The 56507-nt window shown below is 67.2% G+C and carries 57 protein-coding genes (1 of these 57 running past the window's edge); 36 read left to right on the top strand and 21 right to left on the bottom strand.

The genetic code is table 11. The features are described from left to right. From OXM57_13285 to folD, 5 genes are all read left to right on the top strand, one after another. A protein-coding gene (locus OXM57_13285; protein ID MDE0353651.1) for a type II toxin-antitoxin system VapC family toxin crosses the window boundary here: on the top strand, positions 1-294 show its 3' portion. Its footprint begins 99 nt before the window's first position; only the last 294 of its 393 coding nucleotides appear in the window; its start codon lies beyond the left edge, outside the window; its stop codon occupies positions 292-294. Between the two features lie 109 nt (positions 295-403). Next, positions 404-1549, top strand: coding sequence for an ADP-forming succinate--CoA ligase subunit beta (gene sucC / locus OXM57_13280; GenBank protein MDE0353650.1), 1146 nt, complete (start codon positions 404-406; stop codon positions 1547-1549). Beyond that, complete coding sequence (gene sucD / locus OXM57_13275) at positions 1546-2430, top strand: succinate--CoA ligase subunit alpha (protein MDE0353649.1); 885 nt, start codon at positions 1546-1548, stop codon at positions 2428-2430. The genes sucC and sucD overlap by 4 nt, the downstream gene beginning before the upstream one ends. 66 nt (positions 2431-2496) lie before the next feature. Continuing rightward, a complete protein-coding gene (purH, locus tag OXM57_13270; GenBank protein MDE0353648.1) occupies positions 2497-4026 on the top strand; it encodes a bifunctional phosphoribosylaminoimidazolecarboxamide formyltransferase/IMP cyclohydrolase in 1530 nt (509 codons plus the stop codon). Positions 4027-4039: 13 nt separating this feature from the next. Next, positions 4040-4900 (top strand): bifunctional methylenetetrahydrofolate dehydrogenase/methenyltetrahydrofolate cyclohydrolase FolD, encoded by an 861-nt coding sequence (gene folD / locus OXM57_13265; GenBank protein MDE0353647.1) that lies wholly within the window; start codon positions 4040-4042, stop codon positions 4898-4900. On the opposite strand, the gene OXM57_13260 is transcribed toward folD, so the two are convergent. After that, positions 4897-5946, bottom strand: coding sequence for an o-succinylbenzoate synthase (locus tag OXM57_13260; protein ID MDE0353646.1), 1050 nt, complete (start codon positions 5944-5946; stop codon positions 4897-4899). The two genes, folD and OXM57_13260, sit on opposite strands and share 4 nt — an antisense overlap. 83 nt (positions 5947-6029) lie before the next feature. Between OXM57_13260 and icd the strand changes: the two genes are divergently transcribed. The 3 genes from icd (at position 6030) to OXM57_13245 (ending at position 8633) form a co-directional block, all read left to right on the top strand. Further along, on the top strand, positions 6030-7301 hold the full coding sequence (gene icd, locus OXM57_13255) for an NADP-dependent isocitrate dehydrogenase (GenBank protein ID MDE0353645.1): 1272 nt from the start codon (positions 6030-6032) through the stop codon (positions 7299-7301). A gap of 31 nt (positions 7302-7332) precedes the next feature. Continuing rightward, positions 7333-8280, top strand: a complete 948-nt coding sequence (mdh, locus tag OXM57_13250) for a malate dehydrogenase (protein MDE0353644.1) — start codon at positions 7333-7335, stop codon at positions 8278-8280. A gap of 77 nt (positions 8281-8357) precedes the next feature. Beyond that, a complete protein-coding gene (locus tag OXM57_13245) occupies positions 8358-8633 on the top strand; it encodes an HU family DNA-binding protein (protein ID MDE0353643.1) in 276 nt (91 codons plus the stop codon). A gap of 43 nt (positions 8634-8676) precedes the next feature. On the opposite strand, the gene OXM57_13240 is transcribed toward OXM57_13245, so the two are convergent. From OXM57_13240 to OXM57_13225, 4 genes are read right to left on the bottom strand one after another with little or no spacing between them, the layout of a single operon-like run. Next, the gene (locus OXM57_13240; protein MDE0353642.1) at positions 8677-9066 is read right to left on the bottom strand and encodes an SCP2 sterol-binding domain-containing protein; all 390 of its coding nucleotides are present in this window, start codon (positions 9064-9066) and stop codon (positions 8677-8679) included. Between the two features lie 24 nt (positions 9067-9090). After that, on the bottom strand, positions 9091-9849 hold the full coding sequence (locus OXM57_13235; protein MDE0353641.1) for a succinate dehydrogenase/fumarate reductase iron-sulfur subunit: 759 nt from the start codon (positions 9847-9849) through the stop codon (positions 9091-9093). Positions 9850-9859: 10 nt separating this feature from the next. Continuing rightward, positions 9860-11770: a fumarate reductase/succinate dehydrogenase flavoprotein subunit gene (locus OXM57_13230; protein MDE0353640.1), complete on the bottom strand. Its 1911-nt coding sequence runs from the start codon at positions 11768-11770 to the stop codon at positions 9860-9862. A gap of 20 nt (positions 11771-11790) precedes the next feature. Further along, entirely contained in the window at positions 11791-12534 is a 744-nt protein-coding gene (locus tag OXM57_13225) for a succinate dehydrogenase cytochrome b subunit (protein ID MDE0353639.1), read from the bottom strand. A gap of 146 nt (positions 12535-12680) precedes the next feature. Here OXM57_13225 and OXM57_13220 point away from each other — a divergent pair, with 146 nt between their 5' ends. From OXM57_13220 to tatA, 3 genes are all read left to right on the top strand, one after another. Further along, positions 12681-12962 (top strand): WhiB family transcriptional regulator, encoded by a 282-nt coding sequence (locus tag OXM57_13220; GenBank protein MDE0353638.1) that lies wholly within the window; start codon positions 12681-12683, stop codon positions 12960-12962. A gap of 41 nt (positions 12963-13003) precedes the next feature. Then, entirely contained in the window at positions 13004-14329 is a 1326-nt protein-coding gene (locus OXM57_13215; GenBank protein ID MDE0353637.1) for a hypothetical protein, read from the top strand. Positions 14330-14435: 106 nt separating this feature from the next. Beyond that, complete coding sequence (gene tatA, locus OXM57_13210; GenBank protein MDE0353636.1) at positions 14436-14657, top strand: twin-arginine translocase TatA/TatE family subunit; 222 nt, start codon at positions 14436-14438, stop codon at positions 14655-14657. 195 nt (positions 14658-14852) lie between these two features. Here the strand turns inward: tatA and OXM57_13205 are convergent, their stop codons facing one another. Beyond that, positions 14853-15308 carry a redoxin domain-containing protein gene (locus OXM57_13205; GenBank protein ID MDE0353635.1) on the bottom strand — a complete coding sequence of 152 codons (456 nt, stop codon included), beginning with the start codon at positions 15306-15308 and terminating at the stop codon, positions 14853-14855. 56 nt (positions 15309-15364) lie between these two features. Further along, positions 15365-16459, bottom strand: a complete 1095-nt coding sequence (locus OXM57_13200) for a zinc-dependent metalloprotease (GenBank protein ID MDE0353634.1) — start codon at positions 16457-16459, stop codon at positions 15365-15367. A 122-nt stretch (positions 16460-16581) separates the two neighbouring features. Here OXM57_13200 and OXM57_13195 point away from each other — a divergent pair, with 122 nt between their 5' ends. Then, positions 16582-17028 (top strand): molybdenum cofactor biosynthesis protein MoaE, encoded by a 447-nt coding sequence (locus tag OXM57_13195; GenBank protein MDE0353633.1) that lies wholly within the window; start codon positions 16582-16584, stop codon positions 17026-17028. Positions 17029-17123: 95 nt separating this feature from the next. Here OXM57_13195 and OXM57_13190 read toward each other — a convergent pair whose 3' ends face one another. Further along, a complete protein-coding gene (locus OXM57_13190) occupies positions 17124-17711 on the bottom strand; it encodes a biotin transporter BioY (protein ID MDE0353632.1) in 588 nt (195 codons plus the stop codon). A gap of 167 nt (positions 17712-17878) precedes the next feature. Here OXM57_13190 and OXM57_13185 point away from each other — a divergent pair, with 167 nt between their 5' ends. From OXM57_13185 to OXM57_13165, 5 genes are all read left to right on the top strand, one after another. Further along, complete coding sequence (locus tag OXM57_13185; protein MDE0353631.1) at positions 17879-18961, top strand: PDZ domain-containing protein; 1083 nt, start codon at positions 17879-17881, stop codon at positions 18959-18961. Between the two features lie 60 nt (positions 18962-19021). Continuing rightward, the gene (locus OXM57_13180) at positions 19022-20230 is read left to right on the top strand and encodes a hypothetical protein (protein ID MDE0353630.1); all 1209 of its coding nucleotides are present in this window, start codon (positions 19022-19024) and stop codon (positions 20228-20230) included. Positions 20231-20263: 33 nt separating this feature from the next. Continuing rightward, positions 20264-23137: a UPF0182 family protein gene (locus OXM57_13175; protein ID MDE0353629.1), complete on the top strand. Its 2874-nt coding sequence runs from the start codon at positions 20264-20266 to the stop codon at positions 23135-23137. Positions 23138-23203: 66 nt separating this feature from the next. Then, positions 23204-25561: a phosphoenolpyruvate synthase gene (gene ppsA, locus OXM57_13170; GenBank protein MDE0353628.1), complete on the top strand. Its 2358-nt coding sequence runs from the start codon at positions 23204-23206 to the stop codon at positions 25559-25561. A 79-nt stretch (positions 25562-25640) separates the two neighbouring features. Further along, the gene (locus OXM57_13165; GenBank protein ID MDE0353627.1) at positions 25641-26525 is read left to right on the top strand and encodes an EamA family transporter; all 885 of its coding nucleotides are present in this window, start codon (positions 25641-25643) and stop codon (positions 26523-26525) included. A gap of 34 nt (positions 26526-26559) precedes the next feature. Here the strand turns inward: OXM57_13165 and OXM57_13160 are convergent, their stop codons facing one another. Beyond that, positions 26560-27819 (bottom strand): aspartate aminotransferase family protein, encoded by a 1260-nt coding sequence (locus OXM57_13160; protein ID MDE0353626.1) that lies wholly within the window; start codon positions 27817-27819, stop codon positions 26560-26562. A gap of 207 nt (positions 27820-28026) precedes the next feature. Between OXM57_13160 and OXM57_13155 the strand changes: the two genes are divergently transcribed. Beyond that, positions 28027-29103 carry a hypothetical protein gene (locus OXM57_13155; GenBank protein MDE0353625.1) on the top strand — a complete coding sequence of 359 codons (1077 nt, stop codon included), beginning with the start codon at positions 28027-28029 and terminating at the stop codon, positions 29101-29103. A 38-nt stretch (positions 29104-29141) separates the two neighbouring features. Here OXM57_13155 and OXM57_13150 read toward each other — a convergent pair whose 3' ends face one another. Both OXM57_13150 and OXM57_13145 read right to left on the bottom strand, forming a co-directional pair. Continuing rightward, positions 29142-29375, bottom strand: a complete 234-nt coding sequence (locus tag OXM57_13150; protein ID MDE0353624.1) for an Lrp/AsnC ligand binding domain-containing protein — start codon at positions 29373-29375, stop codon at positions 29142-29144. Positions 29376-29436: 61 nt separating this feature from the next. Continuing rightward, entirely contained in the window at positions 29437-29649 is a 213-nt protein-coding gene (locus tag OXM57_13145) for a cold shock domain-containing protein (GenBank protein ID MDE0353623.1), read from the bottom strand. Positions 29650-29727: 78 nt separating this feature from the next. Between OXM57_13145 and recG the strand changes: the two genes are divergently transcribed. From recG to cdd, 12 genes are all read left to right on the top strand, one after another. Continuing rightward, positions 29728-31941: an ATP-dependent DNA helicase RecG gene (gene recG, locus OXM57_13140; GenBank protein MDE0353622.1), complete on the top strand. Its 2214-nt coding sequence runs from the start codon at positions 29728-29730 to the stop codon at positions 31939-31941. 13 nt (positions 31942-31954) lie between these two features. Further along, positions 31955-32527 (top strand): 16S rRNA (guanine(966)-N(2))-methyltransferase RsmD, encoded by a 573-nt coding sequence (gene rsmD, locus OXM57_13135; protein ID MDE0353621.1) that lies wholly within the window; start codon positions 31955-31957, stop codon positions 32525-32527. 40 nt (positions 32528-32567) lie between these two features. Further along, a complete protein-coding gene (gene coaD, locus OXM57_13130) occupies positions 32568-33044 on the top strand; it encodes a pantetheine-phosphate adenylyltransferase (GenBank protein ID MDE0353620.1) in 477 nt (158 codons plus the stop codon). Further along, positions 33041-33565, top strand: coding sequence for a hypothetical protein (locus OXM57_13125; GenBank protein MDE0353619.1), 525 nt, complete (start codon positions 33041-33043; stop codon positions 33563-33565). Before coaD ends, OXM57_13125 begins: the two co-directional genes overlap by 4 nt. Positions 33566-33609: 44 nt before the next feature. Continuing rightward, positions 33610-34116 carry a DUF177 domain-containing protein gene (locus tag OXM57_13120; GenBank protein ID MDE0353618.1) on the top strand — a complete coding sequence of 169 codons (507 nt, stop codon included), beginning with the start codon at positions 33610-33612 and terminating at the stop codon, positions 34114-34116. Between the two features lie 46 nt (positions 34117-34162). Then, positions 34163-34354 (top strand): 50S ribosomal protein L32, encoded by a 192-nt coding sequence (rpmF, locus tag OXM57_13115; protein ID MDE0353617.1) that lies wholly within the window; start codon positions 34163-34165, stop codon positions 34352-34354. Positions 34355-34400: 46 nt separating this feature from the next. Next, positions 34401-35381 carry a phosphate acyltransferase PlsX gene (gene plsX / locus OXM57_13110; protein MDE0353616.1) on the top strand — a complete coding sequence of 327 codons (981 nt, stop codon included), beginning with the start codon at positions 34401-34403 and terminating at the stop codon, positions 35379-35381. Continuing rightward, complete coding sequence (rnc, locus tag OXM57_13105; protein ID MDE0353615.1) at positions 35378-36064, top strand: ribonuclease III; 687 nt, start codon at positions 35378-35380, stop codon at positions 36062-36064. The genes plsX and rnc overlap by 4 nt, the downstream gene beginning before the upstream one ends. Further along, positions 36057-36887 carry a bifunctional DNA-formamidopyrimidine glycosylase/DNA-(apurinic or apyrimidinic site) lyase gene (mutM, locus tag OXM57_13100; GenBank protein ID MDE0353614.1) on the top strand — a complete coding sequence of 277 codons (831 nt, stop codon included), beginning with the start codon at positions 36057-36059 and terminating at the stop codon, positions 36885-36887. Before rnc ends, mutM begins: the two co-directional genes overlap by 8 nt. 104 nt (positions 36888-36991) lie before the next feature. Then, positions 36992-40444: a chromosome segregation protein SMC gene (smc, locus tag OXM57_13095; GenBank protein ID MDE0353613.1), complete on the top strand. Its 3453-nt coding sequence runs from the start codon at positions 36992-36994 to the stop codon at positions 40442-40444. 251 nt (positions 40445-40695) lie between these two features. Continuing rightward, complete coding sequence (gene ftsY / locus OXM57_13090; protein ID MDE0353612.1) at positions 40696-41688, top strand: signal recognition particle-docking protein FtsY; 993 nt, start codon at positions 40696-40698, stop codon at positions 41686-41688. After that, on the top strand, positions 41685-42080 hold the full coding sequence (gene cdd, locus OXM57_13085) for a cytidine deaminase (protein ID MDE0353611.1): 396 nt from the start codon (positions 41685-41687) through the stop codon (positions 42078-42080). Before ftsY ends, cdd begins: the two co-directional genes overlap by 4 nt. A gap of 9 nt (positions 42081-42089) precedes the next feature. On the opposite strand, the gene OXM57_13080 is transcribed toward cdd, so the two are convergent. From OXM57_13080 to OXM57_13070, 3 genes are read right to left on the bottom strand one after another with little or no spacing between them, the layout of a single operon-like run. Further along, the gene (locus OXM57_13080; GenBank protein MDE0353610.1) at positions 42090-42437 is read right to left on the bottom strand and encodes a MarR family transcriptional regulator; all 348 of its coding nucleotides are present in this window, start codon (positions 42435-42437) and stop codon (positions 42090-42092) included. Between the two features lie 3 nt (positions 42438-42440). Next, on the bottom strand, positions 42441-42680 hold the full coding sequence (locus OXM57_13075; GenBank protein ID MDE0353609.1) for a hypothetical protein: 240 nt from the start codon (positions 42678-42680) through the stop codon (positions 42441-42443). A 32-nt stretch (positions 42681-42712) separates the two neighbouring features. Then, positions 42713-43351 carry a hypothetical protein gene (locus tag OXM57_13070; GenBank protein MDE0353608.1) on the bottom strand — a complete coding sequence of 213 codons (639 nt, stop codon included), beginning with the start codon at positions 43349-43351 and terminating at the stop codon, positions 42713-42715. Positions 43352-43561: 210 nt separating this feature from the next. Here OXM57_13070 and OXM57_13065 point away from each other — a divergent pair, with 210 nt between their 5' ends. Together OXM57_13065 and OXM57_13060 are read left to right on the top strand one after the other, a co-directional pair. Further along, the gene (locus OXM57_13065) at positions 43562-44617 is read left to right on the top strand and encodes an ATP-dependent DNA ligase (GenBank protein MDE0353607.1); all 1056 of its coding nucleotides are present in this window, start codon (positions 43562-43564) and stop codon (positions 44615-44617) included. Continuing rightward, complete coding sequence (locus OXM57_13060; GenBank protein MDE0353606.1) at positions 44614-45642, top strand: iron-sulfur cluster-binding domain-containing protein; 1029 nt, start codon at positions 44614-44616, stop codon at positions 45640-45642. The genes OXM57_13065 and OXM57_13060 overlap by 4 nt, the downstream gene beginning before the upstream one ends. Here the strand turns inward: OXM57_13060 and OXM57_13055 are convergent, their stop codons facing one another. The 7 genes from OXM57_13055 to upp all read right to left on the bottom strand — a co-directional run bounded on the left by OXM57_13055 (position 45643) and on the right by upp (position 53561). Continuing rightward, on the bottom strand, positions 45643-48249 hold the full coding sequence (locus OXM57_13055) for an MMPL family transporter (GenBank protein MDE0353605.1): 2607 nt from the start codon (positions 48247-48249) through the stop codon (positions 45643-45645). 211 nt (positions 48250-48460) lie between these two features. Next, positions 48461-49459, bottom strand: coding sequence for an ATP-dependent DNA ligase (locus OXM57_13050; GenBank protein ID MDE0353604.1), 999 nt, complete (start codon positions 49457-49459; stop codon positions 48461-48463). 37 nt (positions 49460-49496) lie between these two features. Continuing rightward, the gene (locus OXM57_13045) at positions 49497-50447 is read right to left on the bottom strand and encodes an electron transfer flavoprotein subunit alpha/FixB family protein (protein ID MDE0353603.1); all 951 of its coding nucleotides are present in this window, start codon (positions 50445-50447) and stop codon (positions 49497-49499) included. After that, positions 50448-51206 carry an electron transfer flavoprotein subunit beta/FixA family protein gene (locus tag OXM57_13040; GenBank protein ID MDE0353602.1) on the bottom strand — a complete coding sequence of 253 codons (759 nt, stop codon included), beginning with the start codon at positions 51204-51206 and terminating at the stop codon, positions 50448-50450. Positions 51207-51337: 131 nt separating this feature from the next. Beyond that, positions 51338-52636, bottom strand: a complete 1299-nt coding sequence (locus OXM57_13035) for a thymidine phosphorylase (GenBank protein MDE0353601.1) — start codon at positions 52634-52636, stop codon at positions 51338-51340. Beyond that, a complete protein-coding gene (locus OXM57_13030) occupies positions 52633-52944 on the bottom strand; it encodes an MGMT family protein (protein ID MDE0353600.1) in 312 nt (103 codons plus the stop codon). The genes OXM57_13035 and OXM57_13030 overlap by 4 nt, the downstream gene beginning before the upstream one ends. Continuing rightward, the gene (gene upp / locus OXM57_13025) at positions 52941-53561 is read right to left on the bottom strand and encodes a uracil phosphoribosyltransferase (GenBank protein MDE0353599.1); all 621 of its coding nucleotides are present in this window, start codon (positions 53559-53561) and stop codon (positions 52941-52943) included. Before upp ends, OXM57_13030 begins: the two co-directional genes overlap by 4 nt. A 126-nt stretch (positions 53562-53687) precedes the next feature. Here upp and ffh point away from each other — a divergent pair, with 126 nt between their 5' ends. The 4 genes from ffh to rimM all read left to right on the top strand — a co-directional run bounded on the left by ffh (position 53688) and on the right by rimM (position 56408). Next, positions 53688-55157: a signal recognition particle protein gene (gene ffh, locus OXM57_13020; protein ID MDE0353598.1), complete on the top strand. Its 1470-nt coding sequence runs from the start codon at positions 53688-53690 to the stop codon at positions 55155-55157. Positions 55158-55160: 3 nt separating this feature from the next. Next, positions 55161-55583 carry a 30S ribosomal protein S16 gene (gene rpsP / locus OXM57_13015; GenBank protein MDE0353597.1) on the top strand — a complete coding sequence of 141 codons (423 nt, stop codon included), beginning with the start codon at positions 55161-55163 and terminating at the stop codon, positions 55581-55583. Continuing rightward, complete coding sequence (locus OXM57_13010) at positions 55580-55828, top strand: KH domain-containing protein (GenBank protein ID MDE0353596.1); 249 nt, start codon at positions 55580-55582, stop codon at positions 55826-55828. The genes rpsP and OXM57_13010 overlap by 4 nt, the downstream gene beginning before the upstream one ends. An 88-nt stretch (positions 55829-55916) precedes the next feature. Further along, a complete protein-coding gene (rimM, locus tag OXM57_13005) occupies positions 55917-56408 on the top strand; it encodes a ribosome maturation factor RimM (protein ID MDE0353595.1) in 492 nt (163 codons plus the stop codon). The last annotated feature ends 99 nt before the right edge of the window (positions 56409-56507 follow it).

Genomic DNA, 56507 nt, shown 5'->3' with positions numbered 1-56507 from the left:
TCGGTGATCACCATCGGCGAGTTGAGGGCCGGAGTGCTCGCTGCAGGCGATGTGGCGACGCGAGACCGCCGGCTCGGCACACTCTCAGCGGCGTTGGCGTTCGACCCTCTACCAATCGACGGAGAGGTTGCTGCGGCATGGGCTCGGCTGTGCCTGATCCTGCGCGACAACGGGCTACGGATGCCGGTCAACGACTCATGGATTGCCGCGACGGCGATGGCGCTCGACATTGCCGTTGTCACCCAGGATGAAGACTTCCCTCTACTGGACGGACTCGACGTGATCAGAGTCTGACCGGTGCCTGCGCCGTCAGACGATGGATTGCCTCCGGAGATGGGTAGGCAGGATGGCGACCGCCTCCGCTGATGGGAGGCTGTCCAGCACGGGGATAGAATCACGGCTCGTGGATCTCCTCGAGTACCAGGGAAAAGAATTCTTCAGCCGCTACAGGCTTCCCGTGTCGCCCGGCTTCGTGGCTCAGAGCGTTTCCGAGGCGTGTGAGGTCGCTGACCGGCTCGGATATCCGGTCGTGGTGAAGGCCCAGGTACACATCGGAGGTCGGGGCAAGGCCGGCGGGATCAAGTTGGCCGGGGACGGGGAGGAAGTGGCTAGCGCCGCCGACTCCATCCTCGGCATGGACATCGGGGGCCATACGGTGGGCTGCGTACTCATCGAGGAGGCTGCGCGGATCGCCGCCGAGTACTACGCCAGCTTCACCCTGGACCGTTCCGCCCGCCGCTACCTGGGCATGCTGTCCGCCCGGGGCGGGGTGGACATCGAGGCGGTGGCCGAGTCGGATCCCGGCAGCATCGCCAGGATTTGGGTGGACCCGGTCGAGGGTCTGGGGGAAGCAGGCGTCCGGACGTGGGTTCGAGCCGCACGGCTGGATGAGGCGGCCGCCGACGAGCTGGTGGACGTGCTGCTCCGGCTCTACGAGGCCTTCGTGGAGGGGGATGCCGACCTTGTCGAGATCAATCCTCTGATACTGACCGCGGAGGGACGGGTACGAGCCCTCGATGCCAAGGTGACGCTGGACGACAACTCGGTGTTCCGCCATCCCGAGTACCGCACCTACGACGCCACCCAACCCCGCGACGAGCGGGAGGCCTCCGCCCATGCCCTGGGCCTGCAATACGTGGGGCTGGACGGAACGGTGGGCGTGATCGCCAACGGCGCCGGGCTGGCGATGAGCACGGTGGACGTGGTTGCCCAGGCCGGCGGCGCGGCCGCCAACTTCCTCGATATCGGCGGCGGCGCTGATGTCGAGACCATGGCCGCCGCACTCCGGGTCATCAACAACGATCCGGCGGTCAAGGCCATATTCATCAACATCTTCGGCGGGATCGTGCAGGGAGAGGTGGTGGCCCAGGGAATCCTCGACGCGCTGGACCGGGTCGAGTTGCGAGCCCCCATCGTTCTGCGGCTCGACGGCACCAATGCCGACCAGGGCAGGGCGATGGTGGCGCCCCGGCTGTCGGAGATGCTGATGATGGCCGGGTCGATGTCCGGCGGCGCCGCCCGGGCAGTGGCGATGGCAGGCAGTAGATGAGCATCTGGCTGGACGAGCACAGCAGGGTGGTCTACCAGGGGCTGACCGGCCGCGCCGGCCGTTTCCATGCGCTCCGCAACCGCGCCTACGGCACCCGTGTCGTGGCCGGTACCAACCCGTCCAAGGCCGGTGCCTCGGTGGAGGGCATCCCGGTGTTCGCCACGGTGGGCGCCGCCGTACAGGCCACGGGCGCCGATGTCTCCTGCGTGTTCGTTCCCGCCCCGTACGTGCGGGGCGCCGTGGTGGAGGCCGCCGAAGGCGGCGTGACCCTGGTGGTCGTGATCACCGAGGGTGTGCCCGCCAAGGACGAGGCCTGGCTGTTCGCCAAGCTAGGGCGTGACCACCCCGAGGTCCGGATGATCGGACCCAACTGCCCCGGTCTGATCAGCCCGGGCAAGGCCAACGTCGGCATTACCTCCGGCGACATCGCACTTCCGGGCGGACCGGTGGGGCTGGTCAGCCGCTCGGGAACCCTGACCTACCAGGCCCTCTACGAGTTGAAGCAGGCCGGGATCGGGGTTACCACCTGCGTGGGGATCGGCGGCGATCCCGTACCCGGGACGTCCTTCACCGACTGTCTCGCCGCCTTCGAGGACGACCCCGAAACCGGGGCGGTGATGATGATCGGGGAGATCGGCGGCTCGGCGGAGGAGGAGGCGGCCGCCTTCATCGCCGAGCGTATGACCAAGCCGGTGGTCGCCTACATCGCCGGGATAACCGCTCCTCCCGGCAAGAAGATGGGCCATGCCGGCGCCATCGTATCGGGCGGGAAGGGGACCGCCGCCGCCAAGATCGAGACCCTGAGCGGAGCCGGCGTGCGGGTGGGGGAGAGCCCTTCGGAGGCCGGCCGCCTCATGGTGGAAGTGGTCGCCGGCCTCTGATGATCCGGACGCCGGCTTGCTGAGGCCGATTCCACAGTCACCCTTCCGACCCTGTGGGTGGCGAGCTTGAACCGCCGAGCGCTCCTGTCGGTGTTCGACAAGTCCGGGCTGGTCGAATTCGCCACCGGGCTGGTCGACTCCGGATGGCAGGTCCTGGCGAGTGGCGGCACCGCTGCCGCCCTGGCCGGGGCAGGTCTGGAGGTCGTCGACCTGGCCGACCGCACCGGCTCTCCCGCCATGCTGGGCCACCGGGTGGTGACGCTCCACCCGAAGATCCACGGAGGCATCCTCGCCGATCGGTCGGACCCGGACCACCGGGCCGACATGGAACGGTACGGGATCGAACCGATCGACCTGGTGGTGGTCAACCTCTACCCGTTCGAGTCCAGGCCCGGCACAGAGAACATCGACATCGGCGGTCCGGCCTTGATCAGGGCGGCGGCCAAGAACCATCGTCATGTCGGCGTGATATGCGACCCGTCGGATTATCCGGCCGTTCTCGACGAGATCCGCTCCGGAGGCTGGCTGTCCGGCACGACGCGCCGGACCCTGGCCAGGAAGGCGTTCGCCCGCACCGCCGCCTACGACGGCGCGATCGTGAGCTGGCTCGACGAACGAGACGGGAAAGTCCTCCTCCCGCCGACCCTCCACCTCTCGTTGGAGCGGGCCGACGTGCTCCGCTACGGGGAGAACCCCGATCAACCGGCCGCGAGCTACCGGCGGGTCGGGACTCCCGGCTCACCGGACGATGCCGAGGACTGGTGGAACGCCGTCGTCCAGCACAGCGGTGTGGCGCTGAGCTACCTCAACCTGCTGGATGCCGGAGCGGGCTGGGCGCTGGTCCACGACCTGGGCGATCAGCCGGCAGCGGCGATCATCAAGCACGCCGGGCCGTGCGGCGCCGCCGTCGGGTCGGACCCGGCTAACGCCTACCGCATGGCGCTGGCGTGTGACGAGAGGGCAGCCTTCGGCGGAGTGGTGGCCTTGAACCGGCCGGTGGACCTCGAGACGGCGGGGCTGATGGCGGGCGGCCCGCAGGCGGATGTCATCATCGCCCCCGGCTACGGCGAGGGGGTGGTGGCTCAGCTCCGCGCGCGGCGGGCCGGAACGCGCATTCTCGAAGCTGCGGCCCCGCGGCGTGCTGCTCGGACGCTACGCCGGATCGAAGGGGGCTGGCTGGTGCAGGGTGCCTCTCCCGAGTCATCGGGCAGATCGTCGTGGCGGGTGGTGAGCCGGCGCGATCCGGGCCATCTGGTGGAGGATGCCGCGTTCGCTTGGCGGGTGGCCGCCCATGTCGCCTCCAACGCCGCGGTCCTGGCCAGGAACGGGACCGCCTGGGGAATCGGCGGGGGGCAGCAGGACCGGGTGGGCGCGGTCGAGATCGCGGTCGGCAAGGCGTCGGGACGCGCCTCGGGCGGGGTGTGCGCCTCGGACGGCTTCTTTCCGTTCCCCGACGGGATAGAAGCGGCCGCTGCCGGAGGCGTAGAGTTGATCATTCAGCCCGGCGGATCGGTGAACGACCGCGCGGTCGTGGACGCGGCCGATCGGCTCGGGTTGTCGATGATCTTCACCGGCGAGCGACGATTCCGCCATTGAGAAGGGGAACGAGATGAGCGCACAGGTCCTTGATGGCAAGGCCGTGGCCCGAGCGGTCCTGGCTGAGACAGGGCAACGGGTGGCCGCTCTGCGCGACCGGGGCAAGGAAACCACCCTGGCGACCGTCCTGGTGGGGGACGACCCGGCCTCCGCGGCCTACGTCCGTTCCAAGCGCAGGCGGGCGGCGGAAGTGGGCATCCGCTCCGTCCACCACGAACTTGCCGGTGACGTGTCCCAGGACCGGGTGGTCGCCCTCCTCCGGCGCCTCAACGAGGACCCCTCCGTCGACGGCATCCTGCTCCAACTCCCGCTCCCGGCGGGGTTGGATGACCAGAGCGCCACGATCGAGATCGATCCGGCCAAGGACGTGGACGGCCTCCATCCCACCAACCTCGGGATGATCGTCCTGGATCGTCCGGTGTTCGCGCCCTGCACCCCGAGCGGATGCCTGCGCATGCTCGAGCACTACGAAGTTCCGCTCCGTGGAGCGAACGTGGTGGTGGTGGGACGGTCCTTCCTGGTGGGGCGGCCCCTGGCGTTGCTCATGGCGGCGCGCGGCGTCGACGCCACCGTCACGATCGCCCACTCCCGCACGGAGGACCTGCCCGGCGTCACCCGCCGGGCCGACATCCTGGTGGTGGCGGTCGGCCGACCGGAGATGGTGACCGGCCGGTACGTCCGCGAGGGCGCCGTGGTGATCGACGTCGGCATCAACCGGACCGGGTCGGGCTCGCTGGTGGGAGACGTCAAGTTCAAGGAGGTGGCGGAGGTGGCGGCTGCCATCACCCCGGTACCGGGCGGGGTCGGGCCCATGACCGTGGCCATGCTCATGCACAACACCGCCGTAGCCTCCGGGATGAGGGCGCGTCCCTAGAGGTCGAATTCGGCCGTTCGTCTGACGTAACGGGACACGGACGCCTCGCCGGTTCTCACCTCCAGGCCGCGTTCGTCGAACGGGTAAAGGAGCCCGTCCATGACCTCCCATGCGTGAGCGGACGGGTCGGCGGCAAGTAGCCACGTCGGGGGGACGAGGTCGGTGTAGGAAACCGAAGGCCTGGAGGCCAGCGCCAGGGCATGGGCCCGTCCCACCGAAGTCTCCACCAGACCACCGATCTTGACGCCCACGCCGGCCGAAGAGAGCATCTCGATCGCGCTCAGCGTCGGCGCCGGGCCCAGAATGCCGGGTTTGAGGCTCACGAGGTCGGCCGCCTCCTGCTGGATGATTCGCTCCACCGCCTCCGCGGTCGTAGCCGGCTCGTCGAGGCAGATCGGGGTAACGCGGCGGCGGCGCAACCCGGCATGCCCCTCGAGGTCCACGGCCGGCAACGGCTGCTCCAGGTAGGCCAGACCCAGGTCGTCGAGCGCCGCCAGCGCCGGGTCGCCCGGCCGGTAGCTGCCGTTGGCGTCCGCGGCGACCGTCAAGCCGGGGAACCGCTCGCGAACCGCCCGCAGGTGATCCGCATCCCGCCCGGGCTCGATCTTGATCTTCACCTGCCTGGCGCCGGCTTGGACCAGCCGGTCGACCCGGGCCGCCAGCCGGCCGGGTGACTCTTCGAGACCGATGGCGGCGCAGGCCATGGACGGCCGCCCGGACCCGCCCAGATAGGACCACAGCGGGATACTCGCCCGGCGGGCGGCCAGATCCGTCCGAGCCTGCTCGAGCGCGGCGGAGGCGGTAGCGGGGATCTCGGTGCGGGAACCACGCGACGCGCCGGCGCCACCGGCGGCCAGCGCTTCCCAGACATCCTCCACGGTCTCGGGCGTGTAGCCGGGAAAGGGCGCCGCCTCCCCCCAGCCGGTGATCCCGTCCTCGGTGATTCCCACCAGGACGACCCGCCGTTCCGAGATGGCCGCCCGGGAGTTGGAGAACCGGTGGCGTAGGGGGATGCCCAACTCCACCAGATGCAGGAAGCGACCCATAGCGGCAGGATACCGATGGGTATGAGGACCACTAGGCTCAGCGAGGTTGGTCACCAGGAACCGAGCACAGGACAGGAGAGGCCATGCCGGACCGCATCACTATGGGAGAAGCGGGGCTGGAGGTTCCAGATGAGCCGATCGTGCCCTTCATCGAGGGCGACGGGATCGGACCGGACATCTGGCGAGCCGCCAGGCAGGTGTTCGATGCCGCGGTCGAGCACGTCTACGGGGGAGGACGCCGGGTAGCTTGGCACGAGGTCTACGCCGGAGAGACATCCTTCAAGAGGACCGGCGAGTGGCTCCCGGACGAGACGATCGAGACCTTCCAGGAATACCTCGTGGGTATCAAGGGCCCCCTCACCACTCCGGTCGGGGGCGGGATCCGGTCGTTGAACGTCACGATCCGCCAGACCCTGGACCTCTACGCCTGCCTCCGGCCGGTCCGCTGGTACCGGGGCATTCCCTCTCCGATCCGCACCCCGCACCTGGTGGACATGGTCATCTTCCGGGAGAACACGGAGGACGTGTACGCCGGCATGGAGGTGGAGGAGGCCAGCGACGAGGCCGGAAGGCTGATCGGGTTCCTGGCCGATGAGTTCGGCTGGAAGATACGACCTGACTCCGGCGTAGGCATCAAACCCATATCGGACGGTGGCTCCAAACGCCTGGTGCGCGCCGCGATCCAGTACGCCGTCACCTTCGGGCGGCGATCCGTGACCCTCGTCCACAAGGGCAACATCATGAAGTTCACCGAGGGCGCCTTCCGGAACTGGGGATACGAGGTGGCCAGGGAGGAGTTCCCAGCGGAGACCATCACCTGGGACGAGTGCGGGGGAGATCCGGGCGACAGGATCCTGATCCAGGACGTGATCGCGGACGCCATGTTGCAGCAGGTGCTGACCCGGCCCGCCAACTACGACGTCATCGCCACGACCAACCTGAACGGCGACTACCTGTCGGACGCCCTGGCCGCTCAGGTCGGCGGCATCGGCCTGGCGCCGGGCGGGAACATCAACTACGCCACCGGCCATGCCGTGTTCGAAGCCACCCACGGCACCGCTCCCAAGTACGCCGGCCTGGACAAGGTCAATCCGGGCTCGGTGATCCTGTCGGGCGCCAACATGCTCCGCTACATGGGGTGGAGGGGTGCCGCGGATCTGATCGAAGCCAGCCTGGAGGCGGTGATAGGGGATCGGATCGTCACCTACGACCTGGCCCGGCTGATGAAGTACTCCACCGAGGTCCGGACTTCCGAGTTCGCCGCCGCCTTGGTGGAGCGGATGCCGATCATCGAACGCTACGCCGCCATGAGCGGGACCCGCCGGGCGCCGAGCCACGTCCGGGCCTACATGTAGGATCGGCGGATCGGACCAGGAGAAACCGGACGTGACCCGATCGAAGAAGATCACGGTCGTAGGCGCGGGAAAGTACGGTTCCGCCACCGCGCAACGGCTGGCGGCCATGGACATCGCCCACGAGGTGGTGATGACCGACATCGTGGAGGGATTGCCCCAGGGTCTGGCGCTGGACATGAACCAGTCCCGCCCCGTCGAGCGGTACCGCACCCGGGTGGTCGGCTCCAACGGCTACGAGGAGACGACGGGCAGCGATGTCGGCATCATCACGGCCGGGCTGGCCCGCAAGCCGGGAATGTCCCGCATGGACCTCTTGGCGGTCAATGCCAAGATCGTCCGGCATGTCACCAGGGAACTGGTCGATCGGTCCCCGGATGTGACCATCATCGTGGTGACCAACCCGCTGGACCAGATGACCGTCCTGGCGGCCGAGGTGAGCGGCCTGCCTCGCCACCGGGTGATGGGACAGGCCGGTGTTCTGGACTCGTCCCGCTTCGCCCACTTCATCGCCGAGCGTCTGGGCGTGGACATCCTCTCGGTCGAGGCCCTGACTCTCGGTAGCCACGGCGCGACCATGGTCCCCGTGCCGTCCCAGTGCTTCGTGGACGGGAAGCCCCTGCCGCGGATACTTGCTCAGGACGAGATCGACGCGCTCGTGGAGAAGACCCGGGGCGGCGGGGCGGAGATCGTCGCATACCTGAAGACCGGCAGCGCTTTCTACGCCCCCTCGTCGGCGGCGGCGCTGATGGCGCGGGCGATCCTCGAGGACGAGGGCAGGATGACGCCGGTGTGCGCCTGGCTCACGGGGGAATACGGGCTGTCGGACATCTACCTGGGTGTTCCGGCCCGTCTCGGCGCCGCGGGTGTGGAGGAAGTGGTCGAGCTCGACCTCACCGCCACCGAGCGAGCCGGTCTCCACGCCGCCGCCGCGGCGGTGCGCGACAAGGTCGAGGAGATGGAAACCATCCTGAGCACCTGAGGGAGTGCGCTTCACGACCTATAGTCACGGTCGGCCTGTGTGTTCGGCTTGTACCGTCCGGCGATGAGGAAGCAAGAATGAACAAGCGTGATCTGGCAGATGTGGTCGCCTACGAGACCGGGACCCCGCGGAGCCGGGCTATGGCGAGCGTCAACATGGTGTTCGAGACCATCGCGGGAGCGCTCCGGGAGGGAGCGGACGTCCGGATCACCGGATTCGGCACGTTCACGGTGCGTCAACGCAAGGCTCGGACCGGTCGCAATCCCCGGACAGGCGAAGCGGTCGAGATTCCGGCCAGCAGGTCCCCCGCCTTCAAGCCTTCGAAGGCCCTCAAGGACCGAATCAACAGTTAGTTGATAGTTGCTAGTTGATAGTTATTACTAACGACACTAGGAACTAGTACTCTACTTCGAGAGCGGAGACGGCATCCGCCAGGTGATCCAGTGCTCGCTGGTTCATGAGCAGCTTGGCCACGTTGCCGGAGATGGCCAGCTTCCCGCTGAAGAATGCGCTCTGTATCTTCAGCGTCCCTCGGGAGATGCCCGACGCCGTTGCATAGTCCGTCCTGACGGATAGGTCCGCCTGCGGCAGGGTTCCGATCGCCAGGACCGCGTCATCGGCGGCGACCTCGAGGTAGTAATGGGCCGCAGCCTCATCGGGGACCTGGTCGATCTCGAACTGGACCGAGAACTCGACCCCTTCCACGGCGGCGCCGAAGCCGGGATGGTCGCGCACCGCCGCCGTCACCTGCTCGGCCCATTCGGCGCTCAGGAACCTAGCCGCCATGGTTGCTACCTCCACGATGCCCTATCACCGCCCACCTAGCTTTCGGTTGCGTATCTTGGACAGCAGGTAGTCGCGGTTCATCAGGGCGATGTTATCCAGGGAGATACCCTTCGGACACGCAGGCTCGCATTCACCGTGGTTGGAGCAGGAGCCGAAGTACTCCTCCATGGTCTCCACCATGCGCTCGACTCGCATCCAGCGCTCCGGTTGGCCCTGCGGCAACAGGTTGAGGTGGGCGACCTTGGCGGCCGTGAAGAGTTGGCCCGCTCCGTTGGGACAGGCGGCCACGCAGGCCCCGCATCCGATACATGCCGCCGCATCCATGGCGGCGTCGGATGTCTCCTTCGGCACCGGCGTGAGGTTGGCCTCGGGCGCCGATCCGGTCGGGGCGCCGATGTAGCCGCCGGCCTCGATGATCCGGTCGAACGCCCCTCGGTCCACCACCAGATCGCGCACGATCGGGAAGGACGTGGCCCGCCAGGGCTCGATCACGATGGTGTCGCCGTCCGAGAACTCCCGCATGTGAAGCTGGCAGGTCGCGGTGCTCCCCTGGGGTCCGTGCGCTCGGCCGTCGATCATCAGGCCGCACGATCCGCAGATGCCCTCCCTGCAGTCGTGGTCGAAGGCGATCGGTTCGCGACCTGCGGTCAGGAGCCGCTCGTTGACAAGATCGAGCATCTCCAGGAACGACATGTCCTGGTGGATGCCGGCGGCCTCGTATGTCTCGAACCGGCCCTCCGCCTCCGGACCGTCCTGCCGCCATACCCGCAACGTCAGATGCATCCCGTCTCTCCTACCTGTAGCTGCGTTGAGCCGGCATCACGTAGTCGAAGGTCAACGGCTCCCGGTGCAGAACGGGTTCGTGTCCGTCGTTCCAGCCCCAGGCCGCCACGTAGGAGAAGTTGGCATCGTCCCGCCTGGCCTCTCCGTCATCGGTCTGGTGCTCGACCCGGAAATGGCCGCCGCAGGACTCCTCGCGGTGCAGGGCGTCCACGCACATCAGGCGAGCGAGCTGCAAGAAGTCGTCCACCCGCCCGGCCTTCTCGAGGGACTGGTTCAGAGTGCTGCTCGTGCCCAGAACCCGCAGGTCCCGGTCGAAGTCCTCCTTGAGAGAGTCGATGTCGGAGATCGCCTGGCGTAGCCCATCCGCCGTCCGCTCCATGCCACAGTATTCCCAGAGCGTCTTCCCGAGTTCCCGGTGGAACCAGTCCACGGACCGCGAGCCTCCGATGGACAGGTAGCGCTCGGTCCGGGCGGTCACCCGTCTTTCCGTCTCGACGAATGAGGGGTCGTCTCCCGGGACCAGGCCTTCTCCCAGGTGAGGCGCCAGGTAGTCGCCCAGCGTGTAAGGGACGACGAAGTAGCCGTCCGCCAAGCCCTGCATCAGGGCGGACGCGCCCAGACGGTTGGCCCCGTGGTCCGAGAAGTTGGCCTCTCCCAGCGCGTACAGCCCCGGAATGGTGGTCATGAGGTTGTAGTCCACCCAGAGCCCGCCCATCGTGTAGTGCATGGCCGGGTAGATACGCATGGGCGTCTCGTAAGGGTTCTCACCGGTGATGCGCTGGTACATGTCGAAGAGGTTGCCGTACCGTTCCCGGACGGTGCCCTGTCCCAGCCGCCGTAGGGCCTCCTCGAAGTCCAGGTAGACGCCGTTGGCGAGCGGCCCGACCCCCTTGCCCAGGTCCACCTCGACCTTGGCGGCCCGGGAGGCCACGTCGCGGGGAACCAGGTTGCCGAAGGCCGGGTAGCGCCGCTCCAGGTAATAGTCCCGGTCCGGCTCCCCGATGCCATCCGGCGGCCGGGTGTCGCCCGCCCGGACCGGCACCCAGATCCGCCCGTCGTTGCGCAACGACTCCGACATCAGGGTTAGTTTGGATTGGAACTCGTCAGAGGCGGGAATGCAGGTGGGATGGATCTGCGTGTAACAGGGGTTGGCGAACAGGGCCCCCTGGCGATGGGCACGCCACACCGCGGTCACGTTGGACTTCATTGCGTTGGTGGAGAGGTAGAAGACATTGCTGTAGCCGCCCGTGGCCAGGACCACGGCATGACCCGGATGGGAAGCGATCTCCCCGCTGAGCAGATCGCGGGTGATGATGCCCACGGCCCGGCCGTCCTTGACTACCACATCCAGCATCTCGGTCTGGGTGTGCAGCTCCACCGTGCCGAGGTCGACCTGCCGCATCATCGCCTGGTAGGCCCCCAGCAGGAGTTGCTGGCCGGTCTGGCCCCGGGCGTAGAACGTGCGGGAGACCTGAGCCCCGCCGAAGGAGCGGTTCGCCAGGAGTCCGCCGTATTCCCGGGCGAAGGGAACGCCCTGTGCGGTGCATTGATCGATGATCTCCACGGAGAGCTGGGCGAGCCGGTAGACGTTCGACTCGCGTGATCGGTAGTCGCCGCCCTTCACGGTGTCGTAGAACAGCCGGTGGATCGAATCACCGTCGTTGGGGTAGTTCTTGGCGGCGTTGATGCCTCCCTGGGCAGCGATGGAATGCGCCCGGCGTGCCGAGTCGTGGAAGGTGTAGGCCTTGACCCGGTAGCCCAACTCGCCCAGGGTGGCGGCCGCTGAAGCTCCCGCCAGGCCCGTTCCGACCACGATGATGGTGAACCGCCGCTTGTTGGCCGGGCTGACCAGGCTTATCGAGTCCCGGTGGTTGTCCCAGTGTTCATTGATCGCCCCCGATGGGATCCTGGCGTCCAACATGCGGTAGCTCTCCGACCGTCCTACGAGACGATGTCCAGGGCTACGCCGACCGGCACGGCCAGGAAGCCGGCCACGACCACCGTGGCGAAGACATGGGCGAAGGTCCGGCGGAAGCGGTTGAAGCGGGGATTGTTGATGCCGAGGCTCTGGAACAGGCTCCATGCCCCGTGCCAGATGTGGGAGGCCAGGGCCACCTGAGCTGCTACGTACAGTATCCACACCGGCCAGCGGCTCAGGCTCGAGACCAGGTTGTTGTAGACGGCCCCGCGGATGAACTCCGGGTTGACAGCTTCCACGCCGATGGTCAGATCCGCCAGATGCCACGCCAGGAAGAGGAGCACGATCACCCCGCTCCAACGCATGGTCCGGCTGGCGTAGCGAGCGGCCAGGTAATCCCGCGGTGACTGGTATTTGGTCTCCCGCGCGGCCCGGTTGCTACGGGTCAGGGCGAATGCGGCGTGGGCGTGGATCAGGAATGCCGCCGCCAGTGGGATCCGGAGGAAAGCCCACAGGACCAGGGTGCGGGGGAATAGGGGTTCGCCCAGTTCGCGCAGACCCTCGCCGTACTCATCGATGCGGAAGGTGCCTCCATGCGCCCCCTCGAAGACGTGGAGGTTGCCGATCATGTGCCCCAGCACGAACAGCAGCAGGACCACTCCGCTGATCGCCATGGCGTACTTCTTGCCGACATCGGTGCGGTAGATCGACACGATCCAGGGTGCCCGCCGGGCCCGCTCGCGTCCGGCTCGCCTCAGGTTGAGCATGGCGGTACCTTACCGGCTCCCCGATTTTCCAATGCGCAGCTCACGCGCTCGCACGGGCGCCATGAACCGGGCGGGGCTTGACGTCCGCTGTCACCAGCCGCTATATTACGATGTCGTAATTGCGCGTGTGTAAGTCGGGGTGGAGATTGCGGCGCGAACTCATTGACGCTCTAGCCGTCGAGCAGGTTGGATGGAAGGAATACGCCAACTGCCTCGGGGCTCATCACGACCTCTTCTTCCCGGACCGTGGCGCATCTACTCGGGCTGCCAAGCAGATCTGTGCCGAGTGCCAGGTTCGGGTCGACTGCCTCGAGTATGCCGTGACCAGAGGCGAGAAGTTCGGCATCTGGGGTGGCCTGTCGGAGCGGGAGCGGAGAAAGATCCGCAAGCAGCGGGCTGCTGAGGCTCTGCAGCGAGCAGTATCCTGAATATTTTTCCAATTACACGGGCCCGCAGTTACAGTAAGGGCATGACGCCTTCCCCGATCACCCCACTTGCCCGCAGCCGCGCGCTCGGGTTGCTTTGTGCCTTCGTACTCGTCCTTGTCGCCTGTTCCGACGATCCCGAGGTAGTCACTACCGAGACCGCGGCGCCGGAGACGACGAGGGCGGTAGAGCTGACCACTACCACCGTCCCCGCAGGGACGCAGGTGGACACCACCGCTCCGACCACGACCACCAGCATGCCGACCGAGGAGTTTCCCGGCCGTACCGTTCTCGCCTATCTCGAACAGATCCGGGACATCGCCGTCGCAACGGGCCAGATGGCGCAGGACATGCGAGCGGCCAACAACGACTGGGACAACCGGTCTGTGACCGGCGTCACGTTCGAAGAGACGGATGCCGCCCTGGTGGACATCAGGGACCGGGCCCGCCAGTTGCGTGACGCTATCGGCCTCGTGGAGCCGCCCACCGAGTTCGGCCTTCCGGTAGAGCATCAGACGGCTTGGGTGGCGTCCGGGGAGATGGCGGATGCCGCGGTGGAAGCGCTGGCGGGGCTGAGGTCGCCCGACACCGGAGAGCGGCGCCGGGCGGCGTTGTCCGGCTTCATCGTCTCCTTCGAGCGCTTCAGCGGGGCGGTGGGCCGGATCGTCGACATCATCGACGTGGGTGGTCCCATCGACCTTCCGACCGTCACGGTGGCGACCACGGCGCCAACCACCACGACCACCACTACTGCGGCCGCCGCCACGACCGCCACTACTTCCGCAGCTCCCACTACCACGGACGCCACGACGACCACCGTTGCGGCCACCACCACGACCACCTTGTCGGCGGTTGTCGAGCACAGCATCGTGGACAGCGGCGGAGATTCCTCGGACCCGGTCCAGCTCTGGATGACCGTCTCCGTCGAGGTCGGCACGACCAAGAAACAGCTGGCGGAGCTGGGAGCCCGGCTGGCTACGGAGTACAGGCTCTCGCGCGAGTACCAAGCCCTGGTTATCCACTTCGTTCGCTTCCCCGAGGGCACTGCCACGCTCGGGCGGTGGACCGACGCACCCCACGGCGACTGGGAGCGGGCCGGCGAGGCGACCAAGGGTGACTACTCCACCCACCAGATCGTCGACGAGACCATCGAGAAGGACTGGTCTTCGCTTCCGACGGATGAGCAGATGGACGTCTACCGGAAGTACACGGACTACCGGACCGCGTACGAGTTCGACAACGAGGTGTCCCTGCCCGACGCGGAGCTGATCCCGCTCGCCGCCGCTGCTCTCGGTCTCGAGGAGGCCGCCATCGAGGGCGCGATCGACGCGTGGAGCGTATGGGTGGCGGACGCTTGGAGGCCCTCGTAGGACTATTGGCCACCACTTCCGGCGCCTGAATACCGGCGTCCGGGGTGCTCAAGGTGTTGGCCGGGCTGCGCTGTTATCATCGGGTCCAAGGGAAGGGAGACTACGGATGATTCCCAAGATCCAAGGTGGCGAGATCATCATTATCCTCGTGGTAATCCTGCTCCTGTTCGGCGCCCGGAAGCTTCCGGAATTGGCGCGTTCGCTGGGCAGCTCGGCTCGAGAGTTCCGTAAGGGAGTCGAAGAGGGCCGCACCGAGGAGCAGGACGAGGCAGCACCCACCACGATGATCTCCGATTCCAACACGACCACTTCCGGTACCGAGACCTAGTTGCTAGTTGCTAGTTGCTAGTTGCTGTTGGATTCCACTGACTAGCAGTCGCTGACGCCCCCAGAAGGGGCCGCTGGCCGCTTTCCGGTGGCCAGACGGTCACCGGGGCCATTCAGATCTACTGCAGCCGTTGAGCCTGGTGGGTTCCCCGTGTCATTCCCGAGTTACGCCATCCACTGACCGCTGACCACCGGATCAGCTCGAGAGGGCAGTCAGGTAGTCCTCGAACTGGCGGGCGACCAGGATCTCTTCCGATCGGATTATGTCGGTCACGGTCCCACGAGCGTTCAGCACGAAGGTGGAGCGCATGGCAGCCCCCAAGGAGTCGTTGAAGACGCCGTAGGCCCTGGAAGTTTCCCCGTGTGGCCAGTAGTCGCTCAGCACCGGGTAGTCGATCCCTTCCCGCTCGGCCCAAGCGTCGTTGGCGAACCGGGTGTCGCAGGTGATGGCGACCACGTTGGATCCGAGTTCCTGTAGCTGTCCCAGGTTCTCCTGCAGCTCGCAGAGCTCGCCGGTGCACACCTCGGTGAACGGGAACGGGATGAACACCAGCAGGGTCTTGTTGCCGCGCAGGGACTCCAGAGTGACCTGCTCGTTGTTGGTGTCCGGTAAGGAGAACGCCGGTGCCGGCTGTCCTATTTCGATCGCCATATCAACTCCTCGTCTTCGGTCGACTCCGGGCCATACTATCGGCGGCGCGCGAGCTCTCAGCCGGTGAAGGGGTCGTCGAGCAGAACCCTCGCCGCCCAGCCGGTGACGTCGGCGAGTTCCCGTGGGGAGGGCATTCTGTCAGGGCCTTCCCAGATCCTCCGTACCGCTTCCGGCCCCCAGCGCGCACCTACCTCGGCACAGAACCCGGTGCCCCTGCCGTCGACGCCAGCCGACGAAGCGCTCCGGGGGGTTCCGGCGAATTCGGATCGATCCTGCCGGTTGGCCAGCCGTTCGGTCATCGCGGCGCGGATGGCCGCCAGGTCTGGAAGCAACCCGGTCGAAGCCTGTTCGACCAGATATGCGCCGTACCCCTCCACCATGGTCATGGCGGTATGAGCCTCTTCCAACAGCTCCTCGTCCACCCCGCCTCCGAACAGCGCGTTCATCCCGCCCGGTTGGCCGAACGCCTCCTCCAGCCGAGCAGGGTCGGTGAGGGCCTCCTGCCAGATACCGAGCGCGCCGGTGTCGAGTTCCATCGAAGTCACCAGTGATCCGAACAGATCGATCAGATGGGGTCGGACCCACGGTAGGCCGAGTAGGGCCTCGTGGACCGACTCGTGGAATGCCGCCCACAACCTGACCTGGCGGGGATCGAGTCCGTGTTCTGTCGCGAAGCGTTCGATGTTGGGAATGTGGAAGGTGATGCCGACCGGCTCGGCGGTCGGCAGCCCGGCATCGAACGAGCCGAGCGCCTGCGTGCTCAGCATCCCTACCAGCGCACCGGCGTTCATGCCCAGGAGCACCGGACCGAGGGGTTTCATCAGCCCGCCCAGCGGGCCGGATCCCATCCCGTCCAGGCGGTCCGCCATGGGATCGACCAGGTAGCGGAAGGATCGGAGGTGGAGCCTGGCCCATTCCTTCCGACCGACCAGGACCGGCGCCAGAGTCGGATCGGTGGCTAGGCCGGTGGTTGCGGGGACCTTCAACTGGGCCAGACGAACGAGTTCCAGGTATTCATCGGCGATCCAGGGATCGATCGGTTCGGGCTCACCCGAGACATGGCCGGCCAGTTGCTCGGCCAAGGCCCAGTTGACCGGGCCCGGCCGGCTGAGCAGCTTCATGAGCTCGTCGAGGAGGTTGCGATCCGTCATTTGCGCGCCCCCCTATACGTTGGCACGGCGTCGTGCACCACCGTAGTCCGCCGGGGAAACTGACTTGGCGCGGTCTGCTAGCGCCCACGGTCGGTCCGGAGTGCCCTCCTAGACTCCAACGCATGGAATCTCCGCAGCCGGGGGAGCGGGCTCGATGCCGGGTCAGGGTCTCCGCCCGGCCCATCGATCCGCGTTCGCTGGTCGGCGAGGTGAGCGGCCCGCCGAGCGGGGCCATCGCTCTCTTCCTGGGTACCGTGCGGGATCATTCCCACGGCAGGCAGGGGATAACCCACCTGGAGTACGAGGCCTACGAGGCTCATGTGGTGAGCAGGATCGAGGAGATCGTGGAAGAAGCCACGGCTCGCTGGCCCATCAACGCAGCAGTGGTCGAGCACCGGGTCGGACGGGTGGAGTTGACCGAGGCCTCGGTGGCGGTGGCTGTCGCCTGTGCGCACCGCGCCGAAGCATTCGAAGCCGCCCGATACCTGATCGACGAACTCAAGTCCCGCGCCCCCATCTGGAAGAAGGAAGTCTGGCCGGAGGGAGAAGCCTGGTCCCCGGGCTCGTAGTCTAGTTACTAGTTGCTCGTTGCTCGTTGCTAGTTGCCAGTTGCTAGATATTTAGTTGTTGGTTGTTAGAGAACTAAAATACTAGAGACTAGAAACTAGAGACGTCCCACCAGTTTCCAGGCGATGGGGGTGGCGCCGGCGGCCAACAGGATCTTGATGGTGTCGCCGATGATGAAGGGGGCCATTCCCTTCTCGACGCCGACTGCGAGGTCCCAGGAGAACGTGTACATGAGCCAGGCTACGCCCAGGGCGTAGATGATGAGGTTGCCGGTCAGGAAGGTGCCGACCGAGGTGGCCAAGCGGCGATCGTGGCGCTGCTCGGCGAGGTAACCGGTCACGTAGGCGGCCACGATGAACCCCACCAGGTACCCGCCGGTCGCTCCGGTGGTCACTTCCCAACCACCTGTTCCGCCCGCGTAGAAGGGAAGCCCGATCGCCCCCAGAGCGACGTATAGCAACTGGCTGGCGGCCCCCTCCCGAGATCCGAGAACCGCACCGGTCAGGAGCACGGCGAACGTCTGCCCCGTGATCGGTACGGGCGTGAAGCCCAGCTGGATCCGGATCTGGGCACAGGCCGCGGTCAGCAGGGCAAAAGCCGCAACCCGGATGGCGGCGGCGACGCGTGCGTCCATGTTCCCGAGCGGGATGATCCGGGCGGAAAGCACCTCCGGCTGGTAGGTCATGGTGGGCTCCTTGGTGTTGACTGGGCTTTGGACTCGATCGGGCCTGACCGGGTTTCATGGCCATCCGATCACGACCGTGGCTACTCGGCGGACCGGGGCTGGGTGACAGGCTACCGGGCGCCGATGATCCGGTGTGCACGGCCGGTGGTTAATCTCGATCAGGCCCTATGCACAAGCTTCCCGAGACTTCCCCGAGTCGTGAGGATCCTGCCGGCAGCAAGGACTCCCGGCAGCCCACGGGTCGTGTCTGGCCGGTGGCGGCCGCGGTCGGGTTGGTCTGTTCGACGGTGGTGGCCGGGCTCCTGTGGTTCGTCACGGTCCCGTACTACGCAATGTGGCCCGGACCGATCGGTGAGGTGGTCGACTACGTGACCGTCGAGGGCGGTCCCTCCGTCCATCCGTTGAACGGGGACCTTTACCTGTTGACGGTCAGCCTGCAGGAGGTGAACGCGTATGCCCTGGTGGAGGGCTGGCTGGATCCGCATGTTGACGTGGTACCGCGAGATCTGATCCGCCCGGAGGGTGTCACGCCCGAGGAGCATCGGGAGCGGAACCTTCAGATGATGGACAGGTCCGTGGACAGCGCCATTCTGGCGGCGCTTGAGTACCTGGAGGTCCCGGTCACGCGCGCCGAGGACGGGGTGCTGGTCGTGTCTGTGCTAGAGGACGGGCCGGCGGCAGGGATCCTCGAGCACGGTGATGTGGTGGTGGCGGTAGAACACTTGCCCGTCAATACTCTCGAGGAGGCTACGGGCGCCATCGGCTTGAGAGAGGTCGGCGACATCGTGGTGCTCAGCATCCTGAGGGACGATGATCGTTACGACCTCGAGGTCGTCCTGGCCGAGCACCTGGAGGATCCCGGGCGGCCGATGGTGGGCATCGGCCTGGGCGACTACACGCCTCCCATGGAGCTGCCCTTCGAGATCGACATCGATCGGGCCACTTCCGGGGGCGGTCCGTCGGCGGGCATGATGTACGCGCTGGGCTTGATCGACCTGCTCACGGAAGAGGATCTGGTCCGGGGGAACATCATCGCCGGTACCGGCACCATCTCGTCCGACGGGCACGTGGGGCCGGTAGGAGGCGTTCGCCAGAAGGTCATCGCCGCCCAGAACGCCGGGGCCCGGTACATCCTGGTGCCGCAGCAGAACTACCCGGACGCAGTGGCGGCCGGGTTGGATGGTGTCGAGATCCTGGCTGTTTCCTCGATCGCGGAGGCGGTTGAGGCCGTTAGGGGTTTAGCGGCCTGAATGCGTCCGTCACAGGAACTTATCCCCAAGATGCGGATCACGGGGTAGAGTTATCCACATATGAACAGAGAGACGCCTGTCGCGGACGCCGAGGAGCTGGCATTCAGCCGCACCCTCCTGGGCTATGACCCTCTCGAGGTGCGGGCATTCGTCAAGGAGGCCAACCAGCGTATTGCCCGGCTCTCCTCCCCGGGCACTCGGATCCCGGACGAGAGCGGAAGGGTGCCGGAGCCGGAGTTGAGTGGGGCCATCGCCTCGGCCGTGCGGGAGATCGACGATGTACTGGAGTCGGCCCGATTAGCGGCCGAGCGTATCCGCAACACGGCCGAGGTCGATGTGTCGGACAGCGTGGAGTCGGCTCACCAGCAGGCCCGCGAGATCGTGGCCGAGGCGGAGGACGAAGCCTTCACCCTGCGGCAGGTTGCCTGGGAGGCGGCCACGGACATGCTGGAGGCGGCGAGTTCCGAGGTGGCCGAGCTGCGAGCTGAGGCGGAGCGTGATGCCCTCCTGATCATCGATGACGCGGAGCGCCGGGCGATACGGAATCTGGCGGCGGCGCGCCGGGACTCCGAGAACGTCCTGCAGACGGCGAGGGTGGAGTACGACCGTTTGGTCGAGCTGGCAAGCGTTGCCGGCCCGGACGCAGACGCCGAAGGGGGCGGCGATGAGCAGGTGCAGGATGGCGAGGACGCCGAGTCGGCTACCGCGAGGACCAAGCGATTGGTGGTGCAGGTTCCGGCGGCTAACGGGCAGGTCGAGGAGTCAGGCCCGCCGGCTCCACCCCAGGTGTACGGCACGATCCGGGTGATACCTGCCGGTTCGACCCCGGCTGAGGCGCCGGCGAAGGGCGAATCGGCGGAGCCCGCAGGCAGCGACGATAACGAGGGAGTGGCGGGCGGCGAATCTTCCATGCGTCTCGGCTGGGCCGATGGGACGCGGAGCGTTCGCCTGGTCGGTACCCCTGCTACGCGGGCCCGCGTCGAGGTCGATGCCGTGGAGGTGGCGCGGGAGGTGGCGCGCCTCCGGTCCGGATCAGAGGGCGGTGTCGAGGCGGAGAACGGAGAACCCGCGTCCGCAGCACGACCGGATCGTTCCGCTGAACCGTCCGCGCCGGCCAGGGCCGGAACCGGGCCCGGTCCCGGCAGAGCGCCCGGTACCGCCCGCGGCGATAGCGGAGACGCCGGCCGTATGGCGCCGTCGGATGACGAACTGGCGGCACTCTTCGCCCGGTTGCGGAGCCGGGTCAGGCGCTCCAACTCCCCTTTCTGAGGTAGCCCGCTACCCTCCTGGATCATGATCAGAATGGAGCCGGGCTCATTCCGGCGGCCTCGCCGCCGTTCCAGTCGCTGGCTCATCCTCGTGGCGCTGGCCGCCTTCCTGCTCCTGACGGCGCTGAGCGGGCTGGCCACGGCATGGACCGACTATCTCTGGTTCAGTTCGGTGGGCGCCACGTCGGTATGGGTCACCAGCCTGCTGTCCCGCATCCTGCTGGGGCTGGCCGGCTTCGCGGTGGCCGCCCTCGTCATCGGGATCAACCTGGAGGTGGTCTCCCGCTGCAAGGTCACCCCGCTGATAGACGGAGGCCCGGATGACGAGGTGATCCGCCGCTTCCGGCAATGGATCCGCGCGCGCCGGATCCGCGCCCACCTGGCCGGGGCGACGGTTCTGGGGCTCCTGCTCGGCGTCTCGATATCCGCGTGGTGGCGGGACGTGCTGGTCTGGCTCAACGAAGTCCCGTTCGGGAAGGCCGATCCGATCTTCGGGGTCGATGTGTCCTTCTACGTGTTCCACCTACCCGTCTACCGGAACATCGTTGGGTGGGCGATCCAGCTAGTGGTCGCATCCGCGCTGGTCTCGCTGGCATACCACTACTTGAGCGGCGGCATCCAGCGGCTGCCGAACCGGTTCCCGCTCGTATCGAGAGGGGTCAAGTCTCACCTGTCGGTCCTGCTGGCGGCTTTGGCGCTACTCAAGGCGGTCGCCTACCGGCTCGACGCCTACGAACTCCTGTACTCCACCCGGGGCGCCATCTTCGGCGCTTCCTACACAGACGTCACCGCCCATCGCCCGGCCCTCACTTTGCTGATGGCCATCTCGATACTGGGCGCGGGCTTGCTCCTGTGGAATATGCGCCAGGCAGGCTGGTTACTGCCGGCGGTTGCGGGCGGGCTGTGGCTCATCGTCTCGGTGGTGGTAGGCGGCGTCATCCCGGCGGCCATCGAGCGTTTCCGTGTCCAGCCCAACCAGTTCAACCTCGAGCGCCCCTACATCGAGCATCACATCGAGTACACCCTGGATGCCTACGGCCTGGGGGAGGGGCAGGTGGAGACCCGCGACTTCGCGGCATCGCCGGACCTGACCAGCGAGGACATCGCCGGTAACCAGGCGACCATCAGCAACGTGAAGCTCTGGGACCCCGGCGTGCTGTTGCCGGCCTACTCCCAGCTGCAGGCGATCCGCCCCTACTACCAGATATCCAATGTCGATACCGACCGGTACGTGATCGACGGGGAACTGACCCAGGTGATGGTCGCCGCCCGGGAACTGGACTCGGAGGACCTGCCGGCGGAGGGATGGGTCAACGAGAAGCTGGTGTACACGCACGGGTTCGGGGAGGTGATCTCCCGGGCCAACGATGTAAACCCGACCACGGGCGAGCCCGACTTCCTGGTGCGGGACGTTCCACCCGAGTCGATAGTGCCCGAGCTGCAGACCCTCCAGCCCCGCATCTACTTCGGCGAGGCGGCCGAGTCGGGTAGCTACGTCATCGCCCGGACCAACCAGCCGGAGGTCGACTTCCCCTCCGGCGAGGACGACACGGTGGTTCGCAACACCTATGAGGGGGAGGGCGGCGTGCCGCTGTCCAACTTCGCGGTCCGGTTTGCGATGGCGCTGCGGTTCGGTGACCTCAACACGCTCATCTCGCCCGAGCTCAGCCCGGAATCCCGGGTCTTGATGGTGCGCAACGTGGTCGATCGGCTCGCCCGCGTGGCGCCCTTCATGCAAGCCGACAACGATCCGTACCTTGCACTCATCGACGGGCGCCTGGTGTGGATCGTAGACCTCTACGCGACCACCGACCGCTACCCGTACTCGGCGCCGGTCATCGACGAGCGCCTCGGGATCACCTCGGATCTGTCTCGCGATTTCAACTACATCCGCAATTCGGTGAAGGCGGTGGTCGACGCCGAGGACGGCACCATGACGCTCTACGTCCTCGAACCCACTGATCCGCTCACCCAGGCCTACCGGAACGTGTTCCCCGAAGTGTTCACGGACGCTTCCGAGATGAGCGAGGAGCTACGGGGCCACCTGCGCTATCCGGAGGACATGTTCCGGGTTCAGTCCGAGATGTACGCCACCTATCACCAGTTGGACCCGCAGGACTTCTTCCAGGACGAGGACAAATGGGATATCCCGGGCGATCCGGCCACATCCGACCGGGAACTGCTTCGTGGCGACGCGTTCGATCAAGCCGGCCGGGTCAGAAAGGACCTTCGCCAGAGCTTGCCGTACTACATGCTGATGAGGCTGCCGGATGAGGAGGATCTGTCCTACCTGATCTTCCAGAGCTTCAATCCGGCCAGCCGGAACAACATGACCGCCTTCCTGGTGGCGAAGAGCGGTCCCTCCGACTACGGGAAGATCATCGACTACCGCCTGCCCAGGGGAGTGCTCACCAACGGGCTCGAGCAGGTGAGCGCGCGGATCGACCAGGATCCGGTCATCTCCCAGCAGTTCACCCTGCTGGGGCAGCAGGGATCGGAGATCATCCGGGGCAACATGCTGGTGGTGCCGGTCGAGGAGTCTCTCCTGTTCATTCAGCCCATCTATCTCAGGGCGGAGGGGGTCCTGCTGCCCGAGTTCAAGCGGGTTGTGGTGGTGTTCGGTGACCAGACCACCCCGATCATGAGCGAGTCGCTGGATGCTGCCCTGGCGGAGACCTTCGGTTCGGCGCGGGCCGTCGTGCGCCCCGACGCCGACACCGCGTCCGAGGATGCCGTTACCGCTCCAGGTGACGGGAGCGACGAAGTTCAAGCCACGGTCCTTCGGATCGACCGTCTCCTGACGGAGGCCGATCAGGCCCTCCGCGCCGGTGACCTGGGCGAGTACCAGGCGAAGGTCGACGAGGCCGCCCGGCTGACCGAACACCTGGTCGGCTTGCTGGAGGGATGAGCAGCTGACCGGAGGCCGGGTCCACCGATCCTATGATGGACAGCCCGCGACCTTGGGAGGCGGTGGATGCCGGGTCTGATCAGGTGGTTCGGGGATGTCTCTCTGAGGGACGTTCCACTCGTGGGAGGCAAGAACGCCTCGCTCGGGGAGATGTACTCCAATCTGGGTTCGTTGGGCGTGATCGTGCCCAACGGCTTCGCCACCACCGTGGACGCGTTCCGGCTGTTCATGGGCGAGTCGGGACTGCAGGCCCGCGTCGACCGGCGCCTGCTCGAGGCCGGCAGGGATGATCCGGCCGCGTTGCGCGATGCCGGAGAGGACATCCGGCGGTGGGTGGCGGGCGCGCCGGTTCCCGAACGGCTGATAGACGAGATCGGCGCTGCCTACGAAAGCCTGGGCGCCGAGCCGGGCGGGTCGGTCGTGGCGGTACGCTCGTCGGCCACCGCCGAGGACCTGCCGGACGCCTCCTTCGCCGGCCTGCAGGACACCTACCTCGGCGTGCAGGGCGCCGACCGGGTGGTCCGGGCGGTCCGGGATGTCTTCGCCTCCCTCTTCAGCCACCGGGCGCTCAGCTACCGGATCCGGAGCGGGTACGACGAGGGCGGGGTCGCCATCTCCGCGGGCGTGCAGAGGATGGTGCGCAGTGCCGCGTCCGGGGTCGTGTTCACCATCGACACAGAGAGCGGGTTCGACGGGGTGGTGTTCATCACCGGCGCCTACGGGTTGGGTGAACTCCTGGTCCAGGGAGGCATCAACCCCGACGAGTTCTACGTGGCCAAGCGGAACCTGGCCGCCGGCCGCCCGGCGGTGATCTCCCGGACGCTCGGAACCAAGACGCAGCAGATGGTGTTCGGCGAGTTGGGGGGATCCGAGGTCGAGGTGGAGGACGTGCCGCTGGCCGACCAGCGCCGGTTCTGCCTCAGCGACCCGGAGATAGAGGAATTGGCCCGCCAGGCGGTGGCCATCGAGGACTACTACGGACGCCCGATGGACATCGAATGGGCGAAGGACACCGACGACGGTCGCCTCTACATCGTCCAGGCTCGTCCGGAAACAGTGCGGAGCCGGGAGAGCCAGGCGATACTCACCCGGTTCCGGCTGGATGGGAGCGGCGCCGTTCTGGTGACAGGCCGCAGCGTGGGCCAGCGGATCGGCGCCGGCACGGTGAGGGTCGTCCACTCTCCCCGGGACATGAACCGGGTCGAAGAGGGTGATGTCCTGGTCGCGGACATGACGGATCCGGACTGGGAACCCGTGATGCAGCGCGCCGCGGCGATCGTCACCAACCGTGGCGGCCGCACCTGCCATGCCGCCATAATCGCTAGGGAGCTGGGAGTTCCGGCCGTGGTGGGGTCGGGGAACGCCACCCGGCGGCTGGAGGATGGCGCCGAGGTCACGGTCTCGTGCGCGCAGGGTGAGATCGGGAGGGTCTACGAAGGAGCCGTACCGTTCCGGACCGAGGTGGTTCAACTGGATCGCATGCCGGATCCGCCCACCAAGGTGATGATGAACGTCGGGAACCCCTCCCGAGCCTTCGGATTCAGCCGGATTCCCAATCACGGCGTGGGCCTGGCCAGGATGGAGTTCATCATCAACAATGCCATCGGGGTTCACCCGAAGGCCTTGCTCGACTACCCGGACGTTCCTGATGACGTGCGGGAGGGCATCGAGGAGCGCATCGCCGGATACGAGAACCCCCGGTCGTTCTTCATCACCAAGCTGGTGGAGGGGATCGCAACGCTGGCTCTCGGCTTCCACCCCAAGCCGGTGATCGTGCGCCTGTCCGACTTCAAGTCGAACGAGTACGCCCACTTGCTGGGCGGGAGCCGGTACGAGCCGACCGAGGAGAACCCGATGCTCGGGTTCCGGGGAGCTTCCCGGTACCGCTCCTCGGAGTTCGCCGATGTGTTCGCGCTCGAGTGCGAGGCGCTGCGGCGGGTACGGAACGAGCTGGGTCTCGACAACATCGAGGTCATGGTCCCGTTCGTGCGGACCGTCGAGGAGGCGTCCAGCGTGGTGGAGGTGTTGGCTCGCAACGGCCTGCATCGCGGGCAGGACGGGCTGAGGATCATCATGATGTGCGAGATACCCTCCAACGCCCTGCTCGCCTCGGAGTTCCTGGAGTTCTTCGATGGCTTCTCGATCGGGTCGAACGACCTGGCCCAGCTCTCCCTGGCATTGGATCGCGACTCCGCCCTGGTAGCCGGCCTGTTCGACGAGCGTAACCCGGCTGTCAAGGAGTTGATCCGGTTGGCGGTCGAGGCGTGCCGCGATGCCGGCAAGTACATAGGAATCTGCGGCCAGGGCCCCTCCGACTATCCGGACTTCGCGGCGTGGCTGGTGGAAGTCGGGCTGGAGAGCGTCTCGTTGAATCCCGACACGGTTGTCGAGACCTGGATGTACCTGTCCGGCCAGGAGGCATGAGGTCGTGCGCGGCATCCCTGGTGCCCGAAGGATCATCCGGATGCCCGGGTTGCACAACCGCGCCGTTTGCTGACCGGTCGTGCCGGTAGTCTTCGCGCTGCTGGCGGCGGCGAGCTTCTCGGCCCTCGCCATCACGGTCACCCGGGGTTTTCGTAACAACAGCCTTATGACCGGCCTGATGGTGTCGCTGCCGGTCGGAGCCCTCGTGACCGGCGCCTTGACCCTGGCCGATCCCCCGACCGGCCTGACGCTCCGGGCGATCCTGTTCTTCGTGGTCGGAGGGATCGTGGGAGAGGGGGTGGGCAGGACGGCCTTCATCTTCGCGGTCAGGCTGATCGGGCCATCCACCGCCACGCCCCTCCAGACCGCCACCTACCCGGCGCTGGCCCTGGTGGGGGGATGGATCGTGCTGGCCGAGCCGGTGACTGTCTGGCGCGTCGCCGGAGCAGTGGCCATAGCGGCAGGCATCACGGTGCTGGTGAGGGGACAGCCTGCCGCCGGCGGGGCCGGTGGCCTCCGGAAGCCCGTCAAGGGCCGGCGGTGGGCCTATCTCCTACCGGTACTTGGGGGAATCTCGTTCGCGGCCTCGGATCTGCTGCGCAAGCTGGGCCTGGAAGAGACACCCCATCCCGCCTTCGGCGCGGTGAGCGGGACCATCACGATCATCTTGCTCTGGGTCGTGATCCTGGCGCTGGCGCCCCGCATACGCGCCACGGTCAGCCTGGAACCCGGGTGGCAGTGGTTCATACCCACCGGGCTCCTGGCCGGCCTGGGCGTGCTGGCGGTTTTCCGGGCGCTGGAGTCCGGAGACGTGTCGGTGGTAGGTCCGATCATCATGTCCCAGCCCCTGATGGTGGTGTTGTTCTCGGCGCTGTTCCTGAGGGACCTGGAGAAACTGACCAGCAAGGTTGTGGCCGGCGCTGTCTTGACCGTCCTCGGGCTGGTAACCATATCTAGTTTCTAGTCTCTGATTGCTAGTTTCTAGCTTCTATATATAACTAATAACTAGCAACTAGCTCGTCGAGACTCGCACGCAGCGCATCGGCCAGGTCCGTCACCTGGCTCTCCGTCATCACGAAGGGCGGCGAGATCTGTACGGCGTTGCCGAACAGGATCCTGCTCAGGACCCCGTGCTTGCGCAGGGCGCCGTTCATCTGATCCGGTAGCTGCGGGTTCTCGGCGGTCGCCTCGGGCGCCAGCTGGACGGCTGCCAGAGCACCGACGCCGCACCTCACCTCGCTGACGAGATCGTGCGCGGCCAGCGGGCCCAGCCCGGCCGCCAGCTGCGCCTCCAGCCGGCTCGCCTCCGCCAGCAGGTTCTCCCGCTGGATTATTCCGAGGTTGGCGATGGCGGCTGCCGCCACGGTGGTATGTCCCGTGTAGGTGTAGCCGTGGCGCCACAGGCCGGCGTCTCCCTCGAACCACGGCTCGGCCACGTGGGGCGCCGCGATCACCGCGCCCAGCGGAAGGTAGCCCGAGGTGATGCCCTTGGCACACGTGACCAGGTCGGGCTCCAGGTTCCAGCGCTGGCTGGCAAACCACATCCCCGTGCGCCCGAAGCCGGTTATGACTTCATCAGCGATGAACAGGATGCCGGTGTCCCGGCAGATGCCCCGGACCTTCTCGAGGTAGCCGGGCGGGGGAGCGAGGACGCCGCCCGCCCCGATGATCGGCTCGCAGATGAATGCGGCGATACGTTCGGCGCCGATCCGTTCGATGACGTCCAGGAGGGAGTCGTGCGAATCCCACTCCACCAGGGCTGTGTCGGTCAGCAACTTGCCGTAGCCGTCATTGTTGGCGGATATACCGGCGATGCTGGTGCCGGCGGTGTGCATCCCGTGATAGGCGCGCGACCGGCTGAGCACGAAGGTCCGTTCGGGCCGGCCCATGGCGGTGTGGTAGCGGCGCGCCAGCTTGACGGCGGTGTCCACGGAGTCGGAACCGCCACTGGTGAGAAAGCTCACGCTGTCCGGAACCGGCGCGATCATCGAGAGACGGTCGGTCAGCTCGTTCACCGGTGGCGAGGTGAGGTCTCCGAAGGTCGAGTAGGCCTCGAGGGTGCGCATCTGGTCGGCCACCGCGGCTGCGATCTCGGAGCGTCCGTGCCCGATATTGCAATACCACAGGCTGGCGGCGGCATCGAGGTACCGCTTCCCCGAGTCGTCCCACACGTAGCACCCGTCGCCGCGCGCTATCACCAGCTCGCTGCGCAGCACTGCCCGCATGTCCGCGAACGGATGCCAGAACTTGGTAGCCATGGGTACGCCCCCCGACGGTCGCTGGGTCGATCATGCCCTGTAGCAGGGCCGCCGGGAATGATAGCGAGACTCCTGGTTGCCGCACGGAACCATCTCCGGGGGACCGCGATCCGCCCGGTGTCTCACGACCGATGGCCGTTACTAGCCTTGGACGGTCCTGCCCGGCTGGGAGGGCGACGGCATTTCACGATCCTGGAGGTGAAGGCGATGGCCAAGCCGGCGGTGGCTTTCGGTGGTCCGTCGCCCGAGCACGACATCAGCGTGCTGACCGGGCTGCAGGCTGCCCGGCTCCTGGCGGAGGCCGGGACCGACCCCCTGGTCCTCTACTGGTCGAAGACGGGTGCCTGGTACATGGTGGCCGCGGACGGCGAGGCCGATGACTACGCGGCCGGGATCCCTCCGAAGGCCCGGGAGTTGCGCTTCGAGGCTCGCCCACAGGCCGGATGGTTCCTGAAGCGGCGCCGCCTGGAGGTGGACACGGTGCTGGTGTGCTGTCACGGTGGCCCGGGCGAGGACGGAACCCTGCAGAGCGCCATGGACCTGGCCGGCATCCGCTACTCGGGGCCGGACGCGTCGGCCTCCAACCTGTTGATGGACAAGCTGACCTTCGGGGCCTTGATGGCAGCATCGGGGTTTCCCAGCCTGCCCCGGGTCCCGGTGAATACCGGCGGCCCTCCCGGCTTCCCTCCCCCCTACATCGTGAAACCCCGCTTCGGCGGGTCGTCGATCGGTATCGAGGTGGTGAGCGACTACGAGACGGCGGTCGCGCTGCTCCGGTCGTCGCCGCACCTGGACCGGGGAGCCGTGATCGAGCCCTACCTCGAGGGTGGGCGGGATCTCAACGTTGCCGTGCGGACCTATCCGCGGCTGGAACTGTCCGCCATCGAGGCGCCGGTCAGCGAGCAGTTCTACGACTACCGCGAGAAGTACCTGTCGGGAGGAGGCATCGAGGGGTCGGCCCGCGAGTTGCCGGCGAGCCTTCCCGGCGAGGTCGAGGAGCGGATACGGTCGATGGCCCGCCGTGTCACCGAGTTGACGGGGATCCGGTCGATGGCCCGGATCGACTTCCTGGAGAGGGGCGGCGAACTGTGGATCAACGAGGTGAACACCATCCCCGGCAGCCTCTCGCTCTACCTGTGGGTGGACCCTCCCATCAGCCGCCGGCAACTGGTCGTGGACATGGTTGCCGAGTTGGAGGCCGCAGCCCCTCGCCGGTTCTCGGTGGCCGGGGCTGATGGAACGGCCTTGCGGGGAGCGGCCGCCATCTCCAAGAAGCTGGGTTAATCACTAGTTAGTGATAACTAGCAGCTACAAACTAGCGACTATAGGTTTATGACCGGGCAGGTGAGGGTCCGGGTGATTCCGGGGATCGACTGGATCCGGGCAACCACCAGCCTCCCCAGCCCATCCACATCTTCCGCTCCGGCCCTGACGACGATGTCGTACGGTCCGGTGACGTCGTCGGCCTGGGACACGCCATCGATCAAGCGGACTTCCTCCACGACCTGCTTGGCCTTGCCGACTTCGGTCTGGATGAGGACGTATGCCTCGACCACGGTTCTCCTCTCGGTCTTGGGGTACGGACTATACCGAGTCGGAGCGCGCCCGGATAGGGGCCTATCTTCCGTCCGAGCCCATCCGCACGGAGTGGACGAATCGTAGACCGTCCGACTCCTCGAGGTCGAAGATGATCCGCTGGCCCTGCCGGAGCAAGCGGAAGACGCTTCCCGCCAGCGACCCGGCCCGGAGATAGACCTCGCTGCGATCGTGGTCCAGGACCACCACCCCGGAGCCGGTGTTCGGGTCGTAGATCTTTACCACGCCTTGCATGGTTCGGGATTCTACCCGGCCGCACCGGAGTGCCCGGCAGGTGGGGCATGGGCGCTCCGTGCCGTATTCTTGGCCGGCATGGTGCCCACGCCCGACCAACCCTCCCCGGACCCACCCGCCAGGAGCCTCGCCTACCTGCATGCTGTCGACGTGGGACGCGTCAAGTGGATCCGGGGCAAGCGGGCCGCGGCGCTGAAGAGCTCGGGCATACGGTCGGTCACCGACCTACTCCTCCACGCACCGCGCCGCCACATCGACCGGTCCCGCCGGCTGGCCATGGACGAACTGGCCGTCGGCGCGGAAGCCACCGTCATCGGGAGGGTGGAGCGGGTGGTGGTGCGGCGTCCGCGCCCGCGGATGGCCATCGTGGAGGCCACCGTCACCGATGGCCAGGGGTCTATCAAGGCGGTGTGGTTCAACCAGGAATACCAAGCCCGGCGCCTCGACCGGGGGATCGAGGTAGCGCTGTCGGGCAGGATCGACCGCTACCGCGGCCGGTTGCAGATCAACTCGCCGGCGGTCGACGTCTTGGACTCCGGACCTGACAACCTGGCGGTGGGCCGAGTGGTCCCGGTCTACCGGACCATCGGCTCGATCGGTACCGGAGTTCTCCGGCTGGCCGTCCACAACGCTCTGCTGCGGTCCCGCCCGATTCTCGATCCGCTACCGGCCGCCCTGATCGAACGGCATGATCTCGTTCCCCGCGAGGAGGCCATCAACTCCATTCACTTCCCCGAGTCACTGGCCGAGGTGGGCGCCGCCCGCCGCCGGCTGGTGTTCGACGAGTTCTTCCGCCATGAGGTGGCGCTGGCGTTGACGAGGAAGCGCAAGGAGAGCGACTCGGTCGGTATCTCGCACCTGATCCACCCGGAACCGGACCTGGTAGAGCGTTTCATCGATGGCCTGCCGTTCCGGCTGACCGGCGCCCAGCGGCGGGTGATCGGCGAGATCGGGGCGGACATGGCGGCGCCGGTACCGATGCATCGCCTGCTCCACGGAGAAGTCGGTTCGGGCAAGACCGTGGTGGCGGTGGCGGCGCTGCTGGTGGGTGTCCAGAGCGGGTACCAGGCAGCCATCATGGCGCCCACCGAGGTGCTGGCCGAGCAGCACTACGAGGGTGTCACCCGGCTCCTCTCCGAGGCGCGCATGGCGCCGCGCTCCGCGGGTCCCCGGTCCCTGTTCGACCCCGCCCACGACGACCCCGATCGTCCCCGGATCCAGGTGGCGCTCCTCACCGGAAGCCGTGCGGATGCCAACCTCCGGGGTCGGCCGGGCCGCTCCGGTCTGCTCGCGGGCATAGGGGCCGGGGAGGTCGATATCGTGATCGGTACCCACGCCCTGATCCAGGAGGGGGTGCGGTTCGCGAGGCTGGGCGCGGCGGTGGTGGACGAGCAGCACCGGTTCGGGGTTCACCAACGGGTGAAGCTGAAGGAGAAGGCCCATGGAGCCGATCCCGATCTGCTGATCATGACCGCCACCCCCATTCCCCGGACGCTGTCGATGACCCTGTACGGCGCCCTCGACGTCTCCGCCCTCGACGAGATGCCGGCGGGCCGCAAGCGCGTCAGGACGTGGGCCGTTTCCGCCTCGGGCGAGGACCTGGAGCGGGCCCACCAGGCCATCCGGGACGAGGTGGAGAAGGGGCGCCAGGCCTTCGTGGTCTGCCCGCTGGTCGAGGACTCCGATCGGGTGGAGGCCGCCTCGGCGATCGCCGAGTACCGGCGGTTGGGCAGGGTGTTCCCGGACCTTCGCCTGGGTCTCCTCCACGGCCAGATGCGATCAGAGGAGAAGCGGGGTGTGATGGACGGGTTCCGGTCAGGGGACCTGGACGTGCTGGTCTCCACGACCGTCATCGAGGTGGGCGTGGACGTGCCCAACGCGACCATCATGGTCATCAGGGACGCGGACCGGTTCGGCCTGAGCCAGCTCCACCAGTTGCGGGGCCGGGTGGGGCGAGGCGCCCAACCGGCGCAGTGCGTGTTGCTGGCCGATCCCACGACCAAGGAGGGGGCAGCGCGCATCAGCGCCATGGAGAGCATGTCGGACGGTTACCGGCTGGCCGAGGAGGACCTCCGGATCCGCGGCCACGGCACGGTGTTCGGGGCTCGCCAGTCGGGCTTCTCGGACCTGCGGATTGCCGACATCCTGGCCGATGTGGCGGAGTTGTCGGCGGCGAGGCGGGAGGCGTTCGATCTGGTGGATGGTGATCCGGGGCTGGACGGGTATCCCGACATCCGGGAAGAGGTGAGGGTGCTGCTGGGGGACGAGGTGGAATGGCTCTTCAAGTCGTGAGCTCGCGCCGGCCATGAGGATTATCGCCGGTGTCGCGAAGGGCAGGGTCCTCAAGACGCCTTCCGGCACGGGTACCCGTCCGATGACCGGACGCGCCCGCGAGGCTGTCTTCTCGTCCATCGCCTCGTCTATCCTGGGCGCCGATGTCCTCGACCTGTACGCCGGAACCGGTTCGTTGGGGTTGGAGGCGCTCAGCCGGGGCGCGGCCACGGCGGTGTTCGTGGAGCGGGATCGAGCCGCCCTTCGGGCCCTGCGCGCCAACATCGGCGCGGTGGGACTGGGGGGTGAGGTGGTTGCCCGAGGAGTTGACGACTATCTCGCCTCGGTGACAGCCGGTCATGCTGAGGGTCCGTCCATCCGGTTCACGCTTGTATTCATGGATCCCCCCTACGAGCTTTCGATCGCGCGCGTGGAGCAACAGATGGCCGCGACAGCACGATTGCTCCGTGACCGGGGATCATTGGTGCTACATCGCCTGCGCGGAGAGCGACGGCCCGAGGCGCCCGGGCTCCGGCCGGCCCGGACGCGTGCTTACGGAACCGCCCGGATATGGCGCTATCAACAGGTCCGGCGGGTTTCCGGTTAGATTTAACCCCGAAACCGCGAGAAACGGCGAGGTGATGAGGGTGGCAAAGGCGGTCTGCCCCGGTAGCTTCGATCCGCCCACCAACGGCCACATGGATGTTATCCGGCGAAGCCTGTCCCTGTTCGAGACGGTGGTGGTGGCGGTCATCCGCAACGTGTCCAAGAGACCCATGTTCTCGTCCGAGGAACGGGTCGAGATGCTGCGCGATCTCCTAGCCGCAGAACTCAGGGCGGAGGTGGTCGCCTTTGACGGGCTACTGGTCGACTTCGCCAGGGCCCAAGGTGTGAGCGTGATCGTCAAGGGACTCCGGGCCGTGTCGGACTTCGATTACGAACTCCAGATGGCCCAGATGAACCACGGCCTGTCGGGAATAGATACGGTGTTCATCCCTACCAGCCCGGAACACGCCTATCTTTCCTCGTCATTGGTGAAGGAAGTGGGGAGTCTGGGCGGTTCGGTCTCCGGCCTGGTTCCCGGGCGCGTGGCAGATTTGATGAAGGAACGGTGGTCAGAATGATCGGTGATCGTGAGCCTGAGGTCGGTACGCAGGGGGTGACGTCCCCCACTTCGCCCGCCACGGTGGGAGAGTTGAACGAACTGGTTTCGGAAATGGTCATGGCGCTTTCCGAGGCCAAGGCCATCCCCGGATCGGGCAAGGTGCTGATAGATCGGGAGCAGATGCTCACCGTTCTCGAACTCCTGGCGGATCGGCTCCCGGATGAGATGCGGCAGGCCCGATGGATGGTGCGGGAGCGGGACACCTTCATCGCCCGTACCAACGAGAAGGCCCGGGAGGTAATCGAGCAGGCTCGCCACCGGGCCAAGGAGATGGTCTCGAACACCAACATCATCGCCGAGGCCACCGAGGAGGCCAATATCCTGGTCCGCCGGGCCGAGGACATGTCCCATAGGATCAGGCTGGAGGCCGAGGACTATGCCGAGGATCGGCTGTCCCGGCTCGAGGACGTGCTGATGAGAGTGCTCGACCAGGTGCGCTCCATGCGGTCCGAACTCCACCAGACCCGCTCGATCGGATAGGGGAATCCCCTCACCACGACGGGTACCGGTATCCGATGAAGTCTATGAGCACCTTCGTGGTCAACGTCTCCGGTCTGGTCGCCCGCCCCGGTTCCACCCGGCAGGTCACCCTTTCCGGGCAGGTGGAGCCGGCACTGGACCAGGTCGAGCAGTGTGGCCCGGTCACGGCGGACCTGCGACTCGAGGCGATGGCGGGTGGTGTTTGGGTACGCGGCACTGCCCGGGCGGAGATGGTGCTCCGTTGCAACCGCTGCCTGGATCCGGTCGCCTTCGAGGCCGAGGCTCCGGTACGGCAGGCCTACGGTGAAGAGGCCAGCGAGGACATGCCGGCGATCGGCCCGGAGGGAGACATCGACCTCTCCGGCGTCCTCCATGACGAGCTATGCCTGTCGGTGCCGCTGGTACCGCTATGCTCAGAGTCCTGCCGGGGTCTTTGTCCGGTGTGCGGTGCCGATCTGAACGAGGGTTCCTGCCAGGGACACTCCGAGACTCGTGAGTCTCCGTTCGCCACGCTGGAAGCCCTGCTGGAGGTCCCGTTCGAGACGGCGTGATCGGTAGAGGGGCGGATCCTTCCGTCCATGATCCAAGAGGTGTGTCATGGCAGTACCCAAGAAGAAGATGTCGCGCTCCCGCACTCGCCGGCGGAAGGCGGAGGCGATGAAGATGCGCCCGGTTCGCACCGTCACCTGCGATCGGTGCGGAGGCCCGAAACTACCGCACCGCGCGTGTGTCGGTCCGGGGGGTTGCGGCACCTACCGCGGTCGAACGGTGGTGGAGACCTACAGCTGAGACCGGCACGGGTCGGTGCCGATAGTCCGGGCGGCGCGAGACCCCCTTGGCACGGATAGCTCTCGACGTCATGGGAACGGATCGCGGTCCTGCCGAGATCGTGGCCGGAGCGATCATGGCCGCCGGCGCCGGGCACGAGTTGGTGCTGGTGGGCGACAGGGAGGTCATCGAGCCTGAGCTGAAGGCAACCCGCCCCGACCTCGAGGTGGTCCACGCTCCGGATGTGGTGGGGATGGGCGAGGATCCCGGCAAGGCGGTGAGGGACAAGCCTCGTTCGTCGATCATGGTGGCGGCCCGATTGGTGGCGTCAGGGGATGCCGACGCCCTGGTATCGGCCGGATCGACCGGCGCGACCATGACGGCGGCTTCCATCGTCATCGGGCGTCTCGAAGGCGTCCAGCGTCCTGCCATCGCCACACCGATTCCCCGCGCGACCGGACTCCCGACCTTGATACTCGACGCGGGCGCCAATCTGGAGGTGAGGCCGGTTCATCTCGTCCGCTTCGCGGTCATGGGCGCGCTGGTGGCCGAGATCGTCTACGGGATCGACCGGCCCCGGGTGGGCTTGCTCAATATCGGGGAGGAGCCCTCCAAGGGTCGTGAGGTGGAACGGTCCGCGTTCGGGCTGCTGGAGGAAGCCCCGGTCAACTTCGTGGGCAACGTCGAGGGCGGTGACATACCCGGCGACGTGGCCGATGTCGTGGTCACCGACGGGTTCACGGGCAACGTGGTGCTGAAGGCGATGGAAGGGACGGCCGGTCTGGTCCTCGCGCTGGTGAGCGATGCGTTCGGGCGCCATCCGAGCGGCAGTCCCGGAGACATGACGAGTGTCATCGAAGAGGTCCGGATGATTATCGATCCCGAGTTGTGTGCCGGGGGGGCCTATCTCCTAGGAACCAGGGCCGGCGTCGTGATCGGCCATGGATCGTCGTCACGAAATGCCGTTTTCAACGCCATCCGGCTGGCTGCCGAAGGCGTCAAGGGCGGTCTGGCCGAACGGATGGAGCGGGGGCTGGCCCGCTCGTGACCGGCAGCGGCGGCCTCGAATCGGCCCTCGAGTACCGCTTTGGCGATCCCGGCCATCTGGACGAGGCCCTGCGCCACCGGTCATGGGTTGCCGAGACCGGTGAGGGGCCTTCCAACGAGCGTCTGGAGTTCCTGGGCGACACCATCCTGCAGCTGGTGGTCACCGACTTCATCTTCCACGAATACCCATGCCTGTCCGAGGGGCAGATGGCCAAACTCCGGGCATCGGTGGTCAACCGGGATGTCCTTCACCGGATGGCCGACGGGTTGGGGCTGGGCCGCTACCTGGCTCTCGACAAGGGTGAGGAGGCGACCGGTGGCCGGAGCAAGCCCTCCATCCTGGCCGACGCCATGGAAGCTGTCATAGGCGCCGTGTATCTCGATGGCGGTCTGGATGTGGCCCGCGATCTGGTCATGCGGATCTGGGAGGAGCGCATCACGACCGAGGCGGAATCACCGGGCAGGAGTGACTACAAGAGCCGCCTTAACGTGGAACTCGGTAGCGCCGCGCACGAGGTGCGGTACACGGTCACGGGCGCCGGACCCGACCACGAGAGGCTCTTCACCGCCCGGGTCTCGGTCGGGGACGAGGAGTTGGGGTCGGGGTCCGGCCGGTCCAAGCGAGAGGCCGAGCAGTCCGCGGCCCGTCAAGCCCTGAGCAAACTGCGCCACGAGGGTGCCTGAACTTCCCGAGGTCGAGACCACCCGGCGCGGGCTCGTGCCGGTTCTGGCCGGCCGTTCGGTCGTGACGGTGGAGGTTCTCCATCCCCGGATGCTACGGCGCCAACCGGATCCGGCTGACTTCGTGGCCAGGCTGCGGGGCAAGGTGGTGGGTGAGCTGCGCCGCACGGGGAAGTTCCTGCTCATCGCGATGGGAGAGGGTCTCACCTGGGTGTTCCACCTGGGCATGTCGGGCCGGATGTCGATAACCGCCGGTGAGGCGCCCCCGCATCCTCACACGCGGGTGGTGGTACGGACGGATGCCGGTCACGAGGTCCGGATGGTGGACCCGCGCACCTTCGGCTTCACGGCCGTGCTCACGCCCGACGAGCTGGCCGCGTCGAGCATCGCCCGTCTCGGTCCCGACGCGTTGGACGCGCTCCCTTCTCCCCGGGAGCTGGCTTCGAAGGCTGCCGGCCGTCGCGTGGCTACCAAGACCTTGCTCCTGGACCAGCGCTTCCTGGCCGGACTGGGCAACATATACGCCGATGAGGTGTTGTTCGCGGCCGCCATCTCCGGTGACCGGCCGGCCGGCTCCCTGAGCCTGGCCGAGGTGGGCGCGATTCGCAGGGCCATCGGGCGGGTGCTGGCGGATGGTCTCGCGCACGGGGGAACATCCCTCGACGACCTCGCCTACCTGCTCCCCGACGGAAGGGCCGGCCGGCACCTCGAGTATTTGTCGGTGTACGGCCGGGAGGGGAAGCCGTGCCGGCGCTGCGGCGCGCTGATCGTGAGAGCGAGGATCAACGGCCGGTCCTCCCACCGGTGCCCGGCCTGCCAGGCCTGACACCCGAGCCCGCGGAGGACCCGCTGCCCTGGAAGAGCGGCGCGAAACACTGATTCCCCGTGAACACGGCTAAACTTGCCATCCCGGAATCACATGGATGTGACTTGCGCCTCAAGTCGGTAAAGCTGCTCGGTTTCAAGTCGTTCGCCGACCGGACCCTCCTGGAGTTCGGAGCCGGCGTCTCGGTAGTGGTCGGTCCCAACGGGACCGGGAAATCCAACATCGTGGACGCGGTGTCGTGGGTGCTGGGCACCCAGTTCACCCGGGCGCTGCGCGCCGACCAGATGGACGACGTGGTGTTCGCGGGCACAGCCGACCGACCTGCCCACTCGAGGGCGGAGGTCACGCTGGTGATGGACAACACCGACCGGTCCGTCCCCCTCAACCTCGACGAGGTCGCCGTTACCCGCCGGTTGTTCAAGGGCGGTACCTCGGAGTACGAGATCAACGGAGCTCCGTGCCGCCTGCTCGACATCCAGGAGCTGCTCTCGGACAGCGGGTTGGGCAGGCGCCAGCACCTGATCGTGAGCCAGGGCAGGCTGGACACCGTCCTGGGGGGGAGCCCCGCGCAGCGGCGGGAGATCATCGAGGATGCGGCCGGGATCCGCAAGCACCGGATCCGGAAGGCGAAGGCCATCCGCCGGCTCGAACAGTCGGATGCCGATGCGGTACGTCTTCGGGACATCGCCGGTGAGATGGAGCGGCGGAAACGACCGTTGCGGAAACAGGTCCGCGACGCGGAACGGCACGAGGAGTTGCGTTCCGAGTTGCGCTCGCTCCGCCTCTGGCTCGGTGGAGAGGAGTTCCGCGTCCTCTCGCGGCGGAAACGGGAGTTGGGCCGGGAGCGAAGCGGCATCGAGCGCCAGATCGCCCGCGGCGAGTCCGAGCAGGGCCGGATCCGGGAGATGATCGAAACCACCGAGCATCGATCGGAGCGGTTGCTGGCGGAGTTGGACCGGTACGGGGAGCAGATTGCCGACCTGCGGACCGTTGCCGCCCGTTTGGGCGGTGTCGCCCGGGTCGCGCACGAGCGGGCCGGCGGGCTGGCCGACCGGATCGGCGAGATGGAAAGTGGCTACCGGCGTCTCACCGACCAGGCCGTCGAGCTGTCCGCCCAGCTGGACTCGGCAACCATCCGGGAGGAGCAGGCGCGCCAGGATGCGGAACGCTGTGACGCGGAGCTGCAGATGGCCGAGGCTCGGCTAGGGGAAATGCCCGCCGAGGGAGATCTCCGGGCCGGTAACCGGACGGAGATGGTGAGGTCGGCACTCAGGAAGAGCGAAGTGGCAGCCCGCAAGGATGCCGACCGTATCGCCGAGTACCTGCGGGCGGCGGACGAGGCCCGCTCCCGGCTCTCTCAGCAGTCCCGCCTTGCCGACCAGCTTGCCGGGGAGGTGGAATCGGTCGAGGAGCGGCTGGACTCTTCCGGCCGGCTGGGACGGGCCCGGGGCAAGGATCGTCACCGGCGAGAATCAGAGTGGGCCCGCAGCGAACAGCGTCTCAGGTCGGTCGAGACCCGTGAGGCGGCGGCGCGAGCCCGGCTGGAGGCCCTGGCGGCCCGCAGCGGGGCGTCATCCCGAGCGCGGGACCGGATCAAGGTATCGGATGGGGTGCTCGGCGAGCTGATCGAGCTCCTGGATGTGCCGGAGCCGCTGCTGCGACCGGTAGCGGCGGCTCTGGGGGCGTGGGCCGAGGCGATGGTCGTGGACAGTCCCGAGACGGTAGGGGCGGTGGTTGCCGGGATCAAGACCGGGGGTAACGGGGCTGTTCCCCTGGTGGTGCCGGAAGCCGACCCGGGCGCGTCGGTGGCCCGGTCGGTGGCGGACCGGTGGGGAGTGAAAAGGCTCGGCGACCAGCTCGGGCCGGTAGCCCGTTCGGGTGTGGCGGCCGGGCTCCTCGGAGACGTCCTGCTGGTCGACAGCTGGAGCCAAGGATGGGAGATCGTCCGGAAGGCGCCGGAGGTGCGGGCGGTCACGTCCGAGGGCGACCTGATTACCCGGTTCGGCGTCTACCCGACCGATCCGGATGCGGGTTCGCCGGACATGGTCGCCGCCGCCCGCCGTGCTGCGGAGTCGGCCGGCCGGGAGATGGAGGCCGCCCGTGAGGCCGAGGCGGAGGCCAGGGTCCGGATGGAAGCAGCTCGCCGGGATGACGAGTCCGCGCGGGCGGAGGCCACCGCCCTCCGATCACGACATGAGGACCTGACCGGAGCGCTGGAGCGCAATCGCCGGGCGCAGACCGCACTGACCGAGGAGCTTGCCCGCCTCGAGGAGCGTACGGCAGCGGCCCGCCGATCGGCGGAGAGGACCGGGCGTCGCCTCGCGGAACTGCGCGACCTGGTCGCCGAAGCGGAAGCCGGTGAGGCATCCGGCCGTGATTCGGGCGAGATACTGGTCGGGCAGCGGGCGGCGGCCGAGAGCCGGCTGGCGGAGGCGCGCGCGGCGCGCGAGGAGTCGGTCCGGGTCCTGGCGGCGGCGGCGGAGCGGCGCCGGCTGATGGCCGACCGGGTCGACTCGGTCACGGTGCGTTTGGCGGATGGAGTCGACACCACCACCGAGCAGGCCGGTCTCGAGCGTGCCCGCAACATCGAGCGCTGGACGCTGCGGGTGGCGGAGGTGGCCCGCCACAGGCTGGGGGAGCTGGTGGAGCTTCGCGAGCAGTCGCGAGCGATGGCCACGGCTTCGACGGGCGAAGTGAACGCGCTTCGAACCCGTGCGGAAGCCCTGGACCGGGAGCAGGAATCCGCCCGGAGCCGGCTGGGCAGGCTCGAGATCGCGGTGGCCGAGGTCGGGATGCGCGAAGAGTCGGTGGCGGAACGGTTGCGGAGGGACGCGGATTCCACGAGGGAAGAGGCTCTGGCCGCCGGCCTGCCACCGGAGCAGCGACCCGGTGCCGAGCCGCGTGTGGAGGAGCTCACCCGGGCACTGGCCCGGATGGGTCCGATCAACCGGCTCGCGGCCGAGGAGTACCGGGAACTGGACCTGCGATACCGGCACCTGACCGAACAGATGGCGGACATCGAGCAGGCTAGATCGGAGATCAGGAAGGCGATCGACGCCCTGGACACCGAGATGGACGAGCTCTTCAGGACGACCTTCGAAGACACGGCGCGCCACTACCGGGACTGCTTCTCGGTTCTTTTCCCCGGTGGCAGTGGGGAGTTGATGCTGACAGGATCGGCGGATCCGCTCGAGGCGGGCGTGGAGATACGAGCGCAACCGTTCGGCAAAAAGGTCGGCAAGCTGTCGCTGCTGTCCGGCGGGGAGCGGTCGCTGGCGGCGCTGGCCTTCCTGTTCGCGGTCTTCAAGGCCCGGCCCGGTCCCTTCCACATCCTCGACGAGGTGGATGCCGCACTCGACGAAGCCAACCTGGGACGCTTCCTGAGGTTGGTGGAGGACTTCCGGGCCTGCTCCCAGCTGGTGCTGATCACCCACCAGCAGGCCACGGTGAGGGTGGCCGATACGCTGTACGGGGTGACCATGGCGCCGGGTGGCTCGTCGAGGGCACTGGTCAGAGACATGAACCGGCTTCCGGCCGGCACCGTATCGGCCGCCTAGAGGCGAGCGGTCCCGGGATTCCTACCACTGGCGCCTGACGAACAGTTGCCGACCCGGCCGGATAGAATCGTTCCTAGTGGTCCGCGATCGAGAGGTCCGATCCGATGGCTCCCGTAGGATGGTACTGAAAAATGTCCCGTTGGCCCGATAGCCCGAAACGAAACCCCAGGTAGAACATCGCGGGCCAACCAATCCCCGTCTTTTTCAGCACCCTCCTAGTCCCATGGCCGGTTGCTTTCCTGGGGATCGAGATGCCGGAGTCGATAGCCTCCGCAGCCGCATGGATTGTTCTCCTCTTGTTGCTGGTGCTGGTGGTCGTTCTGGCCCGGGTGGGGAAACGCCGCCGGAGAGCACGGCCGGCGCGGCACCCCCAGGGAACCGCCATGGGTGTTGCCCTTTCCAGGGTCCGGGATCACCTCGAGTCCGTATGGTCCCGGCCCTCGGGATCGGCGGCTCCCTGGAAAGAGATGGAGGAGGATCTCATCGCCGCCGATATGGGAGTCAAGGCGGCGAGGCGGATCGTCGAGGCCGTCCGCGATGCCGGGCTGTCCGGGGCCGATGAGATTCGGGCTGTGGTGCGCGCCGAGTTGAACCGCAGCCTCGCCGGGTTCGACCGGGCTCTCCACCTGGACGGAGACCCCTCGATCATCGTCCTGGTCGGGGTCAACGGGTCGGGAAAGACCACGACCGTGGCCAAATTGGCGTCCCGCCTCGCCGCGGCCGGCAAGAGTCCTCTCGTCGGGGGTGCCGATACGTACCGTCCCGCGGCCGACTCGCAGCTCAAGGTCTGGGCGGATCGCCTGGCCGTCCCCATGGTCTCGGGCGCCCGCGGCGCCGATCCGGCGTCGGTGGCCTACGACGCCCTCCAGGCAGCACGTGCCCGGGGCGCCGACGTGCTGATCGTAGACACGGCCGGCCGCCTCCACACCAGCCACAACCTGATGGAGGAGCTGGCCAAGATCGTCCGCGTGCTGGGCCGGGACGGTGATCGGGTATCGGAGGTCCTGCTGGTCATGGACGCCACCACGGGCCAGAGCGGGCTGGCCCAGGCCCGCCGGTTCGCGCGGGTCGGAGTCACCGGTGTGGTCCTGACCAAGCTCGACGGTACCGCCAAGGGGGGAGTGGTGCTAGCGATCGAGAATGAGCTCTCGCTGCCGGTGAAGTATGTGGGTGTGGGGGAGGGGAGTGGCGACCTCCTCCCGTTCGACGGCCCGTCATTCGTGGACGCCCTGGTGGGAGCATGAACACGGACTGTCTGGCAGCGGAGGCCCGCCGGGCGGCCCTCCGGTCCTACTCGCCCTATTCGCGGTTCCGGGTGGGCGCGGTGGTGGTGGATTCCGAAGGTCGGCGCCATAGCGGCGCCAACGTGGAGAACGCCGCATACGGGTCGTCCATCTGCGCGGAAGCGACCGCCATCAGCGGTGCGGTGGCCCGGGGCGTACGGAGGATCGAAGGTGTGGCCGTGGCCTGTGTCGACGCCGACGGCGTGGACAACGCCTACCCGTGCGGGAACTGCCGGCAGTTGATGAACGAGTTCGGAGTGGAGTGGGTGGTCGTGACGGCCGGGGAGGGCAGCGAGGTACGGCGCCACAGTCTGTCCGATCTGCACCCCCATGGCTTCTTTCTCGAGGCCTGACACGTTTCTTCAAGCCGAACGGGGCGGCTCGTCTATTGTCGACCAGCACTCCGCCAGCTTGCGCAGCAGCATGGTCAACGTGTTCCGCTCGTCCGCGGTCAGTACGGCCAGGCGCCTCCTGCGGTCCTCGGTGCGCCGTCGCACCATGCGTTCGGCACTGGCTATGCCGTCGGGGGTGATGACCAGGTTGACGGCTCGACGGTCGGCCGGGTGGCGGACCCGTCGCGCGTAACCGTTCTGTTCGAGGCGATCCACCCGGCTGACCATGGTGGCGGTGGTCATCCCCAGCTGCTGTGCCGCGTCGGTCGGGGTTACCGACTCTTCCCGGTGCTGGGCGTTCCGCAGGAGTGCCAGCACCTGTTAGTCCCCCTGGTTGGCGAGGCCCTCGGTGATCGCTATCCGGTCCATATCCTCCGCCAGGTCGGCCGCCAGCTGCTCGATGCGGGCCGCCGGTTCTATCCCCCACAGGGAGGTGTCCCGGAGCGTTCGTTCCCATCTGCGGATCTTCCGGTCGATGATGTCCTCGTTCTGGTCTCGAGTCTCGTGCTCCGATACTCGCGCACCAGTACTCGCGCTCCGCTTCCGGTCGAATGGGATCACGGTCGGTCCTCTCTGTTGGCGTGTGATAGGGCCTAGGCGATGCCGCCGGCCTGAAGTCGTGTCCGCACCCCGTATAGGTCGCTCGGTACGGTGCCTGCCGCGAACCTGGCGGGCATCCGCGGGGTTACCGATCCGGTGTTCGAGACGTCGAATACGCCATTGTCCATGCCCAGCACGATGTAGGAGGCCTGGCCGACCGGGAGGCCGGCGCCCGTGAACTGGAGACCCGGTATTTCCCGGCCGCGGAGGAACAGCAGTACCTTTTGGCGCGGGCGCAGTGGGGTGACATCGACGACGATGGCGCGTTCGGGGTCGATACGTCCTACGTACACCGAATCGCCGGCCTGGCCCTTGAGCGTTTCTCCAACCGAGATCTCGTAGAACACGATGGGGTTCGGACCCAGGCCGGCCCGCCCGTGGCCGGCGAGTAGGTCCGGGTCCGTGGTGCGGTAGTCCTCGGCCCGGGCCACCACGCCGGTGACCGTCCCGACCACTATGAGGTCCGCGATGGTGGCCAGTTCCTCCAGCGACCGGTACACAGGACTGCGAGCCGCCAGGTGGACGATGCCGGTATCTCCCTCTCTCTGCAGCAGCGTTACCGCCACTGCTGCAGCTACCAATGCGGCAGCTGCGGCTACGAGCACTGCCAGTTTGTACGGCTGTCGGCCCACCTTCAGCCTCCCCCCGACGGTTTCCTGATGATGCGACCCAAGATTACTTGTCTCTTAATAATTTTACAACCAGTAACCCGGCGCCGAGGAACCCCTGTTGGAAGTGCTCGGGGGAGGGCCGGCCCTCCTATCATCGCGGTCGTCCCGACGAGGCCGGGGCCGTGTTCAATGATGAGTGACCTTCAGGATCGGAGGGAAAGGATGGAAGGGATGGCACCTCGCAATGGTCCTACCGACTCACCTTCCTATGGGATCCGCCCTCCCATCAAGCCCATGATGGCTCGGGTCAGGGAGACGCCGCCCCGTGGAGAGGGTTGGGTCTACGAACCGAAGTGGGACGGGTTCCGCATGATCGCCTATAGCGGCGACCCGCCCCGCCTGGACTCCCGTAACGGCAAGACCCTGTTGCGCTACTTCCCCGAACTCCGGCCTGCTCTGCGCCGGTTGGCACCGGGGACGGTGGTGGACGGCGAGATCCTCATGGTGGTGGCTGACAAGACCGAGTTCGACATGCTCCAGATGCGCATCCATCCCGCGGAGTCCCGTATCATCCGGCTGGCGCAGGAGTATCCGGCCCGGCTGGTGGCCTTCGACCTGCTGGCCGATGCCGGCGAGAGCCTTCTGGATGCCCCCTACCGCATCCGTCGCGAGCGTTTGGAGAGAGTGGTCGGCACTCTGGGGACGCCCTGGCACCTAACGCCGTCCACCGGAGACTTCGACGAGGCCTCTCGCTGGTTCCACGAGTTCGAGCCGGCCGGATGTGACGGGATCATCGCCAAGCGAGCCCGCGGAACCTACCAGCCCGGCCAGCGGGCATGGATCAAGTGGAAGCACCGCCGCGACGCGGACTGCGTGATAGGCGGCTACCGCATCCACAAGGAGGGCGACCGGATCGGGTCGCTGCTCCTGGGTCTTTACAACGATGAGGGCAATCTGCACTTCATCGGCCACACGTCCGGGCTCTCCGACCAGGAACGCATCGACCTGCTTCCGGTGCTGGAGGGGATCCGCACCGAGACGAGCTTCGGCGGCGAGGACACACGCGCCCCGGGATCCGAGAACCGCTGGACGGGACAGCGTTCGATGGAGTGGATCCCGATCCGGCCCACTCTGGTGGTCCAGATCAGCTACGACCATCTCCAGGGAGGCAGGTTCCGGCATGCCACCCGCCTGGAGCGCTGGCGGCCGGACAAGAACCCCCGGGACTGCACGATGGACCAACTGGTCCGGCCGGAGGGGATGGGATTCTCGGAAATCGTCGGTTGAGTCCGGAGGACCGGACCGCCCATCCCGTTCGCATCGCGCGGATCCGCTCGGAGACCGCCGACGCGGTCACCGCCATCTTTGACGATCCGGATCAGGTGATCGGGGGATCGGCAGGCTGGTACGTGATCGTCCGCGTCATGTTGGACGGGGAGGAGCACCGCCGGGCATTCTCGCTCAGTTCCACACCGGAGCTGGCCCAGCCGCCGGCCATAACCGTGAAGAGCCACCCTGGCGGCCTGGTGTCGAGGCACCTGGTCGAACGCGCCCGGGAAGGAGACGTCGTGGAGGTGGAGCCGGCCGCCGCCGGGGGCTTCGACATGCGGATCAGCACTGCGAGGCGCCGCACTCTCTACTGTTTCGCGGCCGGTAGTGGCATCGCGCCGATCGTGGGCATCATCCGGGGTGTCCTTGCGTTGGAGGGGGGTTCGGTGGTGCATCTCCTCTACGGCAACCGGGCGCCGCGGGATGCCATTGCCGCCGGCGAGTTGGCGACCATGGCCGCAGATTACGCCGACCGGTTCCGGCTCTCGCGCCTGTTCAGCGGCCGGGGCGAGCGCATCGACCACCGGGCGGTCGATCAGTTCCTGACGTCCCGACCACCGACCACCGCGGACGTGTGGTACCTGGTGTGCGGCCCGCCCGGCATGAACCGCACCGTCGAGGCCCGGCTCCGGTCGCTCGGGGCGCCTGACGACCGGCTACTCGTGGAGCACTACCAACCACCGCACCGGGACGGGGCGCCCACTCCCTACGACGGCGCCCTGGTACGCCTGGAGGATCAAGACCGCGGAGGGAGGGCTACCGCCGGAGACGTGTTGCTGGACGCACTGGGCGGCCCGTCCTCGCCGCTCCATTACGCCTGTCGCTCCGGGGTGTGTGGCACCTGCCGCGCCCTCGTCGTGGGCGGCGAGGTGGATCCCGGGGTCCCGTTCGCCCTGGCCGAGGCGGAGCAGGCCGCCGGGGTGGTGCTCACCTGCGTGGCCCGGCCCCTCAGCGCCGAGGTGGTGCTGCGCTTGCTGCCCTGATCAGGCGGCCCTCGCCGCTTCCCTCCGGAGGTGCCACCTCTCCCAGAGGGCCAGCAGGGACGGCAGCACCAGTATGGCTGCCACCAGCGAGAGCCCGACGGCGTACACCGTGACCTGTCCCATCTGTTGGAAGGGTACGAGCCTGGAAGTGATCAGGATCCCGAATCCGGCCATGGTGGTGAATGCGGACCCTGCCAAAGCGCCGCCGGTGTGGCGGGACGTCGAGCGGAGGGCGTCTTCCAGACTCTCCTCGCGGACCCGGTCCTCCCCGAATCGGCGGGCGATGTGGATGGTGTAGGGGACTCCGATTCCGATCGACAGGGCCGACAGGGTGGCGGTAACCGGTCCGAAGGGAATGCCCGTCGCGTACATCAATCCGTAGGTCCAGAACACCACCAGCGCAACGGGGACCATGGTGATCACACCCAGGAAGGGTCGGCGGTTCTCGAACCAGAAACTGACCATCAGCACCACGGTGGCGACCACCAGGGTGATGAGAAGCGAAGTGGTCTGCGAGTCCGCCAGTTCCTTCACGATCAGGTTGGTGATGATCCCGGTGGAGGTGGCTATCACGCTGACCCCCAGGTCGGAGACCTCCGAGAAGTTGTCCAGGAGGTCCTGTCGCAGTTGCAGTGCTCCGGTCTCTCCTGCCTGGGTGCCGATGTCGAAACGCAGGGCGTCGTAGCCCGACCCGGTTCGGTGAAGGACGTCCCCCGCCCGCTGGGGAGCCGCGTCGAACATGGCGTCCCAGAGAGGGGTGACGTCAGCGCCGGCGGGAACCCGGAGATCACGGCCCGCACCGGCGGCCCCGATCGCGGCTGTGACCGGTTCGGAGGGCGGACCCTGGGGACCGCCCCGGTTCAGGGAGTTGAGTATGGAGATCGGGGAGTTGGCGGAGGCGATCGTTCCCCTCGGAGTCTCGAACACCAGCACGTTCTCAACCTCGTTCAGTCGCGAACTGGCCGAGACCAGGGCGTTGTGAACCTCCGGTCTGGAGAGGTCCTCACCCTCGATCAGGATCTGGGTGGATTCTCCCAGGCCTCCTCCGAACTCCTCCTGCAGGATCTCCAGCGCCCGGATCCCGGGTGCGTCGCTGGGAAGGAAATCGGTGACCGAGAAGCGGGTCTCCAGCTGGGCAAGTCCCCACACCCCGAGGCCTCCCAGCACCATGGCCGCCAGGACCATCACGACGGGGATCTTCTCCGCCAGCCATGAGGTACGGGCTATCAGGGAAGGCAGCAGGCGTTCGGAGGAGGCTCTCATGCCCGCCACGGGCAGGGATCCCTTGGATTCGATCGTGCGGTCCACCTTCCTGGCCACGATCAGCAACCGGACGAACGCCCAGGAGAGCCTGCCCCGCCGCTCGGTCCTCCGATCCAGGATCTTGCGGGCCGCCGGGAAGAAGGTGAGGGTCAGGACGAACGAGGCGACTATCCCCACGGCCGCCAGGATCCCGAAGTCCTTCAGCGCCGGCACGGGGTTGAAGATGTTGGTTAGGAAGCCGATGGCGGTGGTGACGGTTGCCAGGACCAGGGCTATTCCCACCGTGCCGATGGCGGTGCGGGCGGCGCCGTCAACGTCCTGTCCCCGGCCGATCTCCTCGCGATAGCGGGAAGTGATATGGATCCCGTAGTCGACGCCCAACCCGATGAGCAGGATGGGGATGATCTGTGTGATGGTGTTGAACGAGGCGATGATCCCGGTCCGTTCCAGCAGCACCCCGATCCCCTGCATGAAGGTGATGGCGGCGAAGATGGTGAAGAGAGTGAGCAGGGTGTCGGCGATGGTCCGGCGCCCCGACTGGATGAGGGCGCCCCGCCCCGGCGGCTTGAGCCAGTACACGAACGAGAGAATGACGAGGATGATCAGTGCGGCCATCCCGAACAGCCGCCCGATCTCGCTACCGGCGTCACCGCTGTCTTCGAACAGCAACGTGAAGCTGAAGGGAATGACCTCCAACCCTTCCGGGGTGGGTACCGTCCGCAGGGCGTCCGCCACCACCGAGTCGTTCTCGACCGCCTCGTCGAACGCCTCCTCCTCGAGCCCCACCGGCACCTCGGTGAATATCAGTATCAGTCCGGCCTGGGCCGTGGCCGAGGAAGCGTCCCCGTTGCGGCTGATCAGCGAGGCGAACTGCGGATTGGCCTCCGGTCCCGTGGTGGCCTGGATGTACAGGTCCTTCACGTCCTCATCGGTGGCCACAGGGGTGCCGCTCTCGTCGGCCATGTCGATGGCCGGGTCGAGGTAGCTGAACGAGGCGCCCCTCCCGGGAACGGACGAGAGGTTCTCGGACAGGGCCTCGCTTTCGAGGATGGAGTTAATGGCGGTCACCACGTCGTATGCGTCCTTGGTGAAGACGTCGCCTCCCTCGTTGCGAACGATCACCTGGATGACGCTCTCCTGGGTGTCGTCGCTGCCGAACAGGTCGCTGATCCGGTCCTGGGCCAGCAGTTCCGGGTTGTCGGGAGAGAGGCCCTCGTTGCCCTGGCCTATCTCGACCTGGGTGGAGAGGTAGCCGAAGATCCCGAACAGGACCAGCGTGGTGATGACCACCGCCCATGGGGCTCTCGACACCAAGAACGCGAAGGCTCTGACAAACGTCTTCACACAGGTTCCTCTCGGGACAGGTCGGGTGGTGGAGAAGGGGGAATCCCCAACTTCCGGGGGCAGGCTACTTCCGCCCCGGTGTTATCGAGAACCGGTCCGGTCCGTCAGCCACGAGTCCTTAATGGTTAGTTTATAGTCTCTATTCATTAGTATCCGACTTAACTAGCAACTAGCAACTAGCAACTAGCAACTAGCAACCAGCAACCAGCAGCTACTTCCAGTTGGCTTTCACCATCTTGGAGGGTTGGACCCGGGGTGGTTCTCCCGGCATCTTGGGGTAGTTCGGCGGCCAGGGCGCGTCGCCCACTCCGTCGGCCTCGTCCCGCTCCACCCACTCAAGCAGGCGCTCGATCCGACCCGGCTGGTCGTCGATCCCTTCGGTCAGATCCCCGACCGCCGCGTACCGGCGGTGGAAGCGATCCATCGGGAAGTCCTCGATCTCGACATCGGGTAGCTCATCCCACGTGACCGGGGCGGACACGTATCCGGTAGGACGGACACCGTAGGCAGAGGACACGGTCTTGTCGCGGGCGTTCTGGTTGTAGTCGATGAACACTCCCCGGCGCTCCTCCTTCCACCATCGGGAGGTGATCAGGTCAGGATGGCGGCGCTCCAGCTCGCGGCCGAACGCCAGCACTGCCCGGCGGGACTGGTAGAAGTCCCACTCCGGCTCGATGCGCACGTAGACGTGGATACCCCGGCTACCCGTGGTCTTGGGCCAACCCACCAGCCCGACCTCATCGAGGAGATCCTTGGTCGCCAGAGCGGCCCGCTTGACATCGGCGAACGCGAACCCCTCGGTGGGGTCGAGGTCGAGCCGGAGCTCGTCCGGATGGTCCAGGTCCTCGGCCCGGACGGGCCACGGATGCAGGTCGAGGCAGCCCAGCTGGACGAACCTGAGGATGTCGGCCCGCGATCGAGCCACGTTCATCCGGCCGGGCCGCTGGGACGGGAAGCGGATGGGAGCGGTCTCGAACGGCGTGTTCTTGGACGCCCGCTTGTGGTATATCGGCGCCGTGCCGACGTCCTTCATGTACCGCTTCATCATGGTGGGGCGGCCGAACACGCCACGCAGGCATCCCCCGGCCACGGTGCGGAAGTAGAGCACCACGTCGAGCTTGGTCCATCCCTGCCGGGGGAATACCAGCCGGTCCGGTGACGTTATCCGGACTTCCTCACCGGCTATTCCGACCGTGGTGGCGCCTGCCATGCGGTCACGCTACCGGATGCAGCGGAGTGGGCCGTGGTCAGTCGCGGCCGCGGAGCGCCTCGGCGAGCCTGGGCAGGACCTGGTGGACATCACCCACGATCCCCAGGTCGGCAACCGAGAAGATCGGCGCCTCCGGGTCCTTGTTGATCGCCACGATCCGTTTCGAGTCCTTCATCCCGACCAGATGCTGCATGGCGCCCGATACCCCGCAGGCGATGTATACCTCGGGCTTGACCGTCTTACCGGTCTGTCCCACCTGCTTGGCATAGGGAACCCACCCTGCGTCCACGATCGCCCGGGTAGCCCCGGTGGCGGCGCCCAGTGGCTCGGCGACGCTCTCGATCAGTGAGTACGCCTCGGCGCTTCCCAGCCCCCGGCCCCCGCTGATGATGACCTTGGCGCTGCCCAGCTGCGGACCCTCGGCCTGCTCGACGGTCGTGTCCACCACCTGCGGCGATCCGGCGTGCCCGGCATCGGGTAACGGGATCTCCTCGACCCGGTCCACGGCGCCTCCCCGCTCCTCGGCGGAGAAGGACTTGGGTCGCACCAGCACCAGGTGCGGGCCCGGCCCGGTGAAGGCCGTCCGGACCAGCTGCGTGCCCCCGAATACCTCGCTTGTGACAGTGCAACCGTCATCGATGGCCACGTCCACCGCGTTCGATATCACCGGCCGGTCGATCCGGGCCGCCAGCCGGCCTGCCACATCCCGCGACGTGTAGGTCTGGGCGAACAACACCGCCCCGGGCGCCTCCCGCTCGACGAGTTCGGCCAAGGCCGCCGCGGCGGCCGCCGCGGGCAGGTCACCGCCGCCGGTCAGGATGTATACGGTTGAGGCTCCGTAGGCGCCCAGGATGGCGGCTGCCTCGCCGGAAGCCTCGCCCAGGTAGACGGCTACCGCTTCACTATGGGAGGCGACCTCGGACAGCACCTCCAGGGCCGGCTCGCCCGGCCCGCGTTCCGTTGCTTCCGCGAATACCCAGATAGCCATCTACACCACCCTTGCCGACTCGAGGAACTCGACTACGCGAAGGTGGCCGGTACCGCCGTCCTCCACCACCTCGCCCGCTGCCCGCTCGGGCGCCGGCGCCACCGAGACGACCCGCTGACCGGGGTCGCTCGATACGGAGAGGTCGGCCGCTGTCAAGCTGTCGACCGGCTTGTTCCTGGCCGCCATGATTCCCCGGAAGGTGGGATAGCGGGGCTCGACGGCACCCGCGGTGACCGACAGCACGGCCGGGAGGGGCGAGAGGACCACATCGAAACCGGATGCGGTCTGGCGCTCGATGCGGAGGTCGGGTCCGTCCATCTCCACCCGCCGGGCGAAGGTCAGCGCCGGCACTCCCAGCAGTTCGGCCGCCATCTGAGGTACCACACCGGAGTAGCCGTCGGTGGACTCGACACCTGTAACCAGCACGTCGAATCCCTCACGGCGGGCGGCGGCGGCCAGAACCTTGGCGGTGGTAAGGGCGTCGCTGTCCTCTAAGGCGGGGTCGTCCACGAGAACCGCCTTGTCGGCGCCCATGGCGAGGGCCTGGCGGATTCCCTGCATGGTGCCGGTCGGCCCCATGGACAGGAGGGTCACCGCACCGTCCGTCTGCTCGGCCAACTGGAGACCCACCTCGATCCCGTACCGATCCGTGTCGTCCAGCACCTGCTCCGGAGGTCTCAGCAGGCGGCTGGTATCCGGATCGAGCGACGAGGGGGAGGCGGGATCGGGTATCTGTTTCACGCACACCAGTACCTGCATTGCCTATGGACTCCTGACGACCCGACGAACCTGGTTGGGAAGGGCTGATCCTAGCGGTCGGCGCGGGTGTTGAAGTGGCGTCGACGCCGCGACCGGCCGCGGCTAGCCGCCCGATGGGCAGGCGCCGCCCTTCAACCGACTGTCTCCAGGATGAGGGGTCGCACGTCCGGCGCGAGGGCGCCGATCACGTAGGCACGCTCGACGAGAGCCGAGGCCCGGTCGGCAAGGCCGGGATCGTTGAAGCGAAGGGTGGCCAGCACGTCGCCCCGCCGCACCTCGTCACCCACCTTGGCGGACAGCGTGATGCCCACTCCGTGATCTATTCGATCCTCCATGGTCTCGCGGCCGGCGCCGAGGCTCATGGCCGCCAGCCCGATGCCCCTGGCGTCGATCGACGTCACGTAACCTCCATCGGTCGACCGGATCCTCCGGGCGTGAGACGCGCCGGGGAGCCTTTCGGGTTGCTCCACCACCCTCGGATCGCCCCCCTGGGCCCTGATCATCCCGGACAGCTTGGCCAGCCCGGCCCCCGACTCCAGGCTCCGGTCGATCCTGAGGGCGGCGCCGTCCACTCCCGCCGCCTCCAGCATGTGGATACCGAGCGTCCTCACCAGCTCTGCGAGGTCGGCAGGACCCTTGCCGCGCAGTACGGCCATCGCCTCGGTGACCTCATTGGCATTGCCGACCTCTCGCCCGAGTGGCTGGTCCATGGCGGTCAGCAGCGCCCTGGTTGCGACGCCGTGGGACCGACCGATCCCGACCATGGTCGTGGCGAGGAGGCGCGCGTCCTCTACGGTCTCCATGAAGGCGCCCGACCCCACCTTTATGTCCAGCACCAGCGCGTCGAGGCCCTCGACCAGTTTCTTGGACATGATCGAGGAACTGATGAGAGGTACCGAGGACACTGTGGCCGTGCTGTCACGGAGGGCGTACAGGATCCGGTCGGCGGGGACGATCTGGTCGGATTGGCCGGCGATGATCACCCCCAGCCGGGTGGCGATCCGTCCGAACTCCTTGGGACTGAAGGCGGTTCTCAGTCCCCTGATCGACTCCAGCTTGTCGAGGGTTCCTCCGGTGTGTCCCAGGCCCCGGCCCGACATCATCGGTACGGTCACGCCGCAGGATGCCACCAGCGGGGCCAGGGCAATGCTCACCTTGTCGCCCACGCCTCCTGTGGAGTGCTTGTCGACCTTGGGCACGGTGGAGGTAATGGCAAGCCGTTCTCCGGACCCGATCATGGCGGCCGTCAGCGTGGCCAGTTCGGCGTCCGACATCCCGCGGAAGTAGATGGCCATGAGCATGGCGGACGCCTGGTAGTCCGGAATCGAGCGGTGCACCACGCCGGTCACGAAGCTCCGGATGTCCTCGGCATCCAGGTGGCCGCCGTTGCGCTTGTGCCGGATCGCCTCCCGGATGCTCCGCCCGCTCATTCCGGTCTTGCCCCGGACGACCGTACGACCCGGTTGCGCCGGACGGCCAGTCCCTCCCGGGCCAGCCGGTGAGCATGTTCGTCCTCAAGCCCGGGCACGAGTCGGCCCTCCCTCGTCACCACCCGCCACCACGGCAAGCCGTCCGAGTTCGCCAGTATCCGTCCGACAGCCCGGGCGGCCCCAGGCCGGCCGGCGTCGGCCGCGATCTCACCGTAGGTGGCCACCTCGCCCTCGCCGAGGCTCTCGACCATGGAATACACCCGCTCGGCAAAGGTCCGCCCGTCCTCGTCGACGGGAACGCCGCTCACGGTGTGTCGAAGAGCCGGTCGCCCATGTCGCCCAACCCGGGAACGATGAAGAAGCGGTCGTTCAGGTGGGAGTCGATGGCGGCTGCTACCACCTCCACGTCGGGATGCTCGCGCTCCATCCGGGCGGCGCCCTCGGGAGCAGTCACCACGCACAGGGCGACTACCTCCGCAGCTCCGGCTTCCTTGACCGACTTCACCGCCCAGCCCAGCGAGCCTCCCGTGGCGAGCATGGGTTCCAGAACCAGGACGGTTCGCTCCCTCATCTCGGGGAACTTGGTGTAGTAGGCCATCGGACGGGCGGTCTCCTCATCTCGCTCGACCCCGACGTATCCGACTGCCACGTCGGGCACCAGGTCCACCACCCCATCGATCAATCCCAATCCTGCCCGGAGCACGGCGACCGCTACCGGCGGCCGGACGGGACGGTATCCGGTGGCCGGCGAGAGGGGCGTTTCAAGGCGGTACTCGGTCTCGGCCAACCTCGATGTGGCCTCGAGTGTGAGGATGTAGGAGAGGCGTCGGGTGGCGAGCCGGAACCCACCCGGACCGGTCGTCCGGTCGCGGAGAATGCTGAGGTAGTGGCGGCTCAGCGGGTGGTCTACGACGGTGATTCCCAAGATGGACTTCCCTCCGTTGCGGCGCCGGGGCGACCTGGTTGCTGCTGTCCGGAGGATACCCCGAACGGTCGGTTGCCAGCCGGTAGTGACTAGTTTGTCTCCAGCAGCCGACGAGGAGTCGTGTAGGTGTTCGAATCGCTGACAGCCCGTTTCGAGGCGGCGTTCGATCGCATCCGGGGCAGGGGCCGCCTTAGCGAGCGCCAGGTCGACGAAACCCTGTCCGAGGTGCGGCTGGCTCTACTGGAGGCCGACGTCAACCAGGAGGTAGCCGACCGCCTGCTCGACCGGATCCGGGTTCGGGCGGTCGGCGCCGAGGTGATTAGGAGCGTCACGCCGGGCCATCAGGTGGTCAAGATCGTCCACGAGTCACTCCTCGAAACGCTGGGGAGTGAAGCCGTGCCCCTGGTGACCAGGGGCGGGAAGCCCCTGACCACCCTGGTGGTCGGGCTGCAGGGCTCGGGCAAGACCACTACGGCCGCCAAGCTCGCCGACCACTACCGGCGCTCCGGGAAGAGCGTTCTGATGGTTGCGGCTGATCGGGTACGGCCGGGAGCGGTGGAACAGCTGCAACAGCTGGGTGAGCGGATCGGCGTCCCCGTGTTCGAGGGCGGCAGGAACCCGGTGTCCCTGGTGAGGAGTGCGCTCCGGCAGGCTGACCGACAGGGTGTCGATGTGGTGGTGGTGGACACCGCCGGCCGGCTCCAGATCGACCAGGCCCTGATGGCCGAGTTGGGCGCCATGGCTCGCGCCGCCTCGCCCGATGAAGTGCTGCTGGTGCTGGACGCCATGACCGGGCAGGAGTCGGTGGCGGTGGCCAGAGGCTTCTCGGAGCACATAGGCCTGACCGGTGTGGTGCTCTCGAAGCTCGACAGCGATGCTCGGGGCGGTGCAGCCATCTCGGTTCGGGAGGCGACCGGTTTCCCGGTCAAGTTGGTGGGTACGGGTGAGGGGCCTCGCGATCTGGAGGTCTTCCATCCCGAGCGGATGGCGTCCCGCATCCTGGGCATGGGCGACGTGCTGACCCTCATGGAGAGGGCCGAGGAGGCCGTCGACCAGCAGCAGGCGGCCGACATGGCCCAGCGCCTGCTGCGGGCCGAGTTCACTCTCGAGGACTACATCGAACAGGTGAAGAGCCTGCGCCGGATGGGGTCGGTGGGGGAGCTTCTTGGTATGATCCCCGGTGCGCGCCCCGCTCTCGCGGATGCGCAGGCGGTTGATCGTGAGGTTCGCCGCTCGGAGGCGATCATCTGCTCGATGACCCCCGCCGAACGAGTTAACCCCAAGGTCATCGACGGCAGTCGCAGGCGCAGGATCGCCGTGGGCTCGGGAACCTCCGTTCAGGATGTGGCCGGTCTGGTGCGGCAGTTCAACCAGATGCGCGGCATGTTCCAGTCGCTGTCCCGGGGCAAGACCAGGATGGGATTTCCCGGCATGCGCGGCGGGTTCCCGGGTAGTGTGGCCGGCGCCCTGCCGGGCGGCCTAACGGGTACGGCAATTGAACCTCCGCGTGGTGGGGGTGGGCGCCGCCCGCCCGGCCGACCCAAGAAGAAACCGAGAACTCCGAAGAAGCTCCAGAAAAAGAAGAAAAAGAGGTGACGAATGGCGGTGAAGATCCGCCTCAGGCGTATGGGCAAGAAGAAGCAGCCGACCTACCGGGTCGTCGTGGCTGATGCGCGATCCCCCAGGGACGGTCGCATCATCGAGTCGATCGGGCGCTACGACCCCCGCAGGGAGCCTTCCCTGGTCGAGATCGACAACGACCGGGCCCGGTACTGGCTGGGCACCGGGGCACAGCCGACCGACCGCGTGCAGAAGCTACTCGAGATCTCCGGGGCCGTCGCGCAACCGAAGGTCTCCCGGGCGGGCGTCTACCGTCTCGACGACCCTCCGCCGAGCCCGCCCCCCGATCCAGATGTCACGGAGTCTCCCGAGGCTGCCGAGGACTCGGCCGTCGAGGAACCGGCTGCCGCGACGGAGGAGAAGCAATCCGCAGCGGATGACGAGCAGGATGGTGAATCATGAGCGGCGCGATCGTCGAACGAGTTATCCGGTACGTGGTTACTTCGATCGTTGACGATACGGATGCCGTGGAGGTCACGATGATCGACCAGGGGGAGGACAGGATGCTCGCCGAGGTGAAGACCGCTCCCGGTGAGATGGGTCGGGTGATCGGCCGGGGTGGAAGGGTGGCGCGGGCCATCCGGACCGTAGCCCAGGCGGCGGCGGACGAGGAAGGCCTCACCGTAGGGGTCGAATTCGTCGACTGAGCGCTCGGGACCGGTCCGGCGGCAGGAGGCGGGCGCGGTAGCGAAGCCTCCGGCCCGGGGCGCCGGCCAACCTACCGGGGAACCGGTGGTGGTCGGGCGGATCGTCGGGGTCCATGGGCTCGGCGGCGCTGTGCGCGTACGGGTCGAGTCCGACTATCCGCAACGCTTCGTCGCTCCGGCCCGGTTTCGCACCGGGTTACCCGACGCCCCGCTCCTTGTTCTGAGAGGTTTCCACACCCACTCCGGGGGTCCTATTGCAGAGTTCGCCGGGATCACCTCCGCAGAGCAGGCGGAGCTGCTGGTGGGGGCCGACCTCCTCATTGACGAGGCAGACAGGAGGGCGCTTCGGCCCGGCGAGTACTGGCCCGATCAGTTGATCGGGCTGGACGTGCGGATCGGATCCGAGACCGTCGGCGTGGTGGACGACCTGATCGAGGCCCCCCAGGACCGGCTCGTGGTCAAGTGCCATGACGGCTCGGAGGCCGAGATCCCCTTCGTGGAGGCCCTCGTTACGGAAGTCGATGTGGCCGGTGGGTGGCTACGGGTTGACCCTCCCGATGGCCTACTCGCCCCGCAGTAGTCGTCGTCCGTCCATAGTTGGTAAACAATATATTCTGATATAATCTAGCAACTAGCAACTAGCAACTAGCAACTAGCAACTAGCAACTAGCAACTAGCA

This window comes from bacterium (genome assembly GCA_028820935.1).
GTDB lineage: Bacteria > Actinomycetota > Acidimicrobiia > Spongiisociales > Spongiisociaceae > Spongiisocius.
The sequence above is the reverse complement of the archived record's forward strand: the minus strand, read 5'-3'. Positions and strand labels throughout refer to the sequence as shown.

Bases quoted from the DNA above. Each gene is read 5' to 3' on its own strand.
- sucD (MDE0353649.1), top strand. From the start codon at position 1,546: ATGAGCATCTGGCTGGACGAGCACAGCAGGGTGGTCTACCAGGGGCTG.
- folD (MDE0353647.1), top strand. From the start codon at position 4,040: ATGAGCGCACAGGTCCTTGATGGCAAGGCCGTGGCCCGAGCGGTCCTG.
- OXM57_13260 (MDE0353646.1), bottom strand. From the start codon at position 5,946: ATGGGTCGCTTCCTGCATCTGGTGGAGTTGGGCATCCCCCTACGCCAC.
- icd (MDE0353645.1), top strand. From the start codon at position 6,030: ATGCCGGACCGCATCACTATGGGAGAAGCGGGGCTGGAGGTTCCAGAT.
- OXM57_13245 (MDE0353643.1), top strand. From the start codon at position 8,358: ATGAACAAGCGTGATCTGGCAGATGTGGTCGCCTACGAGACCGGGACC.
- OXM57_13240 (MDE0353642.1), bottom strand. From the start codon at position 9,066: ATGGCGGCTAGGTTCCTGAGCGCCGAATGGGCCGAGCAGGTGACGGCG.
- OXM57_13235 (MDE0353641.1), bottom strand. From the start codon at position 9,849: ATGCATCTGACGTTGCGGGTATGGCGGCAGGACGGTCCGGAGGCGGAG.
- OXM57_13230 (MDE0353640.1), bottom strand. From the start codon at position 11,770: ATGTTGGACGCCAGGATCCCATCGGGGGCGATCAATGAACACTGGGAC.
- OXM57_13225 (MDE0353639.1), bottom strand. From the start codon at position 12,534: ATGCTCAACCTGAGGCGAGCCGGACGCGAGCGGGCCCGGCGGGCACCC.
- OXM57_13215 (MDE0353637.1), top strand. From the start codon at position 13,004: ATGACGCCTTCCCCGATCACCCCACTTGCCCGCAGCCGCGCGCTCGGG.
- tatA (MDE0353636.1), top strand. From the start codon at position 14,436: ATGATTCCCAAGATCCAAGGTGGCGAGATCATCATTATCCTCGTGGTA.
- OXM57_13205 (MDE0353635.1), bottom strand. From the start codon at position 15,308: ATGGCGATCGAAATAGGACAGCCGGCACCGGCGTTCTCCTTACCGGAC.
- OXM57_13200 (MDE0353634.1), bottom strand. From the start codon at position 16,459: ATGACGGATCGCAACCTCCTCGACGAGCTCATGAAGCTGCTCAGCCGG.
- OXM57_13195 (MDE0353633.1), top strand. From the start codon at position 16,582: ATGGAATCTCCGCAGCCGGGGGAGCGGGCTCGATGCCGGGTCAGGGTC.
- OXM57_13190 (MDE0353632.1), bottom strand. From the start codon at position 17,711: ATGACCTACCAGCCGGAGGTGCTTTCCGCCCGGATCATCCCGCTCGGG.
- OXM57_13185 (MDE0353631.1), top strand. From the start codon at position 17,879: ATGCACAAGCTTCCCGAGACTTCCCCGAGTCGTGAGGATCCTGCCGGC.
- OXM57_13180 (MDE0353630.1), top strand. From the start codon at position 19,022: ATGAACAGAGAGACGCCTGTCGCGGACGCCGAGGAGCTGGCATTCAGC.
- OXM57_13175 (MDE0353629.1), top strand. From the start codon at position 20,264: ATGGAGCCGGGCTCATTCCGGCGGCCTCGCCGCCGTTCCAGTCGCTGG.
- ppsA (MDE0353628.1), top strand. From the start codon at position 23,204: ATGCCGGGTCTGATCAGGTGGTTCGGGGATGTCTCTCTGAGGGACGTT.
- OXM57_13160 (MDE0353626.1), bottom strand. From the start codon at position 27,819: ATGGCTACCAAGTTCTGGCATCCGTTCGCGGACATGCGGGCAGTGCTG.
- OXM57_13155 (MDE0353625.1), top strand. From the start codon at position 28,027: ATGGCCAAGCCGGCGGTGGCTTTCGGTGGTCCGTCGCCCGAGCACGAC.
- OXM57_13145 (MDE0353623.1), bottom strand. From the start codon at position 29,649: ATGCAAGGCGTGGTAAAGATCTACGACCCGAACACCGGCTCCGGGGTG.
- recG (MDE0353622.1), top strand. From the start codon at position 29,728: ATGGTGCCCACGCCCGACCAACCCTCCCCGGACCCACCCGCCAGGAGC.
- rsmD (MDE0353621.1), top strand. From the start codon at position 31,955: ATGAGGATTATCGCCGGTGTCGCGAAGGGCAGGGTCCTCAAGACGCCT.
- OXM57_13125 (MDE0353619.1), top strand. From the start codon at position 33,041: ATGATCGGTGATCGTGAGCCTGAGGTCGGTACGCAGGGGGTGACGTCC.
- OXM57_13120 (MDE0353618.1), top strand. From the start codon at position 33,610: ATGAGCACCTTCGTGGTCAACGTCTCCGGTCTGGTCGCCCGCCCCGGT.
- rpmF (MDE0353617.1), top strand. From the start codon at position 34,163: ATGGCAGTACCCAAGAAGAAGATGTCGCGCTCCCGCACTCGCCGGCGG.
- ftsY (MDE0353612.1), top strand. From the start codon at position 40,696: ATGCCGGAGTCGATAGCCTCCGCAGCCGCATGGATTGTTCTCCTCTTG.
- cdd (MDE0353611.1), top strand. From the start codon at position 41,685: ATGAACACGGACTGTCTGGCAGCGGAGGCCCGCCGGGCGGCCCTCCGG.
- OXM57_13065 (MDE0353607.1), top strand. From the start codon at position 43,562: ATGGCACCTCGCAATGGTCCTACCGACTCACCTTCCTATGGGATCCGC.
- OXM57_13050 (MDE0353604.1), bottom strand. From the start codon at position 49,459: ATGGCAGGCGCCACCACGGTCGGAATAGCCGGTGAGGAAGTCCGGATA.
- OXM57_13045 (MDE0353603.1), bottom strand. From the start codon at position 50,447: ATGGCTATCTGGGTATTCGCGGAAGCAACGGAACGCGGGCCGGGCGAG.
- OXM57_13040 (MDE0353602.1), bottom strand. From the start codon at position 51,206: ATGCAGGTACTGGTGTGCGTGAAACAGATACCCGATCCCGCCTCCCCC.
- OXM57_13035 (MDE0353601.1), bottom strand. From the start codon at position 52,636: ATGAGCGGGCGGAGCATCCGGGAGGCGATCCGGCACAAGCGCAACGGC.
- rpsP (MDE0353597.1), top strand. From the start codon at position 55,161: ATGGCGGTGAAGATCCGCCTCAGGCGTATGGGCAAGAAGAAGCAGCCG.
- OXM57_13010 (MDE0353596.1), top strand. From the start codon at position 55,580: ATGAGCGGCGCGATCGTCGAACGAGTTATCCGGTACGTGGTTACTTCG.